We start from the raw sequence: 56328 nt of genomic DNA on the forward strand, positions 1-56328 counted from the left end.
GCGAAGTTCGCCGCGGAGCAGGTGCTGCTGGCGTCCGGGCTGCCGGTCACGCTGCTGCGGGTCACCCAGTTCCACGACTTCGTCGACTTCCTGCTCGACAGCGCGCGCAAGGGACCCGTGCTCCCCGTGCCGATGGGGTGGCGGGTGCAGCCGGTCGACGTGGGGGACGTCGCGCAGCACGTCGTGGACGTCGTGGGCCGGCCGGCAACGGGTGGCGTGGTCGAGTACGGAGGCCCCGAGGAGCTCGCCGTGGCCGACCTCGCCCGCGCGTGGGCGGCGGCCCGTGCGCCGGGCGCGCACGTCGTCGCGACGCCCGTGCCCGGCAAGCTGGGGTCCGCCTTCCGCGACGGTGCGGCGGTACCCGCTGGTGGTGAGAAAGGGCGGCGGACCTACGCCGAGCACCTCCAGCACTGAGCACCTCCAGCACTGAGCACCTCCAGCACCGGGCACCGGGACCGGGCTCCACGGGGCAGGCGGGACGGGCGCATTCCTGCCAGATGCCGTGGCACATCAGCCGGTCCGGCAGCGACGTCCGATATCCGCCGGACGGCGTCGGAACGCGCGCCTACTGTCCCTCCGTGAGCATCCAGACCCCCGTCCTCGCCCGCCCCGGCACGTCGCCCGACGGCAGGACGATCGCCGCCGTCGTGGTGACCGTGCTCGCCTGGGCGTCGGCCTTCGTGGCCATCCGGGGGGTGGGGGAGGACCTCTCGCCGGGAGCGCTCGCACTCGGCCGGCTGCTCGTCGGCACGGCGGTCCTCGGGCTGCTCATGCTGGGCCGCGGCTGGGTGCGGCCCCAGGGTCGGGAGTGGGGCCTGCTGGCCGTCTGTGGCATCGGCTGGTTCGGCATCTACAACGTGGCGCTCAACGCCGCGGAGCAGCACCTCGACGCCGGCACCACCGCGATGCTGGTCAACATCGGCCCGATCCTGATCGCCGTCTTCGCCGGACTGCTCCTGGGGGAGGGATTCCCGCGCTGGCTCGTCGTGGGCATCACCGTGGCCTTCGCGGGCGTGATCCTCATCGGGCTGGCCACCCGCAGCGCCGACACCGACGTCGTGGGGGTGGTGCTCTGCGTCGTCGCCGCCGTCACCTATGCCGCCGGTGTGGTCGCGCAGAAGCCGCTGCTGCGCCGGCTGCCCGGCCTGCAGGTGACCTTCATGGCCTGCGCGACCGGCGCGGTGTGCTGCCTCCCGTGGGCCGGCGCCCTGGTCGACGACCTCCGTGCGGCTCCCGCCGGGTCGGTCATCGGCATGGTCTACCTGGGTGTGGTCCCCACCGCCCTGGCGTTCAGCACCTGGGCCTACGCGCTGCGACGGATGGACGCCGGACGGCTCGGCGTCACCACCTACGTCGTGCCGCCGCTGGTCATCCTGCTCGGCTGGGTGCTGCTGGACGAGGTGCCGCCGACGCTGGCGATCGTCGGCGGCGCCGTGTGTCTCGCCGGTGTCGCCCTGTCCCGTCGCCGGGGCCGGCCCAGGCCGCCGGTACCGGCCGCTCAGGAAGCCGGCGCCACGACCTGAGCCGGGGGCAGGCGTCAGTCCCGGCGCCGCCCAGGGCTGGCCCAGGGGTCCTCGGTGTCCAGCTCGTCGGCGTCGTCGGCGTCGTCGGCACTATTCGCGTCCGGGGCGGTCCCGGGATCGACGCGCCGCGCCCGTGCCTCCAGGGCGGCGTCGCGCGCACGGGCCCGCTCCTCGCGCTCGGCCCGGGCACGGTCGCGCTCCTCCTGGCGTCCGACGCCGGCGGGCCCGCCCAGGCGCCACAGCGCCACCCCGGTGAGCGCGAGCCCCAGGGGCAGCGGATAGGCCGCCACTCGCTCCGTCCCACCCTCTCCGAGGTAGCCGGTCACGCCGAACACGAAGAAGGCCGTCGCCGCCGTCGCGACCAGCCCGAGCAGCGCCAGCGTCGTCCCCAGGGCCTCCGACCGGGGGCGCACGGCGTAGGCGAGGGCGATGAGTCCCAGCCCGCCGCCCACGAGGTACAGGACGGCGCCGATCGCGTGCATGGTCGAGTTGCCGTCGGTCGGGAAGACCCCGACCAGCAGGACCCCCACGCCCGCCGCCCCGAGCAGGGCAGGAGCGACCCGCCCGGCGCTGCGGAGCAGCGTGGGGCGCAGCAGGACGGCACCGGCGAGGATCAGCGCCGCCTGGACGACGAAGGACGCGTTCATCAGCTGCCGCGCCGCCGAATCCGACGCACCCAGCGCGCTGATGACGTCGTCCACCCGCGAGTAGGAACCGTCGAAGCGAACCTCCGCGACGGTCTCGACCACGAAGAACTGGAGGGTGAGCAGCCAGGCCAGCGCGCCCCAGCCGCGGCGGTTCGGGTTCACGGCGCCCATCGTCCCAGGCCCGGCTGCCCGGCTCGGTCCAGCACGGCCGCGTACTCCTGCGCCGACAGCCAGGACGGATTGCTGCCGGCGGGCATCCGCAGCACCTCGGCGTCCCGCATGCGGGGGTCGGCGAGCAGCTCGACCCGCGGGACCGGGACGTCGAGCAGCGTCAGCCGGACCGGCACCACGGGGCCGTCGGCGCGTTCCTCGACGTCACCGGCCACCTCGCCGAGCGCGTGGACGCCGGGGCGGTCGCGACCGCTCAACCAGAGCAGACAGGGCTGCCCCGGCGCCATCAGCGCCAGCCGGTAGGAGCGGCGCACGCACCGGTCCAGGTCCCGCGCCGCCGTCGCCGTCCAGCCGGGGTCGATCGCCGACGGCGGGCGGGTGGTCTTGAGCACCCAGCAGGCGACGTCGCCGGGGGACAGCCGGCGCACGCCACCTGCCGGCGGCCGGACGTTCAGTCGGTCGCGGAGTGGCGCTCGGCACCGGCGGGGTCGGCGTCGTCCGAGCCGACGGCCTGGCGCTCCAACTCGGTGCGGTGCTCGAGCACCTCGTCGCCGGGGTGCGGGTCCTTCGCGTGCTGGGTGCGGTCCCGGGTCACGTTCTCCTCGGGCTGGATGACGTCGTCGAGGTTCGGGGTGTCGTGCGGGCCGGTCATCGTCGCTCTTTCCTCTGGGGTCGTCCTCAGGAGTGGTCGGTCGCGCCGGACCCATAGCCGTCACCGGGATCGGCTAACCGCGACCCGGCTCACCGCGGCTCGAGGCGCGCGGCGGGCAACCACGCCTCGACCAGCGCGGGCCCGTGCGGTCCGGTGACGGTGTAGGCGACCCTGCCCTGCCAGCCGCCGCCGCGCTGCCGCCACTCCACCAGCAGACCGGGCCAGGTGCCGGGGAACTCGGGTGGATCCCGCACCCAGCAGTGCCGGCCCTCTCCGCCGTCCCCGGCGGCGGCATAGCCGGCCGTCCGGTCCTCCGTCGACAGCCGTCCCTCGGCCGGCGGGCCCTCGCGCACGGTCGGGGCGGCGTCCTCGACCCGCACCCCGGAGTTGGCCGCCCGCTCCCCGAGGGAGCGCCTGGAGCGTCCTCGGTGCATGCCGCCGGCCATGTCCGAAGTCTCGCACGTGCATCGAACAACTGTTCGATGCAGGGCCGGGGTCTGATGCGGCGCGTCGTGTCGACACGCGGCGGGTGTCGCGTGTGACAACCCCCACCCGATCTCGAGTGGCCCATCCGAGGGATCCGTCGTATCGCACCGGCGACCGCCCGGTGGGGTCGCAACGGTCCGACAGTCGTCGAGCACGTTCGGTGAGGAACTCGACGATTCAACTGTTTACCACCGCGAAGAAGTCGTCAGCGCGTCATCTCATGGTCACTGTGCGCTCTTACGGTCCGGCCGTCAGCTCCTCCTTCGGAAGGAACAGCGTGCCCGTACAACCCGGCACCACGTCGCGCCGCCCCACCGCTCGTGCGGTCGCGCGGCGCGCCGCCCTCGGCACGGCCGCAGCATCCATCGCTGTCGTCGGTCTGCCCACCACCGCCCTGGCGGCGCCTCCCACGACCCCGTACATCTCGGAGATCCACTACGACAACGCCGGCGCCGACACCGGCGAGTTCGTCGAGGTCCACCTGCCGGCCGGCACGAGCCCGGCCGGTCTGTCGATCGTGCTCTACAACCAGAACGGCGCCGTCTACGACACCGACGCGCTGCCCGCCGTCACCGCGCCGGCCGGTGCCCCCGCGGTGGCCGTGATCGGCTACCCGACGGACGGCATCCAGAACGGCCCCACCGACGGTCTCGCGCTGGTCCGCGGCACCGAGCTGCTGGAGTTCCTCTCCTACGAAGGCACGGTCACCGCCGTGAGCGGTCCGGCCGCCGGCAGGACGAGCACCGACATCGGAGTCGCGGAGACGACCTCCACCGAGGCCGGGCAGTCGCTGTCCCGGACGTACGACGCCACGCGCGACGCGCTGGTCTGGGCCGGTCCCGCCGCCGCCACCCGTGGGGTCGTCAACGCCGCAGGACCCGACGTGCCGGAGGAGCCGGAGGGGCCGGGCACGGCTTGCGACACCGCTGCCACTTACGAGATCGGCGCCGTGCAGGGCACCGGGAACGCCACCCCGCTCGCCGGACAGCCGGTCACCATCCGTGGCGTGGTCGTCGGTGACCTGGCCGGCTTCAACGGCTTCTACCTGCAGGATGCCGACGGTGACGGCGACGCCGCCACCTCCGACGGCATCTTCGTCTACAGCCCGACGGCGGTGGACCTCGGCGACACGGTCGTCGTCGCCGGCAACCCCGGGGAGTACGAGGGCCAGACGCAGATCGGCTCGGGCAACACCGCCGCGGTGTGCGCCGAGGGATCCGTGGCCGATCTGCCCCCCGCCGCGGACCTCGACCTGCCCGCCGACGACGCCACGCGCGAACGGCTCGAGGGCATGCTGGTCGACCCGGTCGACGCCCTGACCGTCAGCGAGGTCTTCGACCTGACCAGCTTCGGCGAGCTGACCCTCTCGCAGGGGGGCCTCCTCGTGCAGCCGACCGAGCTGGCCCGCCCGGGCCCCGAGGCGGAGGCCGTCGCCGCGCAGAACGCCCTGCGGCGGATCGTGCTCGACGACGGCATGACCGCACGGGTCAACCCGGCGACGGCGCCGTACCTCACCACCGAGACCCCCGTCCGGGTGGGCGACGAGCTCACCCTCACCGCGCCCGTCGTGCTGGGCTACGGGTTCTCGAACTGGCGGCTCCAGCCGGCCGACGGCAGCGCCGAGGGCACCTTCACGCCGCAGAACACCCGTCCGTCGGCGCCGGACGCGGTCGGCGGGGACGTCCAGGTCGGCGCGTTTAACGTGCTGAACTACTTCCTCACCCTCACCGGGACCGACGCGCGGGGCGCGGCGAGCCCGGCCGAGTTCGAGCAGCAGGCCGCCAAGATCGTCACGGCCATCAACGCGATGGACGCCGACGTCCTGAGCCTCATGGAGATCGAGGACACCGCCTCCACCGGCTACGGCGACGGCAGCCCCGACCAGGCCGTCGCGGACCTGGTCCGGAGGCTGAACGCCGCCGCCGGCTCGGACACGTGGGCCTTCGTCCCCTTCCCCGAGGAGCTGCTGGCCGTCGACCGCGACGTCATCCGGAACGCGATCATCTACCGGCCGGCATCCGTCACGCCGGTCGGGAACCCGGTCGGCCTGGTCGACGAGGAGAACTTCGACAACGCCCGCGAGCCGATCGCCCAGGCCTTCCAGGCTGAGGGCGACACGTTCACCGTCATCGCCAACCACTTCAAGTCCAAGGGCAGCGGCAGCGGCGAGAACGCGGACCAGGGCGACGGCCAGGGTGCATCGAACCCCGACCGAGTCGGCCAGGCGGAAGCGCTGGCGGAGTTCGTCGAGGAACTGCGGACCAGCACCGGCGACGACGACGTGCTGGTGCTCGGTGACCTGAACGCCTACTCGGAGGAGGACCCCATCGTCGTCCTGCGCGAGGCCGGCCTGACCGACCTCGGGACGGAGTTCGACGAGGGTCGCTACAGCTACGTGTTCGACGACATGTCGGGGTCCCTGGACCACGCCATGGCCACCGCCGGCCTGACCGCCAAGGTGACCGACGTCGCGCACTGGAACATCAACTCGGTGGAGTCGTTCGCCTACCAGTACACCGGTGCCGACCGGCTCTACGCGCCGAACCAGTACCGCTCCAGCGACCACGACCCGATCCTCGTCGGGCTGGACCTGGAGGCCTCGGCAGAGCCCGAGCCGGAGCCGGAGGTGTCGAACCCGACGGGCGTGGCCAACGGCAACAGCTGGGTCCACCCCCAGGAGCGGGTGGCCTACATCGCCGGCTACTTCGTGAACACCGACAGCGTGCCGGTCCAGGTGCGCCTGCTCACCGACCACGGCCAGTCGGAGGCGCAGACCGTGGCTCCCGGTGCCGCGGCATACCTCACGGTGAACACGAAGCTGGCCGAGCTTCCGGCGGGCACGGCCACCCTGCGGGTCTACAAGAACGTGGGCGGGCAGGGCTACCAGTCGTTGTTCCCGGTCAGCTACCCGGGCCGCAGCGCCACCGGGACACCCCCGGCGACCGGCAACCCGACGGGCGTGGCCAACGGCAACAGCTGGCTGCACCCGCAGGAGCAGGTGGCCTACATCGCCGGCCACTTCGTGAACACCGACAGCGTGCCGGTCCAGGTGCGCCTGCTCACCGACCACGGCCAGTCGCAGGCACAGACGGTGGCTCCCGGCGCCGCGGCGTACCTCACCGTGAGCACCCAGCGGGCAGAGCTGCCCGCCGGCACGGCGACGTTCCGGGTCTACAAGAACGTCGGCGGCAAGGGCTACCAGTCCCTGTTCCCGGTCGCCTACGCGAGCCAGGCCGCCACGGCCGACTGATCCCGGCCCGGTGACGAGCACGCGGCGTCACCGGGACCGGAGCCCGCCCCGCCGGGGCCGGATCCCGTCAGGAGATCCGGCCCCGGCCCCTGTCAGCACCATCCCGATCCCGAGGAGTTCTCGATGCACTCAGTCCAACGGACGGCGCGCGGCGTCGCCGCCGTCACCGCCGCCCTGGTGGGAGGTGGCCTGCTCGGCGTCTCGCCGGCGCTCGCGGCGCCCGCCGACAGCCCGGTCGTCACCGAGGCCCCGGCGGCGGTCGGCAATCCGACCGGCGTCGCCAACGGCAACAGCTGGGTCCACCCGCAGGACCGGGTCGCCTACATCGCCGGTCACTTCGTGAACACCGACAGCGTGCCCGTCCAGGTCCGGATGCTCACCGGCTACGGGGACTCCGACGCGCAGACGGTCGCACCCGGCGCCGCTGCGTACCTCACGAAGAACACGGGGTTGGCCGAGCTGCCTGCGGGCACCGCGACCCTCCGCGTCTACAAGAACGTCGGCGGCAAGGGCTACCAGTCGCTGTTCCCGATCTCCTACCCGGCGCAGAGTGCCGGCGACGGCGGGGACGGGATCACCGAGCTGCAGCTGCTCGGGATCAACGACTTCCACGGGCGGCTGACCGAGAGCGCCGTCCGCCTCGCGGGCACCGTGGAGGAGCAGCGGGCCCGGGAGGGTGTCGATGCGACGCTGCTGCTGTCGTCGGGAGACAACATCGGTGCCTCGACGTTCGTCTCCTCCGTCCAGCAGGACGCGCCGACGCTCGAGGTGCTCAACGAGATGGGGCTGCAGGCCTCCGCGGTCGGCAACCACGAGTTCGACCAGGGCTTCGACGACCTGGTGGGACGCGTCGGCGTCGACGGGGAGACCGGCCTGGCCGATTTCCCCCACCTGGGGGCCAACGTCTACCGGAACGGGGCGCCGGCACTGCCGGAGTACGCCCTGCTCGACGCGGCAGGCGTGTCCGTCGGGGTCATCGGCGTCGTCACCGAGGAGACCCGCTCGCTGGTCTCGCCGGCGGGCATCGAGGGCATCACCTTCGGTGACCCGGTCGAGGCCACCAACCGGGTGGTCACCCAGCTGACCGACGGCACCGGGGACGAGGCGGACGTGATCGTCCTGCTCGCCCACGAGGGCGCGCCCGGCAGTGCGTCGCTGGCGGCGGAGCTCGCCAAGGACACGGCCTTCACCGACATCGTCAACGGCGTGGACGCCGACGTGGACGCCATCTTCACCGGCCACACCCACCAGCGCTACGCCTGGGAGGCGCCGGTCCCCGGTGAGGAGGGCACCCGACCGGTCATCCAGACCGGGTCGTACGGGGCAGCGCTCGGCCGCATCGGGCTGACCTACGACGAGGGCGCCGACGAGGTCACCGCCTTCACGGTGGACAACCTGGACCTCACCACGCGGCCGGCCGCCGAACTCACCGCCGCGTACGAGCGCGTCGCCGCGGTCGCCGCGACCGTCGCGGAGGCGAAGACCTATGCCGACGCGATCGGCAACGAGGTGATCGGTTCGGTGACCGCCGACATCACCCGGGCCTTCACGCCCGCCGGTACCGAGGACCGCGGTTCCTACTCGGCCCTCGGCGGCCTGCTGGCCGACTCCTACGTGTACGGCTCCGAGCTCAGCGCGATCGAGCCGGCCGACCTCGGGCTCATCAACCCCGGTGGTCTGCGGGCCGACCTGCGCTACGGGGAGGACGGCCAGATCACGCTGGCCGAGGCGAACGCCGTCACCCCGTTCGCCAACGACCTGGTCGTCACGACGCTGACCGGTGAGCAGCTGGTGGAGGTGCTCGAGCAGCAGTGGCAGCCCGCCGGAAGCACGCGACCGTTCCTGGCACTGGGGGCTTCCGAGGAGCTGACCTGGTCCTACGACCCGGCGGCGGCGCCCGGCGAGCGGATCCACAGCGTCCGGGTCTCCGGCGAGCCGCTCGACCTCACGGCCGGCTACCGGGTGGCCACCAACAGCTTCCTGGCCTCCGGGGGCGACAACTTCACCGCCTTCGCCGAGGGCACCACGGAGGGCACGGGGCTCATCGACTTCGACTCCTTCCAGGCCTACCTGGAGGACAACTCGCCGCTGAGCCCGGAGAACTACACCGGCCGGGTCACGGTCGGGGAGGAACCGGCGCCCACGGTCCCGACCCCGGCCGCCGCGGTCACCGCGTCGTCGACGACCGTCGCGCCGCGTGACCGGGTGACGATCTCGGTCACCGGTTTCGGGCCGTCCGAGCGCGTCACCGTGACGCTGGGCAGCGACCAGGTGGGTCGGGTCCGCACGAACGCCGAGGGCGCGGGCTCGGTCGAGGTCCGCGTCCCGCGCGGCACCCGGGCCGGAGCTGTCGACGTGGTGGCCACCGGGACGGACTCCGACCGCACGGCGACCGTCCAGCTCCAGGTCACCGGGGCCGAGCAGCCGGGCAACGGGGGCGGGAACGGGAGCAACCCGGGTCTGGGCCAGTTCCTGAGCACGCTCCAGGAGCTGCTCCGCAACCTGGTGCGCGGCTGGTTCGGCGGCTGATCGGAGCGTGCCGGCCGACCGGGCTCGGCCGGCACGCACCAGCACACGGCCGGAGGCCGGCACCCGTACGGGGTGCCGGCCTCCGGTCGTCCTGCGTGCCGGCGCTCAGTCCGGGCGTGCGACGCCGTCGGCGAGGGTCTTCGCCACCTGCTGCAGAAGCGGATGGGAGGGCAGGTCCTCCACGAGGACGGGCAGCGGCAGCGACCAGTTGGGACGGTCCGTCGTCCCGGGCATGTTGGGCCGCCGCAACTCGCCGAGGGCGTCGTCCAGCGTCGCCGACAGCAGGGTCGACGGCGCCTGCGCCAGCAGCTCGTGCGCGCGCGTCACCGCCTCCTCGACCGACGCGCCTTGCGCCAGCCCCGGGAGGTGTCCGAGCAGCGACGTCCGGCCGCGCTCCAGCTCCTCGTCGGTGCCGGTGTCGTGCTCCCGCTGCTCCTCGAGGTCCTCGCCGGTCCAGAGCCCCGCGACCGTGGGCAGGTCGTGGGTCGTGACCGCGGCCATCGCTGCCGCCGGCCACTCCGACGGGTCGTCGTCCTCGAACCAGAGCAGCCGGTAGGAGAGGACGCCGTGCTCGGCCATGGCCTCCCGCACGCCGTCCTCGACGGTGCCCAGGTCCTCACCCACGACGAGGGCGTTCGCCCGGGCGCTCTCCAGCGCGACGATGTTCAGCAGGTCCTCCGACGGATAGCGCACGTAGGCGCCGTCCGCTGCCGAGCCGTCGGACGGGACCCACCAGAGCCGGAACAGGCCCATGACGTGGTCGATCCGCAGGCCGCCGGCGCCGGCCATGGTGGCCCGGATCGACTGGATGAACGGCTCGTAGTCCGCGTCGCGCAGCCGCCAGGGGATCAGCGGGGGTGAACCCCAGTCCTGGCCCTGGCTGTTGAACGCGTCCGGCGGGGCGCCCACGTCGACGCCCTCCGCGAGCACGTCCTGCCACGCCCACGCGTCGGCGCCGCCGCCGGCGAACCCGATGGGCAGGTCCTGGATGACGGTCATGTCGCCGGTGGCGGCGGTGAACTGGAGGTCCAGGGCCCACTGCAGCCAGGCATGGAAGCCCACCACCGCGCCGTGCTGCTGCACGTACTCGGCCAGCTCGCGGCTCCCCGGGCGACGCAGCCCCTCCGGCCAGGTGTGCCAGTCGCCGCCGTGCTCCTCGACGATCGCGGCCCACGTGGCCCAGTCCTGCAGCGTCTGCCCCTGCTCCTCCCGCCAGCGCGCGAACGCCTCACCGCCGCCGTGGGCGAAGAAGATCCGCATCAGGACCTCGCGCTTGCGCGCCCAGATCGCGTCGCGGTCGATGAGGGAGCCGTCCGAGAGGGCGCGGCCGGCGTCCTCCTCGAGGTCCACACCGTCGGCCCCGGGCACCTCGGAGACCCGGAGGTACACGGGGTTGCGGAAGCGCCGGGTGGCCGGCAGGTACGGGCTCGCCTCCTGGCCGGCAGTGGGGGCGACGGCGTGCAGCGGATTGATCAGCAGGAAGCCGGCGCCCTGGTCGGCGGCCATGCGGCGGATCGCCCGCAGGTCGGCGAGGTCACCGATGCCCCAGCTGTCGCGGCTGCGGGCGGCGTAGAGCTGCACCGCCCACCCCCAGGAGCGGTCCTCGGGCAGCCAGCACCGTCCCGGCGAGACGATCAGCCGCCGGCGCCGCCCGTCGGGCGACTGCAGCCAGTGGTAGCCGAGCGGGAAGTCGGTGGGCAGCTCGCCGTCGACGTGGCGGACCTGGCCGTCCTCGCAGACGACGTCGGCCTCGTCGATCTCGAGGGCGTCGCCCGGGCGCGCCACGATGGGGGCCCGCTCCTCCAGGTCGGCCGGCGGGCGCCCGATCACCTCCCGAAGCCGGTCGATGGTGGCCTGGGCGACCTGGTGCTCCTCGTCCAGCGCGTCCAGCCAGCTGGCGTCGATGCCCCACTCGTCGGTGGTCGGTGTCGGTGTCACCGTGCGATCCTCGCCGGGCAGCCGGTAGCCCGCAGTCTCAGTCCCGGAACCGGGACCGTGACGTCGCTCGCTTCGTCGCGGGTGCGGCCGCCGGGTCCTCCGGCCAGGGGTGGCGGGGATAGCGGCCACGGAGCTCGCTGCGCACCGCCGGGTAGCCGGTCCCCCAGAACCCGGCGAGGTCCGCCGTGGTCGCGACGACACGCTGGGCGGGGGAGAGCAGCTGCAGCCGCAGCGGACGGCCGGCGACGAGCGGGGCCTGCCCCCACCCGAACACCTCCTGCACGCGGACCGACAGCGTGGGCACGGCCGGGTCGGTGTAGTCGATCCGGATCCGCGAGCCGGTGGGGACGACGACGTGTTCGGGCACCAGGGTGTCGAGGTCGCCGGCCACCTGCCACGGCACCAGCGCGCGCAGGGCCGCGACGACGTCCACCCGGGACAGGTCGGCGCGGCTGCGGGCACCGGAGACGTCGATCGCGGCGAGCAGCGCGCCGTCGTCGACCGCAGGCCACGGCTGCCCGAGTCCCAGGTGCGCCGCCGCCAGGCGGGACCGCAGCCGATGGGCGGCAGGGGTCCAGCGGAGCAGCCCGAGCCCCTCGAGACGCAGCCCCTCGGCGACCGCGGCGGCCACCGCGCCGGGATCCGGCGACCGCGCCGGCCGCTCGGCCAGCACGATCGCGCCGAGCCGCTCCACGCGCGCGCTGCGCACGTCGCCGTCGCGCCAGGACACCTCGTCGCCGTCGCGGTGCAGCGGACCGCCGGCCTCCAGGGCGGTCGCCTCGTCGATCGCGACGGCCGACCGCACGCGGGCGTCCCGGCGTCCGGGCGACCGGTCGGCGACGGCCACCGCCAGCCAGGGTGCACCGGTGAGTGACGTGCCGGGGGCGAGCTCGGCCCCGGTGCCGGCGGCCATGAGGTACGTGCCGGTGCCGCCTGGCCGGCGCCGGGCGAGCCGCTCCGGGTGCGCGAGGCCCACCACCAGCCCGGCCGCGGTGTCGTCGGGCAGGCGCGGAGGGGGCATGTCGGCCACCGACCGCTCGAGGCGGGTGACCTCGTCCCGCCAGCGCGCGGTGGCGCCGCGGTCGGCACCCGAGCGCAGGTCGCGCCAGGTCGCGGCCAGGTCGTCGCTGCGCAAGGAGACGTCCGCCGACAGCAGCGCCACCACCTCGGCCGCCCGGCGACGGCCGACCAGCGGGGCGCCGTCGAGCAGCGCGCGGGCCAGCCGCGGGTGGACCCCGACCGCGGTGAGCGCACGACCACGGGCGTTCACCCGGCCGTCGTCGTCCACCGCGCCGAGCGTGCGCAGGGTCTGCCCGGCGACGAGCAGGGCGGCCGGCGGGGGAGCGTCGAGCAGGCCGAGACCGGCGCCCCCCGGCGCGCCCCAGCAGGCCAGCTCGAGGACGAAGGCGGTGAGGTCGGCCATGGCGACCTCGGGCTCGTCGTGGGCGGCGAGCCGGTCCTGCTCGGCCGGCGTCCAGCACCGGTACACGGCACCGGGCTCCTCGCGGCCGGCCCGGCCGGCGCGCTGCGTGACCGAGGCCCGCGACGCCCGGACGGTGACCAGCGAGCCCAGGCCGCGGGACAGGTCGGCCCGCGGCACCCGGGAGAGCCCGGCGTCCACGACCACACGGACCCCGGGCACCGTCAGGCTGCTCTCCGCCAGCGCGGTGGCGAGGACGACGCGGCGGCGGGGTCCGGGCTGCAACGCCGCGTCCTGGGCCGCAGCCGGCAGCCGGCCGTGCAACGGCAGGACGTCGGCGTCGACGCCGCGCAGCTGACCGGTCACCGTGCCGATCTCACCGCCGCCGGGCAGGAAGACGAGCAGGTCGCCCGCCTGCTCGGCCAGCGCCCGGCGGACGGTCGCGGCGACGTGCCCGAGCAGCCGTGGATCGACGCGCAGCCCGTGCGGCGGGTCGACCGGGCCGGTCGGCGGGGCCCAGACGACGTCGACGTCGTGGAGTGCGCCGGCGGTCTCGACCACGGGGACCGGCGCGCCGTCCCCGCCGAGCAGCGCGGCCAGCCGCTCCGCCTGCGCCGTCGCCGACATGGCCAGCAGGCGGAGGTCGGGGCGCAGCGCGCCGCGCACGTCGAGGCAGAAGGCGAGCGCCAGGTCGGTGTCCAGGTGCCGCTCGTGGCACTCGTCGAGGATCACCGCGTCGACCCCGGGCAGCTCCGGATCGGCCTGCAGCCGGCGGACCAGCAGCCCCGTGGTGACCACCTCGACGCGCGTCGCGGCGCTGCGCCGGCTGTCCCCGCGCACGCTGTAGCCGACCCGGCCGCCGACGGCCTCGCCGAGCAGCGCCGCCATCCGGCGGGCGGCGGCCCGCGCGGCCACTCGGCGCGGTTCGGCCACCAGGATGCGGCCGGGCAGGGTGCCGGCCAGGGCGAGCGGGACGAGCGTCGTCTTCCCGGTGCCCGGCGGCGCCACGAGCACCGCGGAGCCGGCCGACGCGAGGGCCTCGGCCAGTGCGGGCAGCGCGGAGCGCACCGGCAGGTCGGTGCCGGGCGTCCCCGGCGGTGGCAGCACGCGACCAGTGTCGCCGCAGGGCCCTGGCCGCTCCGAGCCCCGGGGCGCGAGGATGGCCGGGTGACGCTCGGTCCCGCCGTCCTCGCCTTCGCCCTCGTGGCCGCGGCCCTGACGGTGACGCCCGGCCTGGACACCGCCCTGGTGCTCCGTGCGGCCCTCACCCGCAGCCGCACCGAGGCCGCCGCCACCGCGGCGGGGATCGTCGCCGGGCTCTTCGTGTGGGGCGCGGCCGCGGCCGTGGGCGTCTCCGCCCTGCTGACGGCGTCCCAGCTCGCCTACGACCTGCTGCGGTGGGCCGGCGCGGCGTACCTGGTGTGGTTCGGCCTCCGCCTGCTGCTCCGCGCGATCCGCCCGGAGGGCCCGCGCGACGTTCCGCACGGCGGGGGCGGCGGGTCGGCATGGCGGGCGGCGCGAACCGGCTTGGCGACGAACCTGCTCAACCCCAAGGTCGGCGTCTTCTACGCGGCGCTGCTCCCGCAGTTCGTGCCGGCCGGCAGCGACCCGCTGCTCGTGGGCCTGCTGCTCGCCGGTGTCCACGCGGCGCTCTCCGTGGGGTGGTTCGCGCTGCTGATCGCCCTGGCCGGGGTGTTCGGCCGGTGGCTGCGGCGGCCCGGCACGGTGCGGGCGGTCGACGGGCTGACGGGCGCCACCCTGCTCGGCTTCGGCGTCCGGCTCGCCCTCGCGGCACGCTGACCCCGGTAGGGGACCCCTCGTTGCCTGCACGGCGGCACCGGCACGCCCGGGTGGTGGGCCGCGCGGCTGGGCCGGCTGGTGGTTCCGGCTGAACCCTGAATCGGCCCCGGCCTCACCCCGAGGGGGTGGGAAGCCTGCCCGCGCTCCAGCACCGGCCGCCTGCGGCCGAGATCTCCGGGGACGAACACCAACGGGGACGGTGACCATGGGCGACGACGCCCGACGACTCGGCCGGCGCGCCCGCACGGGCGGCTGGCTCGCCGCCGCGGCCGCGCTCATCGCGGCCACGGTCGCGCTGGACGGCACCCTCGCGTCCCAGGTCCTGTACCTGGTGGTGGTCCTCGGCTGCGCCGTCGCGGCGTGGGTCGGCCTCCGGGGGCGCCCCGCACGCCCCGGTGTCGTCCTGATCGCGCTCGGTCTGTCGCTGTCGAGCCTGGGCGACCTGGTGTGGCAGCTGCTGACCTGGCTCGGGCTCGAGCCGGACGTGTCGGTCGCCGACGCGGCCTACCTGAGCGGCTACGTCGCCCTCGCGCTCGGGCTGACCCGCATGGCGGGATGCTCGGCCGGTGAGGCACGCGCGCGGGTGGACGGGTGGATCGACACCGTCGTCGTCCTCGTGGCCGCTCTCCTGGTGATGTGGCAGTTCTCGATCGCGGCCACGGTCGTCGACGAGTCGGTGCCCATCCTCACCCGTCTGGTCTGGGCGTCCTACCCGGCCCTCGACGCGGCGCTGGTGGCGTTGGTGTTCCGCGTCGTCGTCGCCGGTCACCGGAGGGACGGGGGCGCGCTGGCGGTCGCCGTCGGCGCCGGCTGCTGGCTGGCGTCGGACCTCGCGTACCTGATGAGGCCCGACCCCGGCGACGCCGGAGCCATGCTGTCCGCAGGCTGGATGCTCGGCGCCGTCCTGCTCGTGCTGGCGACCCGGGCCACCACGTCGGCCGGTGCGAAGGTGGCCCGCGAGGGTGACGCGGGGCTCGGCCGGCTGGCGGTGTCCCTGGGAGCGCTCCTCGTGCCGGGCTCCATCGAGCTGGTCAACGATCTCACCGACGGGCCGGAGAGCCCCCTCGCGCTCTACGGCGCCACGTTGGCGCTGGTCCTCCTGGTCTTCGCCCGTGCCGCCCGGCTCATGACGGCCGAGGCCCGTGCCCGCGAGCTGGTGGGGTCCCGGGCGCGGTACAGCGCTGCGCTCGCGGCGCACTCGTCCGACGCGGTCGTCGTGGTCGACCGCTCGGGCCGGCTGCGCAGCGACGTCTCCCAGCTCGCCGTCCTGCTGGGGGCGGACCCGGGCCCGGACCTGCCCGTGTCCGACCTCATGCGGCACGCCGGGCTGGACCCCGCCGAGGCCCGCACCGTGTTCGAGCGGGCCCTGGCCGCGGGCGGCGCCGTCGTCAGCGCCGAGCTGGCCCGTCAGGTGGCGGGGGAGGAGCGCTGGCTGGGGGTGCGGCTGGTCGACCTGTCCGACGACCCCGACGTGAACGGCGTCGTCGTCCACGCCACGGACGTCACCGAGCGCAAGCGGGCGGAGCAGACCCTCGCCCACCAGGCGTTCCACGACGGGCTGACCGGTCTGGCCAACCGCGCCCTCTTCACCGACCGGGTCGAGCAGGCGCTGCGGCACGACGCGCGACACGGCGACACCTCCGCCGTCGTCTACGTGGACCTCGACGGCTTCAAGGCCGTCAACGACAACCTGGGCCACCAGGCCGGGGACGAGTTGCTGCGGCAGGTCGCCGAGCGGCTGGCCGCCACGGTGCGGGGCGGCGACACCCTGGCCCGGCTCGGCGGCGACGAGTTCGCGATCCTCGTCGGGCAGGCCGGCACCGCCGAGGAGGCGACCGCTGCCGGCGAGCGCGTCCTGGTCGCGCTGGGCCGACCGGTCCGGATCGGGAACCAGGTCGTGACCGTGTCGGGGAGCGTCGGCGTCGCCGTCAGCGACCCGGACGCGACGAGCGACTCCCTGGTGCGGGACGCCGACATCGCCATGTACGCCGCCAAGGCGGCCGGTCGCGGCCGGGTCGTCGTCTTCGACCCCGGGATGCGGGCGGCGGTCGTCGAGCGTCGCGAGCTGGAGCGGGAGCTGCAGGGAGCGCTGGCCGGGGGAGAGCTGCGACTGGTCTACCAGCCGGTCGTCGAGCTCTCCGGTTCCACCGTCGTCGGCTTCGAGGCACTGCTGCGCTGGCACTCGCCGACGCTGGGTCCCATCGCTCCGGACCGCTTCGTGCCCGTCGCCGAGGACCTCGACCTGATCGGCGAGATCGGTGCGTGGGTGCTCCGCGAGGCGTGCGCCACCGCCGCCGAGTGGCGCCGCCGGCCGGGCATGCGCGACCTCACCATGGCCGTGAACGTGTCCGCGGTCCAGCTGGCCTCACCCGACCTCGTCGGGCAGATCGTCGAGGCGCTGGCGTCCAGCGGGCTCCCGGCCTCGGCGCTGGTCCTCGAGGTCACCGAGACCGCCCTGGTGCGCGACCCCGACGCCGCCGCCGATCGGCTGGCCGCGCTGCGGGCGCTGGGCGTGCGCCTGGCCCTCGACGACTTCGGCACGGGCTACTCGTCCCTGAGCTACCTGCGGCAGTTCACCGTCGACATCCTCAAGATCGACCGGTCGTTCATCTCGACGATCGCCGGCGCCGAGCTGCCGCCGATCGTGCGCGGTCTGATCGAGCTCGGCCGGACCCTCGACCTGGAGATCGTGGCGGAGGGCATCGAGCTGGAGGTGCAGCGCGACCAGCTGCGTGCCGCCCGCTGCGACCTCGCCCAGGGCTACCTGTTCGCCGCGCCGCTGGAGCAGGACGAGGCGGAGCGGTTCCTGCTCGGCTCCGCACCGACGGCCCTCGGCTCCGCACCGACGACCCTCGGCTCCGCACCGACGACCCTCGTCGACGCCGGCGCCTGAACGCCCGCCGCGGTGCCGGGGTGGCGCACCGCATGGCCGGGGAGCCGGCACTTCGGTAGGCATGTCCCATGCCGGTGATCGGATTCCACAACTCCCACGAGCAGATCCACCCCGCGCACCTGCTGCAGGCGGTGCAGCACGCGGAAGAGGTGGGCTTCAGCGCGGCCATGTGCTCGGACCACTTCGCGCCCTGGAACCTCGAACAGGGGCACTCGGGCTTCGCGTGGTCCTGGCTGGGCGCAGCCATGGCGACGACGTCGCTGCCGTTCGGCGCGGTGAACGCGCCGGGACAGCGGTACCACCCGGCGATCGTCGCCCAGGCCGTGGCCACGCTGGGGGCCATGTTCCCCGGTCGGTTCTGGGTCGCGCTCGGCAGCGGCGAGGCGATGAACGAGCACATCACCGGCGACCGGTGGCCGCGCAAGGACGTCCGCGACGCCCGGCTCCGCGAGTGCGTGGACATCATCCGCGCGCTGCTTGCGGGGGAGGAGGTCACGCACGACGGACTGGTCACCGTCGACCGGGCGCGGATCTGGTCGCTGCCCGAGCAGCCACCGGCGCTGATCGCCCCCGCCGTCACCGTGGCGACGGCCCGCCGGGGCGCCGAGTGGGCCGACGGCATGGTCACGATCAACCAGCCGCACGACACCCTGCGCGAGATGGTGGCGGCCTACCGCGACGCCGGCGGGCGCGGCAAGCTCGTCCTCCAGCTGCACGTCTCCTACGACCCCGACCCGGACCGGGCGCTGGCGATCGCGCACGAGGAGTGGCACAGCAACGTCTTCCCGCCGCCGCTGTGCTGGGACCTCGACACCCCCGAGGCGTTCGAGCAGGCCAGCAAGCACGTGACCCCGGCGGACGTCGCCGAGGTGGTGCGGGTGTCCTCCGACCTCGGCCAGCACGCCGCCTGGATCGACGAGTACGCGGCGCTGGGCTTCGACGAGATCTACCTCCACCACGTCGGCCAGGAGCAGCGCGGCTTCCTCGACGCGTTCGGCGAGCACGTCCTGCCGCAGGTGGGAGTCACCGCCCCGGAACCCGCGGTGGCCCTGTGAGGATCACCGACACCGCGGACCTGTGGTGGAAGAACGCGGTCGTCTACTGCCTGGACGTCGAGACGTTCATGGACTGGGACGGCGACGGCATCGGCGACTTCGCGGGCCTCGCCCAGCGGATCGACCACCTGGCCGATCTCGGCGTCACGTGCCTGTGGCTCATGCCGTTCTATCCGACGGCGGAACGGGACGACGGCTACGACATCACCGACTTCTACGGCGTCGATCCGCGGCTGGGCACGCACGGCGACCTGGTCGAGGTCATCCGGACGGCGAACGACCGGGGCATGCGAGTCATCGCCGACCTCGTCGTCAACCACACCTCGCGCAAGCACCCGTGGTTCCGCTCGGCGGAGTCGTCGAAGGACTCGCCGTTCCGCGACTTCTACGTGTGGCGCTCCGACCCGCCGCCGGACACGTCCGATCAGGTTGTCTTCCCCGACCAGGAGGACAGCATCTGGACGCTGTCGGAGAAGACGGGGGAGTGGTACCTGCACAAGTTCTACAAGGAGCAGCCCGACCTGAACGTGACCAACCCGCGGGTGCGGGACGAGGTCGCCAAGATCATGGGCTTCTGGCTGCAGCTGGGGCTGTCGGGCTTCCGCGTCGACGCCGTCCCGTTCTTCCTGGAGACCGAGGGGGCCGACGGCGGTGCCCTCCCGGACCCGCACCACTACCTGCGTGCGCTGCGCTCGCTGGTCGGCCGGCGGTCGGGCAGCGGCGTCCTGCTGGGCGAGGTCAACCTGCCCTTCGAGCAGCAGCTGGAGTTCTTCGGCGGCGCCGACGGCGACGAGCTGACGATGCAGTTCGACTTCATCGGCATGCAGGCGCTGTACCTGTCGCTGGCCCGCGAGGACGCGGGTCCGCTGGCCGCCGCGCTGAGCGGCCGGCCGACGCTGAACCCCGACTCGCAGTGGGCCACCTTCGTCCGCAACCACGACGAGCTGACGCTCGACAAGCTCGGCGACGACGAGCGCGAGGAGGTGTTCGCGGCCTTCGGGCCGGAGGAGCGGATGCAGGTCTACGGGCGCGGCCTCCGGCGCCGTCTCCCCCCGATGCTCGACGGCGACCCTCGGCGGGTGCGCATGGTCTACAGCCTGCTGTTCTCGCTGCCCGGTACTCCCGTCCTCTTCTACGGGGAGGAGATCGGGATGGGGGAGGACCTCGACGCAGAGGGGCGGCTGGCCGTGCGAACCCCGATGCAGTGGACGCCGGGCCGCAACGGCGGGTTCTCGTCCGCGGAGCCGCGGAGGTTGCCCGGCCCGGTGGTCTCCGGTGGCTTCGCGCCGGAGTACGTGAACGTGGCCGACCAGCGCAACGACCCCGACTCGCTGCTGTCGTTCATGAAGCTGCTCATCCGCCGGTACCGCGAGTCGCCCGAGCTCGGCTGGGGCGGGTTCCAGATCCTGGAGCAGCCCTGCCGCGAGGTGCTGGCCCACCTGTGCAGCTGGGACGACGGTGCGCTGGTGGCCCTGCACAACCTCGGTCCCGAGCCGCGGACGGTGCCGCTCGCGCTGGAGGGCTGCGACTCCTCGCACCGCCTGGTCGACCTGCTGGAGACCGGCAGCACGACGGTCTCCGACGCGGGCACGGTGGAGATCACGCTGGGCGGCTACGGCTACCGGTGGCTGCGGATCGTCGCCCAGGACAGCCGCCGCCTCGTCTGAGGGCCTTCGTGGCCACAAAGGCCCCCCGGGGCGCCTGTCGGTCCGGGAAACCATGGGCGGGCGCTCGTAGCGTCCGGGGGTGCCCCGCTCCGCCGTCGCCGTGCTGCTCGCCGTCCTCGTCGCACTCACCGGGTGCACGTTCGAGTGGGAGATCGCGCCCGCTCCGGCCGGGCCGTCGCCGGCCGCCTCGGTCGGGCAGGGCGATGTTCCCGCGGGAACGCTCGAACCCGCCGCGGCCGTCGCCGCGCTCGCGGCGCTGCCGGTCGCGGAGAAGACCTCGCTGGACGGCTACGAGCGGGGCTGCGGCGCGGGGGAGGGCTGCGTCTTCGGGCCGGCGTGGTCCGACGTCGACCGCAACGGCTGCGACCAGCGCAACGACGTGCTGCACCGCGACCTCACCGAGGTGCAGGTGCGCGAGGGCACGCACGGCTGCGTGGTGATCGCCGGGCTCCTCGACGACCCCTACACCGGGGAGTCGGTGCTCTTCGAGAAGGCGACCGCCGCTGAGGTGCCGATCGACCACGTCGTCCCGCTGGCCGCCGCGTGGGTGCAGGGCGCGGCGGAATGGAGCGACGACCAGCGCGCGGCCTTCGCCAACGACCTGGCCAACCTGATGGCGACCACCCGGTCCGAGAACTCCTCGAAGGGCGACTCCACGGCCGACGAGTGGGTGCCCTCGAACGCCGCCTACGGCTGCTCGTACGCGACCGTGGTGGTGACCGTGAAGTCGACCTACGCGCTGTCGGTGACGCCGGCGGAGTCGCAGGCGCTGCAGGGCCTGCTCGCCACTTGTTGAGTCGCCCGGCGGCCTTCGGCGGCGTGGCATCACGCTGCGTGTGCGGGCCGCCGGAGCGGCCTGCCGGATCCCCGGGACGGGTGCGCCTAGCGTGTCGGATGAGGTGATCAGTCATGAGTGAACGCAACGGAAGTACGTCCGTCGGGACGGGGACGGCCGAGATCCCGATCGTCCGCCCCGCCGCACAGGCCGAGGCGGCACCGGCGTCGGCCCCGGAGCCCGCCGCTGCGCCGGTGGACGAGGCCAACATCGCCGTCGACCGGGAGATGGTGCCGGGCATGCAGCCCACCGCGCCGGTGACCGTGCGTCCCCGGCCGCGCATGCCCCGCCGGGGACCGCTGACCGTGATGGGCCCGTGGGCGCCGGTTGCCGGCGGTCTGCTCGGCCTGCTGCTGGGCGGGATCACCGTGCTTGTCCTGGGCGGGACCGCGGAGAGCTTCGAGGACCGGCTGGCCCTCGTCTTCGTCGTGCTGGGCCTGGGGATGCTCGGCAGCGCCGGGGTCCTGCTGGCCGACGAGGTGCGCATGATGCGCCAGCGCTCGCGGGACGCCGTCGTCCGGCCGCAGTGGGTGGAGGCGACCGCCGGTCTGCTCAACGGCCTCACGCCGGCCCGCCTGCTGCTCGCCCTCGCCGGGTTCGTGCTCTTCCTCGCGGCGTACGTCAGCCGCTGACCCTCCGCCCGCCGGCCCGGGTCTCAGCCGTACGCCTCGACCCCGAGGTAGACGGCGAGGCCCAGGCCGGCGAGGGCGATGACCCGGCGCAGCGCGGTCTGCGGCGCCCGGCGGACGATCCGCGGGCCGAGGAGCGAACCGAGGAACAGCCCGATCGCCAGCGGCAGCGCGGCCGACCAGGCGATCGAGGCGAACAGGACGAAGCCGATCGCGGCGACCGTGTTGGCCACCCCGAGGATGACGTTGCGCATCGCGTTGCTGCGGGGGAGTCCCTCGCCCGTGGTGAGCAGGAACGTGGCCAGCATGAGAACCCCGGCCGCGGCGCCGAAGTAGCCGCCGTAGATCGAGATGAGGAAGATCGCGCCGGGCAGCCACCACTGGTCCCGGTGCGGCCGGCCCACGTGGGCCTCGGCGAGCTCGCGCGGTGGCCGGACGACGAGGATGGCCAGCGAGGCGCCGCCGATCAGCCACGGGACGATCCGCTCGAAGGCCTCCGACGGGGTGAGCAGGAGCAGGACGGCGCCGGTCACCCCGCCGAGGACGGCGGCCGCCGCCAGCGGCACCAGCCGCCGGCCCTGGCCCCGCAGCTCCGGCCGGGAGGCGCTCACCGAGCCGATCCCCACCGTGACCAGGGCGGCCGTGTTGGTGACGTTGGCGGTCACCGGCGGGATGCCCGTCGCGAGCAGAGCCGGGTAGCTGATCAGCGAGGCCAGCCCGGCGATGCTGCCGGTGAGTCCCGCGCCGATCCCGGCCAGCACGAGGAAGCCGAACTCCCAGGGGCTCACCGGGACACCAGCACCAGGATGGCCACGATGCCCAGCACGACGATCGCGGCCCGCAGGACCCCTGACGGCAGGCGTCGGCCGTACCGGCTGCTGATGGCCCCGCCCACCAGGGAGCCCGCCGCGAGCAGTCCCGCGGCCGCCCAGTCGATCCGGTCGGTGGCCACGACCACGTAGGCCCCGGCGGCGACGGTGTTGACCGCGAGGGTGAGCACGTTCTTGATCGCGTTGAGCCGCTGCAGGGACTCGCGCAGGAGGAACCCGAAGATGCCGATCTGCAGGACGCCCTGGCTGGCGGCGAAGTAGCCCCCGTACGTCCCCGTGGCGTAGGCGCCGGCGAACAGCGCGGCCAGCCGCCGGCCGTCGACCGGGGGAGCCGTCCCGTCGTCGGGCCGGGCGGGCAGCCGTCGCTGCACGAGCGGCTGGACGGCGACGAGCACGACGGCGACGCCGACGAGCACCGGGACGACCGCCTCGAACGTCGACGCGGGCAGGTGCAGGAGCAGGAAGGCGCCGGTGAGCGCGCCGAGGACCGAGGCGGGCAGCAGCCGCAACAGCAGGCGCCGCTGGCCGCGCAGCTCGCGCCGGTAGCCGATCGAGCCGCTCAGGTTGCCGGCGATGAGGCCCAGGGAGTTGCTGATGGTGGCGGGCACCGGCGGCAGTCCGACGGCCAGCAGCACCGGGAAGCTGACGAGGGTGCCGGAGCCGACCACGGCGTTGATGCCGCCCGCGGCGAACCCGGCCGCGGCCACCGCCACCATCTCCCACCCCGTCATGCGGACATCGCCGTCGAGCCTGACACGGTGCCGGCCCGGTGCGCCGCAGAGCAGGGGTCGATCACGTCACAGTCCGACCGCGCGGCCGGACGCCGGTCAGCGGGAGTCGAGGGTGACGAGCGGGGCCGTGAGCATCGCCTTCAGCGAGCCGAGCACCCCGAGGACGGGAACGGCGACGGCGCACCACATCCCCGGGCCGAAGCCCACGCTGAGCAGGCCGCCGTCGACCAGCAGCAGGGCGACCGCGGCGGCGGCGGTCAGCGAGACGGCCAGCGCCAGCACGCCGATCAGCCGGTGCCCGCGGGCCGGGACCAGCAGGAGGAAGCCCAGGAGGACCAGGAGACCGCCGCACGCCACCACGGCCAGTGGCTGCCAGACGACGGCGCGGACAGCGTGGTCGACGCCGGCGTCCAGGGCCTCGGCCCCCTGCCGGACCAGCGACAGGCCGGGTGGTCCCTCGCCCGGCCACCAGGACAGGGACAGGCTCACGTTCGCGGCGACCCCGGCGAGCACGAGCGCAGCAGCGCCCGCGACGTCGGCGCGCTTCACGACCGCCAGGCGGGGGGACGCATCGGAGGGCGTGCGGCCGGCCGGCAGCCGGTCCCCGTCGCTCTCCTCCGGGAACTCGGCGGGCAGGCCGAACAGGGTCGGTCCTCCCTCGGGCCCCACGTCCACGGGTCGGTCGGCACCGCTGGGCTGGAGACGTTCGGTCATCGGGTCCTCCGACGGTGCGGGCGAGGGGAGGCGTCCGCAGTGCTCCGAGGGTAGGACCGCTCCGCCGGCCGGGACAGCCGAAACGGCTCGTCATCGGACACAATCCGATGACGCCTCCGGCGTCAGTCCTTGCGGCCCGCGTCGACCACGCGCAGCACGGCCGCGCCGTCCTCGTCGGAGGCCTCCAGGTCCACCTCGACGTCGATGCCCCAGTCGTGGTCCTCCTCGGGGTCGTCCAGGATCTGGCGCACCCGCCACAGTCCCGGCTCGCCCCTGTCGATGATCAGCAGCGCCGGACCCCGGGCGTCGGCGCCGGTCCGCACCTCCTCGTGCTCCGCGAAGTACGCCCGCACCACCTGCTCCCACCGGTCGGCGTCCCAACCCGACCCGGAGTCCAGCTCGCCGAGGTCGTACCAGCGGCGCCGGGCGAACAGCTCGACCCGGCGGAACAGCGCGTTGCGCACCATCGCCGTGAACGCGCGCTCGTTGCCGGTGAGCGGACGCGGCCGGGCGGGGACGGCCACCGGGGCGTCGAGCGGCTGGTCGGGAGAGGTGAGCTGCTCCCACTCGTCGAGCAGTGACGAGTCGACCTGACGGACGAGCTCGCCGAGCCACTCGACGATGTCGGTGACCTCCTCGGTGCGGGCCGCGGCCGGGACGCCCGAGCGCAGTGCCTTGAACGCATCGGACAGGTAGCGCAGCACGGCGCCCTCGGACCGGGTCAGCCCGTAGGTGTTCACGAACTCGCGGAAGGTGAAGGCCCGCTCCCACATCTCGCGGACGACCGACTTCGGCGACAGCAGCCCGTCCGCGGCCCACGGGTTGGTCTGCCGGTACACGTCGAAGGCGTGCCCGAGCAGCTCCTCGAGCGGCTTCGGGTAGCTGACCTCCTCGAGCAGCTCCATCCGCTCGTCGTACTCGATGCCCTCGGCCTTCATCTGCGCGACGGCCTCGCCCTTGGCCTTGTTCAGCTGCGCCGCGAGGATCTGCCGCGGGTCGTCGAGCGTCGCCTCGATGACGCTCACGACGTCGAGCGGATACGTCTCGGACTCCGGGTCCAGCACGTCGATGGCGGCCAGCGCGAACGTGGACAGCGGCTGGTTGAGCGCGAAGTCCGGCGGCAGGTCGATCTTGAGGTCGTAGCGCCGGCCGTCCGGCTCGGGCTCCGGCAGCCGCTCCAGCACGCCGGCCTGCAGCAGCGAGCGGGCGATGCCGATCGCGTCCCGGATGTGCTGGAGCTGCTTCTTGCGCGGCTCGTGGTTGTCGGTGAGCAGCCGGCGCATCGCGGCGAACGGGTCGCCCGGCCGGTCGACGACGTCGAGGATCATCGACGTCGAGACCCGCATGTTGCTGGTCAGCTTCTCCGGTTCACCCTCGACCAGCCGCTTCATCGTCGACTCGCTCCACGGCACCATGCCGTCGGGCACCTTCTTGCGGACCAGCTTGCGGCGCTTCTTCGGGTCGTCGGACACCTTGGCGAACTGCTTGAGGTTCTCGACCTCGTGCTCCGGCGCCTGGACGACGACGGTGCCCGCGGTGTCGTAGCCCGCGCGCCCCGCCCGCCCGGCGATCTGGTGGAACTCGCGCACCTGCAGCAGCCGGGTGCGGGTGCCGTCGTACTTGCTCAGCGCGGAGAAGACGACGGTCCGGATGGGGACGTTGATGCCGACGCCGAGGGTGTCGGTCCCGCAGATGACCTTGAGCAGCCCGGCCTGCGCCAGCTGTTCGACCAGCCGCCGGTACTTCGGCAGCATCCCCGCGTGGTGCACGCCGATGCCGTGGCGGACCAGCCGGCTGAGCGTGGTGCCGAACGCCGAGGAGAACCGGAACCCGCCGATCATCTCGGCGATCGCGGCCTTCTGCTCCTTGGTCGAGACGTTGACGCTCATCAACGCCTGGGCCCTCTCCAGCGCCGAGGCCTGGGTGAAGTGGACGACGTAGACGGGCGCCTGCTGGGTGTCCAGGAGGTCCTGGATCGTCTCGTGCATCGGCGTCGTCGCGTAGTAGTGGTGCAGCGGGACCGGGCGTTCGGCGTTGGCCACCAGGGCCGTGGGGCGGCCGGTGCGCCGGGTGAGGTCCTCGCGCAGCGAGGTGACGTCGCCGAGGGTGGCGCTCATCAGCAGGAACTGCGCCTTCGGCAGCTCGAGGAGCGGCACCTGCCAGGCCCAGCCCCGGTCGGGGTCGCCGTAGTAGTGGAACTCGTCCATGACCACGAGCACGTCGCCCAGGCCGTCGTCCTGACCTCCCTCGCGCAGCGCGATGTTGGCCAGCACCTCGGCGGTGCACGCGATGATCGGCGCCCCGGCGTTGACGCTGGCGTCGCCGGTCAGCATGCCGACGTTGGCCGCGCCGAAGACACCGCAGAGGGCGAAGAACTTCTCGCTGACCAGAGCCTTGATCGGGGCGGTGTAGTAGCTGCGCCGGCCGGCTGCCAGGGCCGCGTACTGGGCGCCGGTGGCGACCAGCGACTTGCCGGACCCCGTCGGGGTGGCCAGGACGACGTTCGCGCCGCTGACCAGCTCGATCAGCGCCTCCTCCTGCGCCGGGTACAGCGTCGTCCCGCCGTTCTCGGCCCATGCGGCGAAGGAGGCGAACAGCTCGTCGGCGTCGTCGCCACGTGCGCGCAGGGCGGAGAGGTCGGCGGCGTCGTCGAGCAGCGGGGGAGCAGACATCGTGGACGACAGCGTGCCTGACGGCCCAGACCTTCCCGGACCCGCCACCGGCCGACGAGCACGCACTCACGGTCACGATCCGGTAACGACCGCTCCGTCGATGCATCGAATGAACCGATGGGGCCTAGAAAGTGAACGGAAGGTAAACGAGAGGTGGCGTGATGAGGTCGAACGTGGAGTGCCCGGCGTGCCGTTGGGTCCCGGTGGTGGACGGCTCGGGCCGTCGCCGGCTCGAGATGCGCTGGCAGCTGCCGGTCGCGGCCCCCGCGGCGAGCACCCTGGCCCGGGCCGCCTGACCGTCGGGTTCCGCGGGGGTCGGCGCGGGTAGGGCGGCACGGCGTCGAACAGTGGCGCCGCCGTGCGCACCGCAGGAGGACCCGTGTCAGAGCCCCGCCCCGAGAGCCAGCCCGAGCAGCAGCAGGACGTCCCCGGCGTCCTCGGCAAGATGGACCCCAAGCCCGACCACGGCGAGGAGAGCTACCGCGGCTCCGGGAAGCTGACCGGCAAGGCAGCCGTGATCACCGGCGGGGACAGCGGCATCGGCCGCGCCGTCGCCATCGCGTTCGCGAGGGAAGGCGCCGACGTCCTGATCTCGTACCTCAACGAGCACGAGGACGCGAAGGACACCGCCAAGTACGTCGAGGAGGCCGGGCGCCGGTGCGTCCTGGTGGCGGGTGACCTGGCCGACCGGGCCCACGCCAAATCCATCATCCCCAAGGCCGTCGAGGAGTTCGGCAAGGTCGACATCCTCGTCAACAACGCCGCCTTCCAGATGAGCCACCCGACGCTGGAGGAGGTTTCGGACGAGGAGTGGGACCACACGGTCGCCGTGAACCTCAGCGCCATGTTCACCCTCACCAAGGACGCGATCCCGCACATGCCCCCCGGCGGGGCCATCATCAACTCGTCGTCGGTGAACTCCGACATGCCGAGCCCCGACCTGGCGCCCTACGCGATGACGAAGTCCGGCATCGCCAACTTCACCGCGAGCATGGCGCAGATGTACGCGGACAAGGGCATCCGGGCCAACAGCGTGGCCCCCGGGCCGGTCTGGACGCCGCTGATCCCGGCCACCATGCCGGCGGAGAAGGTCGGCAGCTTCGGCAAGCAGGTGCCGATGGGCCGCGCCGGTCAGCCCGCCGAGCTCGCCCCGGTCTACGTGCTGCTGGCCAGCGACGAGGCCTCCTACGTGTCCGGCGCCCGGGTCGCCGTCACCGGCGGCAACCCCATCCTGTAACGCCAGGAGGGGCCGAAGTGGCCATGTCGGCCCCTCAGGGGAGGGCTGAGACGACGGCCGCGATGTCGGCCGGGCGGACGCGGCAGCAACCGCCCACCAGCCGGGCGCCGTTCCCGACCCAGGTCGGGACGGCGTCCGGCGACACCCCGGGTGGCCCGCTCCAGCGCCGCCCCGCGGCGTCCCACGCCTCCCCGCTGTTCGGGTAGACGACGACCGGCTTCCCGGCGGCGGCCGCTGCGGTGAGCGCGGGCCCGACCGCGGCGGGCGCGGTGCAGTTGACCCCGACGGCGACCACCTCGTCGACCCCGGCCGCCATCGCGAAGACGTCGGCCGCGCGCTCGCCGCGGCGGGTGCGCGGGACGTCGTCGTCGTCGACCACCGTGGTGAGCGAGAGCCAGACCGGGACGCCCAGCGCCTGGGCCTCGGCGAGCAGTGCCTCGGCCTCCGCGGCCGCGGGCACGGTCTCGCAGGCCAGCACGTCCGCGCCCGCCTCGGCGAGCAGTTCCATCCGCGGTCGGTGGAAGGCCCGCAGGGCCGCGACGCCGATCGCGTCGACGTAGTCGCCGGTGTACTCCGACCCGTCGGCCAGCATCGCGCCGTACGGACCGACCGAGCCGGCGACCCATCCCTCGCCCTGTCCCGCGTCCTGCCCCTCGCGGGCCAGCACCACCGACGACGCGATCAGGCGGCGGGCCTCGTCCGCGTCGACACCCGCCGCCGCGAAGCCCTCGACGGTCGCCTGGTAGCTGGCTGTCGTCGCCACCTGCGCGCCCGCCGCGGCGAAGGCCGCGTGCGCCTCGACGATCGCCCCGGGTGCGTCGCGCAGGAGGCGGGCCGACCACAGCGCCGAGGAGACGTCGTGCCCACGCGCCTCGAGCTCGGTGGAGAGACCGCCGTCCAGGACGACCGGTCCCGCGGCCAGCGCGTCGGCGAGGGAAGGCATGCCGACGATCATCCCGCGGTACTGGCAGTCCATGGTGTTCATCTGGAGCAGTGGCTGGGGTCCCCGCCGTCGTCGCCCACGCAGGGGTTATGGCCGTCCCCCGGGCTACGGCTACGGCCCGCCCCCCGGCTACGGCTACGGGCACGGCTACGGACGGCGCAACGACAGCTGCCTGCGCGATCTGCTGTTCCTCAACACCGGCTGCTGCCTCGCGAACGCCGTCGGCTGCGGAATGGACTCGATGCTGCTGGCCCCGACGACCCTGCGCGAGGTTCGGAGCGCGGGCACCGGCGCGCGCGGTACGCGCCTGGCCGACCGCATGGTCGCCGCCGTCCGCGTCTACCAGCAGCGGATCAGCCCCACGCGCCCGCCGTGCTGCCAGTTCTCGCCCACCTGCTCCGCCTACGCCGTCGAGGCGCTGGAACGGCACGGTGCACGGCGCGGCGCCTGGCTCACCGCGCGACGCCTCGTCCGCTGCCGTCCTGGTGCGACCGGTGGCGCCGACCCGGTGCCGGCCTCGTGACCGCCCGAAACCACGTGCGCGCGGCCCCGCACGCCGCCTAGCGTCGCGGGGTGAGCAGCGGGGAGACGACCGGGATCGCCACCTGGCGCGACCCCCGCTGGCGCGCCGAGGCGCTGGAGTGGGCGACGGCGGAACTGGCCCGCGCGGGGCTGGAGCTCGACGGTGAACCGGAGCAGCCGCACGTACGCACCTGGTCGACGGCCTTCCGCCTGCCGCTGCGCGGGGGCGGCGTGGCGTGGCTCAAATCGGTCGGTCCTGGTTCGGCGCAGGAGCCCGTGCTCGCCGGCGCGCTGGGCCGCTGGGTGCCCGACCGGGTATTGGTGCCGCTGGCGGTCGAGCCGGCCCGGCGTCTGCTGCTGCTCCCGGACGGCGGCCGGACCCTGCGCGATGGCGGGGCCGACCCCGCCGCTTGGGCGGCGATGCTCCAGGCGTACGCACGGCTCCAGCTGGCGCTCGTCCCGCACGCCGACGCGATCCTCGGGCTCGGGGTCCCGGACACCCGGCCCGGGCGTCTGCCCGCCCTCGTCGACGACCTGCTCGCCGACGACGACGCGCAGTTGGTGGGCCGGCCTGGCGGGCTGGCCCCCGAGGTGCACGGGCGGTTGCTCGCCGGGCGCGACGACGTCGTCCGGGCCTGCGCGGAACTGGCCGGCGGCGGGCTGCCGGCCACGCTGCAGCACGACGACGTGCACGGCGCCAACGTCTTCGCGAGCGACGGCCGCCACCGGTTCTTCGACTGGGGCGACGCCTCGGTCTCGCACCCCTTCCTGAGCCTGCGGGTCGCGCTCCGCATGGCGGGGCGGGCGCTGGACCTGCCGGACGGCGGCCCCGCACTGGTCCGGCTCCGCGACGCCTACCTCGAGCCGTGGAGCGACTACGGCGACCCCCGGGCGCTGCGGCAGCAGTGCGACCTCGCGCTGCGCGTGGCACCGCTGGCCCGGGCCCTCACGTGGCGTCGGATCCTGCGCGGCGTGCACGCGGACGAGCGGGCGGAGTGGGCCGACAGCGTGCCGGGCTGGACGGCGGAGTACCTGCAGCCGGGCCCGTTGTCGGCGGTGTCCGCGTGAGCGTCGGACACACTGTGCGCATGCCGGCCGTGGACGACGCCTCCGGTGACCTCGCCGTCACCGGCTCCGTCGTCGTCCCCGCCGGGGCGCTGAACTGGCGGTTCTCCCGTTCCTCGGGGCCTGGTGGGCAGGGCGTGAACACCGCCGACTCGCGGGTGGAGCTGTCGGTCGCCCCGCTCGACCTCCCGGGGCTCAGCGACTCCCAGCGCAATCGGCTGGCCGCGCGGCTGGGCGCCCGGCTCGTCGACGGCGTCCTGACCATCGCTGCGAGCGAGCACCGGCAGCAGCTGCGCAACCGGCAGGCGGCGCGGGAGCGGCTGGCGGCGGTCCTGCGCGCCGCGCTGGCACCGCCGCCACCGAGCCGGCGGCGGACCAAGCCCACCCGTGGCTCGCAGGAGCGTCGGATCGAGGCGAAGAAGCAGCGCGGCCAGCTGAAGAAGCAGCGCCGCGCCTGGGACTAGCGCAGCGACTCCAGCCGTCGGCGCAGGAAGTCCCGCTCCGGCTGGTTCCCCGCACGGCCGATCGCGGCGCGGTAGGCCTCCGCGGCCTCCGCCGTCCGGCCCAGCCGCCGCAGCAGGTCCGCCCGCACGGCGTGGAAGACGTCGAGCTGCCCGAGGTCGAGATCGTCGACGACGGCCAGGGCCGCCGCGGGACCTCGCACCTCGGCCAGCGCGACCGCCCGGTTCAGCGCCACCACGGGGCTCGGTGCCATGGCGATCAGCTGGTCGTAGAGCGCCAGGATCTGCCGCCAGTCGGTGTCGCGGGCGGCCGCCGCGTCGCTGTGCACGGCGTTGATGGCGGCCTGGAGCTGGTACGGGCCCGGGGCGTTCCGCCGCAGGCAGGCGCGGACCAGGTCCTGCCCCTCGGCGATCAGCGCTCGATCCCACCGGTCGCGGTCCTGGTCGGCGAGCAGCACGAGCCCGCCGGCCGGGGTCGTGCGGGCCGGACGCCGGGCCTCGGTGAGCAGCATCAGCGACAGCAGACCGAGGACCTCCGGCTCGTCGGGCATCAGCTCGGCGAGCAGACGGCCCAGCCGGACCGCCTCCGCGCACAGGTCCTCGCGCACCAGGCGCGCGCCGCTGGAGGCGGTGTGCCCCTCCGTAAAGACCAGGTAGACGACGGCGAGCACCGGCCGCAGGCGGTCCGGGAGCTCCGCCTCGCTCGGGACCCGGTAGGGGATGCCGGCGTCGCGGATCTTGCCCTTGGCGCGGACCAGCCGCTGCGCCATGGTCGGCTCCGGCACCAGGAACGCCGCGGCGATCTCGGCGGTGGTGAGGCCGCCCAGCAGCCGCAGCGTGAGGGCCACCTGGGCGGCCGGCGCGAGCGCCGGGTGGCAGCAGGTGAAGATCAGCCGGAGCCGGTCGTCCTGCACGGGACCCACCTCCGGGGGTGCGTCGTCCGCCTGGAGCAGCGCGGCCTGGCGGTACCGGTCGACACGGGTGCTCTCCCGGCGGAACCGGTCGATCGCCCGGTTGCGGGCGGTCGTGACGATCCAGCCCGCGGGGCTGGGCGGGACGCCGTCCTCGGGCCACCGCCGGACGGCGGTCAGGAAGGCGTCCTGGACCGCCTCCTCGGCGGCGTCCATGTCGCCGAGGAGGCGGGTGAGGACCGCGACGGCCTTGCCGTAGTGCTCGCGGAAGGCGCGCTCGATCTCCGTCCGGGCGGGAGCGGTCACCCGGTGGTGTCGTAGAACGGCCGGACCTCGATCGGGATCGTGGTCGCGGCGACCAGCTTGCGACCCCACTCCAGTGCGACGTCGAGGTCGGGGACGTCGACGATCGAGAACCCCCCAACGTGCTCCTTGCCCTCGGCGAACGGTCCGTCCACCACGAGGACGTCGTCGTCGGCCGAGCGGAGGGTGGTCGCGGTGTGCGGGGGGCGCAGTCCACCGCCGAACACCCAGATGCCGGCGTCCTGCATCTCGTGGTGGAGGGCGTCGACGTCCTTCATGATCTGCTCGAGCTGTCCCGGTGCGAGGCCGGTGCCGGTGCTCGGCTCGACCACGGTCATCAGGTACTTCGGCATGTCGTCCTCCTCGGGTCGGCGCCGGCCTCCTGCCGGTCACTCACCCTCTGTACGAGCGGCCCCGCCGCGGATCGACAGGCTCAGCCGGGAAATCTCGGCTGAGGCTGCCATACGAGCACCCACAGCGGGAGGTCGTCGTCCGCCGTGCGCAGCTCGGCGGTGACCTCGAAGCCGAACCCCCGCAGGAAGCGGACGTTGGCCCAGGAGAAGACCGCCGCCGCGGCGGGGACCCCGTCGTCGTCGCAGCGCACGAGCGCCGGGGCGAGCACCGCGGCCGCCAGCCCCCGCCGACGGGAGGAGGGTCGCACTCCGAGGTGCAGCAGCCACCAGTGCGGCTGCTCGGGCCGTGCGGCGGCGATCAGCGCCGCGGTGTCCCGGACGGCGCTGATCCGGTGGGCGGAGAGGTAGGGGAGCTCGCCCGCCAGGGCCGCCCGGACGTCGGAGGGCAGGGGAGTGGTGCCCTCAGCGCCGGGCGGGGGCTCCCAGACGGCGACCGCGTCGACGTCCTCGGTCACCCACGCGGTGCCGGTGCCCACGCCGCGGTGCCCCGCGTCGAGCTCGTGCAGGCGGGTGAGCCGCTGCATCCGCCCGTCGTCGGGGAGGGCCCAGCGGGTCCAGCGCGAGTCGGCGAGTGCGACGGTCAGCGTGGCCGCGATGCGCGGGACGTCGCGCTGCTCGGCCCGGCGGACGTCGGGCCCTTCCTCGTCCGGGGAGTCGATCCGCCGGATGGTGGGGCCCTGGGTCACCCGCGCATTCGACCACGGCCGGAGACGCAGGGCGGGGGCCGCCCCGGATGGGACGGCCCCCGCAGGCCCCCTGCAGGGTCCCGGCACGAGCGTGCGAGTGTCGGGGGGGCAGGGGGTCCTTTTTCAGGCGTCGAAGCCTGCGCGGTCGACCTTGCGGTGGTACTTGTCGCCCATCTTGCCGCCCAGGATCGCCCCGAGCAGCGTGACGAGCAGGATGGCCACGAGCGCGATGATGCCGCCGGTGGTCGCGGTGCCCTCGTCGATCGGGATGCGCGGCAGGTTCAGCTGCTGGAGCACGTTGTACTCCGAGCCGAAGACCAGCCCCAGCACCGCGAGCGCGATGACGACGATCAGGCCGATGACCCAGACGGCGATGCCCTGGCGGACACCGTCGAAGCGGGCCATGCGACCGGCGACGTAGCCGCCGGCCAGGTAGGCCAGGAACAGGATCACCAGCAGGACGATGCCGCCGACGATGCCGATCGTGCTGGCCTCCTCGGCTGCCGCGTCGGTGGACGGCACGCCCTGGGTCAGGCCGATCGCCACCCCGCCCGCGCTGAGCAGCGCGACCAGCAGCACGGCCAGCCCGTTGGCGGACAGCCAGCCGAAGAAGGCCGCGCCCCACTTGATCCCGCCGTAGCGGGAGCGCTGCGCGTCGACGGCGTCGCGTGCGGCGCCCTTCGTGGAGTGCGCGCCTTCCCCGGAGTACGCGGGCTCTGCCATCACGAGCGGCGGACGTCGGCGTCGGCGTCGAGCTCGATCTGCTCCTTGCGGACCGTGTCGGTCACCGTCTGCTGCTCGGTGACCGTCTCGGTGTCGAGCCGGACCCGCTCGACCGGCACGGCCTCCTTGGCGACGACGGGCCGCTCGGCGTGCAGGACGACCTCGTGCTCCTCCTCGGAGATGGCCGGGCCGTCGAGGGCGTTGCCGACGTTGGCGTCGGTGATCGGCTCGCGCTCGAGGACGACCTCCTCGTGGGAGACCGGCACGGTCTGGGTGACGTTCTCCGTGACGACGTACTTGCGCAGGCGGGCGCGACCGGCCTCGACCCGCTGGGTGCCGACGGTGAGGTGCTCCTCGGAGCGGGTCATGGCGTCGTCGGTCGTCGGACCGGACGTGTCGTGGCCGACGGTGCCGTGGGTGTTCGCGCTACCGGTGGTGTCGGCGACCGGCGCAGCGGCCTGGTTGCCCACGCCGTAGTAGCGGTAGAGCTCCGTCTCCTCGTCGGGGGAGAGGTGGCCGTCCGTGCCGATGTGCGGGGCGTTCTTGACCTTGTCCTTGTCGTAGGGGATGCGGAGGTCCTCGCCGGACAGGTCCGCGTCGGCCAGCGGGACGAAGGCCTCCTTCGTGCCGAACATGCCGGTGCGGACGGTGGCCCACTCCGGACGGCCGGTCTCGTCGTCGAGGTACACCTCGCCGACGGTGCCGATCTTGCCGTCGGTTCCGACGGCGTTGCTGCCGATGACTGCGGACAGGTTCTGCTCGGTGATCACGTAGTGCTCCTCGCGGGGTCTGGGCTGAGTCGGCGGTCGCCGCACCGGAGCGGTTCTCACGGGTAGCGCGCCGTCGTCAGCCATGCCCGGCGATTTACGACGTAAACAGAGCCTTCCGTGTTTAGCCGCGCGTGTCCCCGCGCCGCGGGGTCCGCCCCTCGCGGAGGACGACCTCCAGGCGTCCGAGCAGGTTCTCCAGCGCCTCCTCGAACTCCGCCGCCGACTCGTCCAGCGAGAGCAGCGCCTCGAGCCGGACGACGGTGGGGTACTCGCTCAGGTCCGTCGTGGCGACCGCCCCCGGCACGCCTTCGGGCTGGTCCTCCGGGCTGATCTTCACGCCCTTCTGCGACACCTCGAGGAGCAGGTGCCCGAGCAGGAAGCTGGAGTACGCCCGGTAGGCAGCGACCGCGGAGGCCTCGCTGAACCCGCTGTCGATGAGCGCGTCCAGGAAGGACTCCACCCAGCGCAGGCTGCGCAGCGGCGGCCGCACCCACGGCGCCGCCGGGGGGCGGGTCGCGACGAGCGGGAACACCTCCGGGTGGGCCAGGGCGATGCGCCGCACGCCGTGCGCGAGCCGCTGGAGGTAGTCCTGCCATCCGTGGGAGGCGGCCAGGTGCACGTCGGGGTCGCCGTAGAGCTCGTCGATCACCGACTCGACGACGCCGTCGAGCAGCTGCTCCCGCCCCGGCACGTACCGGTAGAGCGCCATGGCCTCGACGCCGAGGTAGGCGCCCAGCCGGCGCATGGTCAGCGCGTTGAGCCCCTCGGCGTCGATGAACTCGATGGCCGCGCCCAGCACCCGCCGGCGGTCCAGCCCGGTCCGGCCGCTCCCGGGAGGGGCCGCCGGGATGACGACGGCGGCTCCGCCGCGGCCCTCGGGGCTGTCGGGGTCGGCGTCCTCGTCCGGCCTCGTGTCCGGCCTCGTGTCCGGCCCGGTCATGACCTGCTCCTTCGCCCCGCGTGCGGCCCCCTGGCCCCCCATCCTGCGCCGACGGCCGCCGCACAGCAGCGGCCACCCCCCTGTGAGGTCCTCGGAACCCAGCGTTGACGCCGGTGCCCACCCGGGGAAACGACGGTCCCCGAGGCTCGGACGCGTGCCCGCCGCCGTGTCGCCCGAGTCCCCGGCCCGCCGTGCCGGGACGACGCGGACGACGCTGACGCACTGCCCGTACTGCTCGCTGCAGTGCGGGATGGAGGTGACCGCCGGGGACCGGCCGGCGACCCTCGTCCCCGCCGACTTCCCGACCAACAGGGGCGGGTTGTGCTCCAAGGGCTGGTCCTCGACCGAGCTGCTCGACCATCCCGAGCGGCTGCTCCGCCCGCTCGTCCGGAGCATCCCGGGTGACCGCACCAGTCCGCTGGTCGAGGCCACGTGGGACGACGCACTGGGCCGGCTGGTCGACGCCATCGAGCGCACCCAGCGCGTGCACGGGCGCGACGCCGTCGGCTGCTTCGGCGGCGGGTCGCTGACCAACGAGCAGGCCTACCAGTTCGGGAAGTTCGCCCGGGTCGCGCTGCGCACCAGCGCCATCGACTACAACGGCCGCTTCTGCATGTCCTCGGCCGCGGGCGCCGCCAACCGGGCGTTCGGGCTGGACCGGGGGATGCCCTTCCCGCTCGCCGACATCGCCGCGGCCGACGTCGTCGTGCTGGTGGGCAGCAACCCGGCGGACACCATGCCGCCGGCGATGCAGTACTTCGACGCCGGCCGGGAGCGCGGAGCCCAGCACGTCGTCGTCGACCCCCGGCGCACGGCCACCGCCCGGAGCGCGGCCCTGCACCTGCAGCCGCTGCCGGGCACCGACCTCGCCCTGGCCAACGGACTGCTGCACATCGCCCTCGCGGAGGGGCTGGTCGACGAGGCGTACGTCGCCGCCCGCACCAGCGGTTTCGACGAGGTCCGCGCCGGGGTGGCGGCCTACTGGCCCGACCGGGTCGAACGACTCACCGGCGTACCCGTCGCCGACCAGCGGCGCACGGTCTTCGCCCTCGCCCGGGCGGAGCGAGCGATCGTGCTGACCGCGCGTGGCGCCGAGCAGCACCGCAGCGGCACCGACACCGCCCAGGCGTACATCAACCTGGCCCTCGCGCTGGGACTGCCGGGCCGGCCGGGCAGCGGCTGGGGCACCGTCACCGGGCAGGGCAACGGGCAGGGCGGCCGCGAGCACGGCCAGAAGGCCGACCAGCTGCCCGGTTACCGCTCCCTGCGCGACCCGGCCGCACGGGCGCACGTCGCCGCCGTCTGGGGGATCGATCCCGACGACCTGCCCGCACCCGGGAGGTCGGCCTTCGAGCTGCTCGACGCGCTCGGCACCGACGGCGGTGTTCGGACCCTGCTGGTGCTCGCCTCCAACGTCGCGGTCAGCGCACCCGACGCCCGGCGGGTCATCCGCCGGCTGGGCGACCTGGACTTCCTGGCCGTCAGCGACTTCTTCCTCTCCGAGACCGCCGAGCTCGCCGACGTCGTCCTGCCCAGCGCCATGTGGGCGGAGGAGGACGGGACGATGACGAACGTCGAGGGCCGGGTCATCCGCCGGCGGCGGTCGCTCGACCCGCCCCCGGGCGTGCCCGACGACCTGCAGCTGCTGGCCACCCTGGCCGACCGGCTCGGAGCGGGGCAGCACTTCAGCGGCGACCCGGAGACGGTGTTCGAGGAGCTCCGCCGGGCCAGCGCCGGGGGAGTGGCCGACTACTCCGGCATCAGCTACCGGCGCATCGACGACGAGCAGGGCGTGTTCTGGCCCTGCCCGGACACTCCGGACGGCACGGCGCACCCCGGGACGCCGAGGCTGTTCGCCGAGCGGTTCGCCACCCCTGACGGCCGGGCGCGGTTCGTCCGCGTGGAGCACGTGGACGCCCACGAGCGCCCCGACGACGAGTACCCCTACGTCCTCACCACCGGGCGGGTCCTGGCCCAGTACCAGTCCGGCACGCAGACACGGCGCACCCGAAGCCTGCAGATGGTGGCGCCCACGCCGCGCGCCGAGCTGCACCCGGACCTCGCCCGCCGACTGGGCATCGGGCCGGACGACGTCGTCGAGCTAACCACCCGCCGCGGACGGGCCCGCTTCCACGCGCTGGTCACCGACGCGATCCGCCCCGACGTCGTCTTCGTGCCCTTCCACTGGGGCGGGGGCTCCAGCGCCAACGCCCTCACCGACGCCGACGCGCTGGACCCCACGTCGAAGATGCCGGCGTTCAAGGTCTGCGCGGTCGCCGTCGCCCGCGTCGAGGGCCCCGCCGAGCTCATCGCACCGCCACCGGCCGCGCTCCAGCCGCAGCCGCGAGACCACCACCTGCCGATTACCCCCGAACCGCGCCATCCCACCCGGAAGAGGAGCACCCGCGTGAAGAGCACCCCACGCTTCCTGCAAGGCGTCTTCCCGATCACCGGCGAGGGCCTCTCCAAGCCCGGCCCGGTCGACGCCGCGCTGCGCTACACCGTCCCGCAGGGGCAGTCGGCGCAGGCCCTGTACTTCCGGGGCGGCAACTCCACCGGCGAGCTGGTCTACGTCCTGCTCGTGCGCGACGGCGAGCCGATGCGCTGGTTCCCCATCGGCGCCAAGGGCGACGTGCACGTGCCCCTGCGGGTGGTCGAGGACCTGACCGGCGGCACGGTGGTCGAGCTGCACGCGGCGGCGCCCGAGGGCGTCACCGGCGAGCTCGTGGTCGACCTCGGGCTGGTGGAGGTCTGATGACGGCCATCCTCGGCGGGCGCCCGCAGGGCCTCACCGTCCTGCACATGGACGACGAACTGGACACCCGGGGCCGCGTGGTGGTGGTTGGCAACGGCATGGCCGGCGCCCGTTTCGTCGAGGAGCTGCTCGAGCGCGGCGGCGGGGAGCAGTTCCGGATCACCGTCTTCGGCGACGAGCCGCACGGCAACTACAACCGGATCATGCTCTCGCCCGTCCTGGCGGGGGAGGAGCACGAGGACGACATCGTCCTCAACAGCCACGACTGGTACGCCGACAACGGCGTGCACCTCCGGGCCGGCGTCCGGGTCGAGCGCATCGACACCGCCGCCAAGGTCGTCTACTCCGGCGACGGCACCGCCACTCCGTACGACCACCTCGTCCTGGCCACCGGCAGCTACTCCTTCATCCCACCGATGAAGGGCGTACGTGCCGACGACGGCGGACTGCTGCCAGGCGTCTACGGGTTCCGCACCATCGACGAGACCCGGGCCATGCTGGCCGCGACCGGCAGCTGCACCCGGGCCGTCGTCATGGGTGGCGGCCTGCTCGGGTTGGAGGCAGCTCGGGCGCTGCACGGCCACGGCCTGCACGTCGAGCTCGTGCACGCCGCGCCCTACCTGATGAACGCGCAGCTCGATCCCGAGGCCGGGGCGATCCTGAAGAAGAGCGTGGAGTCCCTCGGGATCACCGTCCATCTCGACGTCTTCGCCAGCGAGGTCATCGGCGACGACCGCGTCCGCGGCGTCCTCCTCGCCGACGGCCGGCAGATCGAGGCGGACCTGCTGGTCGTCGCCGCCGGCGTGCGCCCGCACACCGACGTCGCCGTCCGGTCCGGGCTCGAGGTCGAGCGGGCGATCATCGTCGACGACCAGCTGCGGACCGACGACCCCGACATCTACGCCATCGGCGAGTGCGCCCAGCACCGCGGCGAGGTGTACGGCCTGGTCGCCCCGGCGTGGGAGCACGCCAAGGTGCTGGCCGACGTCCTCACCGGCACCGACCCCGACGCCGAGTACCACGGCAGCCGGACGGCGACGAAGCTCAAGGTCGCCGGGGTCGACGTCGCCGTCATGGGCATCAACACGCCGGAACGGGACGACGACGAGTTCCTGGTGATCTCCGAGCCCAAGCGCGGCGTGCACCTCTCGGTGGTCATCCGCGACGACAAGCTCGTCGGCGCGACGCTGCTGGGCGACACCCGCAAGGTCGCGTTCCTGACCCAGGCCTTCGACCGCGGCGCGCCGCTGCCCGAGGAGCGCATCCGGCTGCTCGTCGACCTCTCCGACGGCGCCGAGGAGGTCGGCGTCGCCGAGATGCCGGCCGACAGCCAGGTCTGCAACTGCAACGGCGTCTCCAAGGGCGACCTCTGCGGCGCCGTGGCCGACGGCTGCACCAGCGTCGGCGCCGTCATGGACCGGACCCGCGCCGGCAAGGGCTGCGGCTCCTGCAAGTCGCTGGTCAAGCAGATCGTCGAGTGGGCCGCCGACGGCGACGTCACCGAGGACGAGTCCGCGTCCTGGTACGTGCCGGGCATCCCGATGGCCAAGCCGCAGCTCATGACGGCGATCCGCGAGCAGGACCTGCGCAGCGTCTCCGCCGTGTTCGCCGCGCTGGCACCGGGCGGGCAGGAGGACGCGAAGTCGAAGATGGGCCTGACGTCGCTGCTGCGGATGGTCTGGGGCAGCGACTACGAGCAGGAGAACGACGCCAAGTTCATCAACGACCGGGTGCACGGCAACATCCAGCGGGACGGCACGTTCTCCGTCGTCCCGCAGATGAAGGGCGGCGTCACCACGCCGGCCCAGCTGCGGAAGATCGCCGACGTCGCCGAGAAGTACGAGGTGCCGATGGTGAAGGTGACCGGCGGCCAGCGGATCGACCTGCTCGGCGTCCGCAAGGAGGACCTGCCCGCGATGTGGGACGACCTCGGCATGCCGTCGGGCTACGCGTACGGCAAGAGCTTCCGCACGGTGAAGACCTGCGTGGGCAGCGACTTCTGCCGGTTCGGGCTGGGCGACTCCACCCAGCTCGGCATCGACCTCGAGACCCGGTTCCAGGGCATCGAGAGCCCGGCGAAGATGAAGCTCGCCGTCGTCGGCTGCCCGCGCAACTGCGCCGAGGCCTACGTGAAGGACGTCGGGGTCGTCGCGGTCGGCAACGGCAAGTGGGAGGTGTACGTCGGCGGCGCCGCCGGGGCGACGATCCGCAAGGGCGATCTGCTGGCCACCGTCGACTCACCGGAGGCCGTGATCACCCTGGCCGGTCGGTTCATGCAGTACTACCGCGAGAACGCGAACTGGCTGGAACGAACCTACGACTTCGTGCCCCGCATCGGGCTGGAGACGATCAAGGCGGTGCTCCTGGAGGACAGTGAGGGCATCGTCGCCGACCTCGACGAAGGCATGCAGAGGTCCATCGACGCCTACGTCGACCCCTGGGGCCAGGACGGCAAGCAGCCGGCCACGCCCGGCCAGTTCCGCCCCGCGCTGCCCCTGATCCCCCTGCCGAAGGTGCCGGTCCGATGAGCGTCACGCATGCCGACAGCACCTACGACACGGCACACCCGACGACCGAGGGGACCGAGCTCGGCACCCCGGCGACCGAGACGGCTCCGAACACCGCAGCGCCCGGCCGGGGCGTCGAGCACGTCGTCGGCCGGGTCAGCGAGATCCCGCCGGGGGAGGGGCGGGCGTTCGTCGCCGGTGGCACGCAGATCGCCGTCTTCCGACTGCGGGACGGGTCCCTGCACGCCACGCAGGCGGCCTGCCCACACGCCGGCGGACCGCTGGCGGACGGGCAGACCGACCTGAACGTGCTGGTGTGCCCACTGCACCTCTACGCCTACAAGTGGTCCGACGGCGCCTCGACCAACGGGGCCCCGCCGATCCGGCTCTTCCCGGTGCGGGAGGTCGACGGGGCCCTGCTGGTCGAGGTCTAGTCGGCGGTCACGCCAGGTCGTAGGACACCGCGCCGCTCTCGTCGACCGTCGCGACGACCTCGATGGTGTCCGTCGCGTCCGCGGCGTTGTCGACGAAGCAGGGGATCGGCGTGCCGACGGCGTCCACGAGGACGGAGTGCCCGCCGGTGTCGCAGGTGCTGATGACCGGGACGCCGGCCAGCTCTCCCAGCTGCTCGTCCAGCGACGCCTCGACGACGTCCACGTGGACGAAGGTGTTGTCGCTGTCGACCTGCACGTTGCCCTCGTCGTCGGTCTGCGTGACGGTGAAGGAGATCGGCTGGTGCTCCAGGGCCGCGGTGCAGGTGAACGTCGCCCCCGCCTCGGCCTCGACGTCCGCCGGGCAGGAGACGTCGGTCGGTGCGACGCCGGTCTGCTCCGCCGTCAGCCGCCCGATCTGCCGCTCGGCCTCGGCGATGTCCAGGGAGCTGCCGCCGAACCAGACGAGGGCACCGACGACGAGTCCACCGAGCACCACCACCGCGGCGATGATGCCGCCGACGACGGCACCCGTGCGCCTGCGCCGCACCGGCGCCGGCGCGTAGCCGCCGGCCGGCGGGCCGTACTGCGGGGCGTACTGCGGGGCGGACGGGCCGGAAGGCGGGGTGGGGTGGGTCTGGTGGGCCATCGGGGTTCTCCTCGTCGAGTGCGGTCGGGGACGACCATGACGGGAGGCGCTTACGGACGGCTTGGATGCACTTGGGGCGCACTTGAGCCCGCGCTCAGGGGTGCATCACCGCGCCCTTCATCACCTTGTCGACGGCGTTCTTCGGACCGTGCACGGCCAGCCCGACCAGGTCCAGCTCGGCGCCCGCGACCGCGCGGACCGCGGCCCGGTTCTGCATGTCACCGGGGGTCGCGAACAGTTCGGCGGTGAAGACAGCAGGCCGCAGCCCACGGTCGAGGGCCCGGGTGCGGGCGGTGCCGAGCAGCTCGGCCGGGCCGGTGAGCACGAGCACCGGCTGGCGCAGCATCGGCAGGTAGCCGGTGCCGTCGGCGTCCTCGTACGGCTCGCCGACCAGCTCCGGTCCGGACGCGGTGATCCCGCTGACCAGGAACGCGGTGACGTTCAGCGCCTGCCACGGGGCGAGATCGGAGCGGAGGAGGACGGCGATCTTGGTGGCCCAGCGGGGCGGCTCGTCAGGGGTGTCCATGCCGGTCAGCGTGGGAGCCGCAGTGCCCCCAGGTCTTGTACGTTCCTGACCGTGAGCGAGGTGGTGGCCTGGCATCCGGCCGTCCCCGGTCTGACCGAGGTCTTCCACGCCTCGTTCACCGACCACGTCTACCCGCCGCACACCCACGACGCGTGGACGCTGCTCCTCGTCGACGACGGTGCCGTGCACTACGAGCTCGACCGGCACGCCCACGGCGCCTCCCCGGCCGCGGTGACGCTGCTCCCGCCGGGTGTCCCGCACGACGGCCGCTCGCGGTTCCCCGGCGGCTTCCGGAAGCGGGTGCTGTACCTGGAGCCGGGGACGCTCGGCACGGGACGGGTCGGCCCCGCGGTGGATCGGCCCGCGATCGCCGACCGGCTGCTGCGCGATCGCATCTCCGGGCTGCATGCCGCGCTGCGCCCGCACACCGAGGACCTCGAGGCGCAGAGCCGGCTCGCCCTCGTGCTCGAGCGGCTGGCCCAGCACCTGGACCGCACGGTCGACCGGCCCGCGGTCGTGCGGGACGACGTGCTGGCCGACCGGGTGCGGGAGCTGCTGGACGCCCGGGTGGTCGACGGGCTGCGGCTCGACGACACCGCCGCTCTGTTCGGGGTGCACCCGACCCACGTCGTCCGGGCGTTCACCCGCCGGCACGGGCTGCCGCCGCACCGGTACCTCACCGGCCGGCGCATCGACCTGGCCAGGCGGCTGCTCCTCGACGGGATGCCGGCCGCCGAGGTGGCGGTCGCTGCGGGGTTCGTCGACCAGCCGCACCTGACCCGCCACTTCCGCCGGATGCTCGGCACCACACCGGTGGCCTACGCCCGCTCGGCCGGCTGACGGTCCGCGGTCAGGTCATTCGGGTGCGGTCTCGTGCCGCGCGGCGGGGAGCGGAGGAACGACCAGGGGCCGGCGGCGGCGGCGCTTCAGGTCGGCGGGCAACCGCCGCCGGTGCGCATCCTCGGCCAGCTGTCGGGCAGCGATCACCGATGCGGTGTCGGCGGACGTGCCGTGGCTCTCGACCAATGCTGGCTCCCCTCGCTGGCCCCCTGCAGGTAAGACGCTCCGGAGGGGCGGAAAGGATGACAGTCCGCGGCAACGAATCCGTAACGATTCGGAGCGGGGTCAGCTGCGGGGCAGACCCAGGTCCCGCAGCGCCGCGACGACCGCGTCCTCGTGCAGCAGGTCCAGCACCAGGAGCCGGTGCACGAGCACGCCGCGGCGGGTGAGCCGCAGGTCCGCGGTCCGGAGCCTCGGCAGCGTGGCGCCCGGACGTGCGGCGCCCACCGGCGGGGCCAGCAGGCCGGCAACCTGCAGGTCGGTGACGTCCTCCCGGGCGCCCCAGGCCGTCCAGGCGCGCGGCTCGTCCTCCAGCGGAGCCATCGGCAGCGGCACCCGCTCCCGGCGGCCGACCGCCGCCAGGATCGCGAGCTGTCGCCAGCTCGAGACCTCCGCCAGCCGCAGCGCCCGGCCGGCCAGGTCCAGGTCGACGTCGGGGGAGACTGCCACCTCGGCGAGCAGGTAGCCCAGGTGCCGGACCCGCCGCTCCTCGGTGGACCTGCGGGCGGCGGCGAGGACCGCCTCCGCCAGTTCGTGGGCAGCGGGGCGGTTGCCGGGCCGCTCGTCGAACCAACCGTCGGTGCGGGCCGGCCGCCCGTTGCGGTGCAGCGTCGCCGCGTACTCCACGGCGAAGGCCAGGACGGCGCCGGCGCGGACCCGCTCGCGAGGGATCCGCAGGCCGGCGGCCTCGTCGGCGGCCGCGGACAGGCAGGCCGCGAACCGGTGGTCCACCTTCACCATGGCCGCCGCCGGGTCGAACACCACGGTGGCGGCGGCGCGGCTCATGGATCCGGCGACGGGGGTGCCGGCCTCGATGAGGTCGCGGCCCGTCGACGTCTGCTCGGATGCGGTCACCGGGTGATCTTCGTCCGTCCGGGCGGCCACCTGCACGCCGGGAACCGGGTCCCTCACCACACCGGGGCACCTGCGGTGAGCAGAACGGAACACGAGTTCAGCGTGCGAGCGACGCCGGCGAAACCGTCCGTTGCGACCGTCCTCGCATGGCCGCACCCACCCGCCCCGACCAGACGATGCCGACCGACACCACGGTCGCCGCGCCACCAGCGCCGCCGTCGGGGCGCAGGGGCAAGTGGATCGACGACTGGCGCCCCGAGGAGCCGGAGTTCTGGGAATCGACCGGCAAGCCGGTCGCGCGCCGGAACCTGTTCTTCTCGATCTTCTCCGAGCACATCGGCTTCTCGATCTGGAGCCTGTGGTCGGTGCTGGTGCTGTTCCTGCCCGAGGCGGTCTTCGGCATCGACCCGGCCGGGAAGTTCCTGCTCACCACGCTGCCCACGGCGCTCGGGGCCTTCGTGCGGCTGCCCTACACGTTCGCCGTCGCGAAGTTCGGCGGCCGGAACTGGACGATCATCAGCGCCGCGTTGCTGCTGATCCCGACGATCGCCACCGCCGTCGTGCTGGAGCCGGGGGTGTCCTTCACGACGCTGCTCGTCGTCTCGTGCCTCGCCGGCGTCGGGGGCGGCAACTTCGCCAGCTCGATGGCCAACATCAACGCGTTCTACCCCGACCGGCTGAAGGGCTGGGCGCTCGGCCTCAACGCCGGCGGGGGCAACCTCGGCGTCCCCGTCGTGCAGCTCGTGGGCCTGCTGGTGCTGGCCACCGTGGGCGTGGATCACCCACGGGTGATCCTCTTCGCCTACATCCCGCTGATCGTGGTCGCCGCCGTCGGTGCGGCGCTGGTCATGGACAACCTGACGACGGCGCGCAACCAGCCCCGCGCCATGCGGGAGGCGACCCGCGAGTCGCACACCTGGATCATGTCCTTCCTCTACATCGGGACCTTCGGCTCGTTCATCGGCTTCGGCTTCGCCTTCGGGCAGGTGCTGCAGAACCAGTTTGCCGAGTCGTTCGCCACGCCCCTGGCCGCCGCGTCGCTCACCTGGCTGGGGCCGCTGCTGGGCTCGCTGATCCGGCCGATCGGCGGCTCGCTGGCCGACCGGTTCGGCGGCGCGCGGATCACCTGCTGGAACTTCGTCGCGATGGCGCTGGGCGCCGGGGTCGTCTGGACGGCGAGCCAGCTGGAGTCCCTGCCACTGTTCGTCGTCGGCTTCGTCCTGCTGTTCGTACTCAGCGGCATCGGGAACGGCTCGACCTACAAGATGATCCCGGCGATCTTCCGGTCGCAGGCGCTGCAGGCGGTGGCCGCCGGTGGCGACCCGGTCGCCGCGGACCGCAGGGCGCTGCGGATGTCCGGGGCGCTGATCGGCATCGCGGGCGCCGTCGGAGCGTTCGGCGGGGTGCTGGTCAACCTGGCCTTCCGGCAGTCCTTCATGACCACCGGCACCGGCGACTCCGCCTACCTCGTGTTCATCGCCTTCTACGTCGTCTGCGTCGTCGTCACCTGGGTCGTCTACCTCCGGCCGCGGGCGCTGCACGGCGCCGTCTGAGAGGACCCCGTCCTCCTCACCGCTCGCACGCTCGCGGCGAGCCTCTGGACGGGGCCGAACGCTGCCAGGATGCCGGCATGGCGATCGAGGTGCGGCCGGCCACCAGCTTCGACGACGTCGCGACCATGGTCGGACCCAAGCGACCGGACGCCAACGTGTGCTGGTGCCTCAGCTACCGGGTCCCGTCGAAGGAGAACCTCGCGCTGCAGGGGCCGGCGCGGGGTGAGCGCGTGCGGCAGCTGGTGCGGGAGGACCCGCCCCCGGGCGTGCTGGCCTACGACCGCGACGAGGTCGTGGGCTGGGCGGCGATCCACCCGCGCGCCGACACCTCCTTCGCGCGCAACCGGCGGATCCCGCACGTCGACGACCTCGATGTCTGGTCGCTGTGGTGCGTCCGCGTGCGTCCGGGGCACCGCGGACAGGGCATCGCGCACTCCCTGGTCGAGGGGGCCGTGGCCTTCGCCCGGGGCCGGGGGGCACCGGCGGTGGAGGGCTATCCGGTCGACAACGAGGGACGGAAGGTCGACCTGACGATGGCCTACGTCGGGACGCGGGCGCTGTTCGAGCGGGCGGGCTTCACCAAGGCGGCCGACACCGGGTCGGTGATCAACGGATTCCCCCGTGTCCTGATGCGGCTCGACCTCAGAGCGCCAACCGGTAGCCGCGCTTGACCACGGTCTCCACGACCGGTGCGCCGAGGGCGGCGCGCAGACGGGTCACCGCCATCTCGACGGCGTGCCCGTCGCCGCCACCGGGCAGCGAGGCGACCAGATCGGTGCGCGGTACCACGTGGCCGGGGCGCCGGGCCAGCTCGCGGAGCACCGCCATCGCCCCGGGAGCGAGCTCGATCAACCGGCCGTCCAGCACGGCGGCGTGGCCCCGCACCTGCAGCGTGTGCGCGCCGAGCTGGAGCACGGGGTCCCGCTCGGGCAACCGCGCCACCACCTCGCGCGCCAGGGCGCCGAGGCGGGCCCGCTCGGGCTGGGCGGACGGGATCCCGGCGGCGTCGAGCGGCCCGGCGGTCACCGGCCCGACGGCGACGGCCAGCACCCGCCCGTTCATCGCCGTGACGACGTCGTCCCTCCGGCCGAGCTCCGCGGCGACGCCGAGGAGGCTCGCCGCCGCCGGCGCGCTGGTGAAGGTGACCGCGTCGACCCCGCCGGCAGCGATGGTGGCCACCAGCCGGCGCACCGGGGTCACGTCCTCGGGCAGCACCCAGCGGTAGACCGGGACGGTGAGGACGTCCGCGCCCGCCGCCCGGAGGCCGGCGACCAGATCGGGCAGCGGGTCGCCGTGCAGCTGGACGGCGACCCGCCTTCCCGCGAGCGGTCCCTCGGCGCCCGACAGCAGGTGCGAGAGCACCTCCGCCGACGACTCGGACTCCGGTGACCAGGCGTCCACCAGCCCGCCGCCGCGGATCGCGCCGCGGGCCTTGGGCCCCCGGGCCAGCACGCGCGCGGTCCGCAGGTGCTCGACCAGCGGCAGGTCCCAGGCGTCGGCCGCCTCCAGCCAGCCGCGGAACCCGACGCCGGTGGTCGCGACGACGAGGTCGACGGGCCGGTCGAGCACCTCGCGCGTGGCGGCGACCAGCTCGGCGTCGTCGGCGAGCGGCACGATCCTGATGGCCGGCGCGTAGAGGACCCGCGCACCCCGGCGGTCGAGGAGGGCGCCGAGCTCCTCCTTGCGGCGGGCGGCCGTGACCGCGACCGTGTAGCCGGCCAACGGCACGGGATCGGCGTCCGCCTCGGACCTCGTCGCGGTGTCGGTCACCTCTCCATGGTGGGGCGTCCGCGTTGCGATCGTGTGTCGGGGCGGACACGGGCCGCGCACCGCCGGTGGGCTACCCCGGCGCGTCGGCGTGGGTCCAGCGGGCCAGGAGGACCGTCGCGTCGTCCTGGAGGAGCCCGCCCTGGTGCCGCAGCACCGCCTCGGTGAGCCGTCGCACCGTCTCGGGCGCCGTCTGGCCCGAGGCGATCTCCCGCGTCAGGAAGTCCAGCAGCCGTGCCTCGCCGAACCACGCGCCGGCCGCGTCCCGGGCCTCCGCGATCCCGTCGGTGTAGAGGCACAGCCAGTCGCCGGGCTCGAGCGGCTCCTCGGCGACGGTCAGCCCGGACGCCTCCAGCCCGAAGGGCACCCGCCGCCCCCCGGTCAGCTCCTTGACCACCCTGCCGCCCCGCAGCAGCAGCGGCGGAGGATGGCCGGCATTGATGTAGCGCAGCCGGCCCGACGAGACGTCCACCTCGGCCAGCACGCCCGTGACGAAGGCGCTGCCCGGGAAGCTGGCGGCGATCACGTCGTCGATGGCTCGCGCCTGGTCGAAGACGCCCCGGGCGTCGCGTCGGGCGCTGCGGTACCCCGCCAGGGCGCCGGCGGCCATGAGCGCGGCGGGCATGCCGTGCCCCACGGCGTCGAAGATGCCCAGGGACACCGTGGTCGCGGAGAGGGCGTAGTCGAACGCGTCGCCGCCCGTGTCGTAGCTCGGCTCGAGCATCCCGGCCAGCTGGAATGCGTCGGTGGCCGCCGTCAGGGGCGGTAGCTGCTGCCACAGGAGTTCGGCGGAGGGAGTCATGGGGCGGTTGCGCCGCGGGCGTCCGAGCTCGTCGCCGTACGGCTCCATCGACGCGACCAGGTGGCCGAGCATGCTGGCCAGCCAGGAGCAGTGCTGGCGCAGGGCGGGGTCGTACAGGTCGGACGGGTCGGCGAGGTCCACCCCCAGGACTCCGAGCCGGTCGGCGCCGTCGAGCACCGGCACCCACAGCCGGGGACGGGTGTCGCGGTCGGAGGCGACGATCTGGGTGGTGCGGAACGCGCGCCCCGCCATGCTGTTGTCCAGAGCCGACCGTGCCGGCCCGCCGCCCTCGGCACCGGGCAGCTGCACCAGGGCGTGCTGCTCGTGGTCGACGAGGTGCACGGTCACCTCCACGCCGAGGGCCCGCCCCGCCGCAGCGGCGAGTGCGGGCAGCTGCTCCGGAGGTGCGGAGCCGGCGGCCAGGAGGAGGCTCACGAGGGCCGTGAGCGGGCCGGTCGGCCGGCTCCCCTGGCTGGACCGGTGGTAGGGGACCCGGTGCTGGGCGACCAGTTCGTCCAGGTACTCGTTGATGGCGTGGGCCAGCACGTCCGCCTGGGCCGGAGGCAGCGACAGCAGGCCGGTGATGTGGGCGTCCAGGTCCACCAGGTCCGCGTGGCCGCCCAGACCGAAGTAACGCATCCAGAGCTGCTCCGGCGACAGGCCGGCGAAGTCCATCGCGGCGCGGAGCGCCGACCGCCGGAGCCCCTCGGGCGGGATCCGTTCGGGCCTGGCCATCACCGTCGGCGTCGAGCGGTGGACTCGACGACGGCCTCGGCGGCGGCGGCGACCGTGGTCCCGTCCCGCTGGGCGTTCCTGATCAGCACCGTCACGGCGGCGTCCTCGTCGAGGTTGCTGCGCCCCATGAGCACGCCCTTCGCCATGTTGACGACGTCCCTGCCCCGCACCGCCTCGCGCAGGCCGTCGCTGAGCCGCTTCGCGCGGTCGTAGGCCTGGACGTTCGCCACGAGGACGGCGGCCTGGGCGGAGAACAGGCTCAGGAGCTGCTCGCTGCGCGGGTCGAAGGCGCCCGGCGTGTCGGCGTAGACCTTGATGGCGCCCAACGACGTGTCGCCGGCGACGAGGGGGGCGCTGAGCGTGGCGCGGAAGCCCAACGGCACCGTCGCCTCCGCCCAACGGGGCCAGCGCCGGTCCCGGGTCAGGTCGTCGACGCGCACCACCTCGCGCCCCGAGAAGGCGGCCAGGCAGGGGCCCTCGTCCAGCTCGTACTGGAGGGCGTCGGCCTGGCGCACCCGGTCGTCGGTGGAGCCCGACGACACCCGGCGCCCGCCGACCATCGTGGAGACACCGGCGCCGGAGGCGCCGTGGACGGTCTCGTGGGCCAGTGCGCTGAGCAGGCCGAGGGCGGTCTCCACCGTCTCGTGGGTCAGGAGCAGGCCCGACATGCGGGCGACGACACCGGCGAGCTCGTCGGTCAGGGGGAGGTGCTGGTCGGAGAGACGCTTCCCGGTCACGGCGGGTCCTGTTCGGCACGAGGGCGCCGCTCCACCGTGTCTTCGATCGACGCGCCCCTCAGCTGCCTGCGCATCCCGGGGTCTCGGTAAACATCGCCGAGCGGGCGGGTCAGGGCAGGAGTGCGACGCCGGTCCCCGCGCCGACGCTTCTGCCGTCCACGTGCAGGTCGGCGCGGGCGCGGGTGCCCTCGCGCGCGAACTCCGCGGCCTCGGTGCCCTGCCACCGGCGCCACTCGGGGGTGAGGTGGACGCCGTCCCGGGCCAGACCCCGGGCCAGGCGCAGGTCCGCGGGCGCCTCGACCCAGATCCGCAGCGTCGTCCACGCGTCCAGCGCGCGGGGACTGCTGCCACATCCCTCGATCAGCAGCACCCGGGGGACGGGGACCACTGTCGCCTCGGGCCGGAACCAGCGGGTGGACCAGTCGAAGGCGTGGAAGGCGCCCGGCCGGCCCTCGGCCAGCGGCCGCAGCACACCGGCCTGGAGCCGGGCGACGGCACCGGTCAGCGTCCAGCCGGCGTAGAGGTCGTCGACGTGCACCAGGGCGGCGTCCTCACCGAACGCGGACGCGAGCCGCCCGGCCAGGGTGGTCTTGCCGGAGCCGGCGGGGCCGTCGACGGACACCAGCCGCACCCCGCCCAGGCGTGCCGGCCCGGTCCGGACCCGGGCGACGACGTCGGCGAGGTCGACGGTCCTCAGCGGAGGGCGAGGGTCCATGCCGGCACCGGACCGCCGCTGCTGACGACGAGCCCCCGGCTGGCGAGCAGCCGCAGGTGGGCGTCGGTCTCCGTGACCGCGAAGATCCGCATCCGCCGCTCGTACTGCTCCCAGGGGCGCGACCAGGTCAGGTGGGCGGCCAGGTCCCACGGGGTGGAGCCGGGATGGGCGCGGATGGCGCCGAGCAGCTCGGCCAGCCGCTGCTCGTGGTGCGCGGTCAGCGCGTCCACCCGGGCGTCCAGGCCGCGGAAGCGCCACTCGTGCGCGGGCAGCACCTCGGCGGGGTCGAGGTCACGGACGGCGGCCAGGGAGTCCAGGTAGTCCCGGAGCGGATCGGGCAGACCGCCAGGGCTCGTCGAGATGTTGGGGCTGATCCGCGGCAGGACGTGGTCGCCGGAGAAGAACAGCCGGCTCCGCTCCTCGGCGAAGCAGAGGTGACCGGGGGTGTGTCCCGGTGTGTGGACGGCCCGCATGCGCCACCCCGGGAAGTCGGCGTGCTCCCCGTCCTCCAGGAGGCGGTCGGCCACGGCCATCTGCGTGAAGGCCCTCAGGTTCTCGGGCGGACCGACGTCGGAGACGGCCTCGTCGCGGCCCGCACCCAGCCCGACCAGGAACTCCACCTCCGCGGTGACCATGGCCTGCGCACCGGCCGCGGTCAGGCGTGCGACGGCTGCCGCGTCCGCCGGGTGCATGGCGATCCAGGCGCCCGAGGCGTCCCGGACGCGCGCCGCGAGACCGAGGTGGTCGAAGTGCAGGTGGGTCACCAGCACGCCGCGCACCTCCTCGACGCCGGCCCCGATCGCGGCGAGGCCGGCGGTGAGCGCGGCCCAGCTCTCGTCGCTTCCCCAGCCGGCGTCGAGCAGTCCCAGCCCGCCGCCGTCGAGCGCGAAGGCGTGCACGCTGACGTAGCGCAGCGGATTGTGGGGGATCGGCACCGGGATCGACCACAGGTCGGGGCGCAGCCGCTCGACCGGCGGCAGCGCCTTCTGCTGCCATGCGTCGTGCTGGGCGGTGCCGGTGATCTCCACGGCCTCGCACTCTGCCAGTCACGCTGCCGGTCACTCGGCGGCGAGGTGCTGGGACCATGGTGGCGTGACGGGAACTCCACCGGGCGGCGACCACGTGACGGTGTCGGCCGTACCCCGCCGGATGCGGCTGCTCCTCGCTCTGCTGGGAGCGGTCGTGGTCGCCGTGATGGTCGTCGTGGCCCTCGGGCTGAAGGACACGACGAACACCGTCGTCAGCTACCGGACGTCGGACCAGGTCGCCCTCGCCGGCATCGGCATCGTGCTCGCCGCCGGGGTCATGTTCCTCGGCCGCTCCCGGGTCGACGCCGACGCCGCCGGCGTGCGGGTGCGGAACGTCGTCGTCCACCACGAGCTGCCCTGGCAGGCGGTGCGGGCCGTGCGCTTCGATCCGAAGTCGCCGTGGGCCTCGCTGCTGCTGGAGAACGGCGACGAGGTGTCGCTCCTGGCCCTGCAGGCGGTCGACGGCGAGCACGCGGTGCGGGCGGTCGAGGGCCTGCGGGCGCTCCATGCCTCGGCACGGGCGAGCGACCCGGTGCGCCCGCCGCTCCTCTACGACGACTGATGAAGGACCCCTCCTCCCGCACCTCGCAGGCTCGGCGAGGGTCCCTGAGGGGTGGCCCCTCCAGCACGGTGCGAGGGGGGAATGACCGGAGCGGCGTGGGCGCTGTAGGGTGGGCGTGCCTCCCCCCGCTACATGAGGCGCGCGAACCAACCAGCGGCCCCGCCCCGGGCCGCTGATCCAAGAGGAGCCCGCTCCCACCTGACGCCGTCCAGGCGTCCAGGTCCCCGGATCGCGAGAACCGGCCCCGGTCGGTTGTCGCGTCGCGCACGCGCTCGCGCGTGCCGCACCGGAGAAGTGGGCCCCGTGAGCTGATGCTCCCGGGGCCTTCGTCTTCCCGGTGCCCGGGACGGGCCAGCGACTCCTCCCAGGCAAGAGCAGAGGAGAGGCCATCACCGAGCCCCGCATCAACGACCGTATCCGCGTCCCCGAGGTCCGCCTGGTCGGACCCGAGGGTGAGCAGGTCGGCGTCGTGTCCATCGGCGAAGCACTGCGCCTGGCACAGGACGCCGAGCTCGACCTGGTCGAGGTCGCGCCGATGGCGCGTCCCCCGGTCTGCAAGCTCATGGACTACGGGAAGTTCAAGTACGAGTCCGCCCAGAAGGCCCGCGAGGCCCGGCGGAACCAGGCGCTCACCGTCATCAAGGAGATGCGGCTGCGCCTCAAGATCGACCCGCACGACTACGAGACCAAGAAGGGCCACGTCGAGCGCTTCCTCAAGGGCGGCGACAAGGTCAAGATCACCGTGATGTTCCGCGGTCGCGAGCAGTCGCGCCCGGAGATGGGCTACCGCCTTCTGCAGCGGCTGGCCGCCGACGTCCAGGAACTGGGCGTCGTCGAGTCCAACCCGAAGCAGGACGGCCGCAACATGGTCATGGTGATCGCCCCGCACCGGAACCAGGCGGCCACCGACGCCGCCCGCCGGACCGCCAAGGCGGAGAAGGCGACGGCTTCCGGGACCCCAGCGGCCGAGGAGCAGGCGCCCAGCGCCTGAGCGGCCGCACACCGCACCACCGAGACGGCCGGGCCCGTCCGGCAGCCCAGCTGCCGACGGGCACCGACGACAGACGAACAGGACGAGGGACATGCCGAAGCAGAAGACCCACAAGGGGACCGCGAAGCGGATCCGTGTCACGGGCACCGGGAAGTTGGTGCGCGAGCACACCAACAACCAGCACAAGTTCGAGCACAAGTCCTCCTCGCGCAAGCGGCGGATCAAGGGCATCGGGGTGCTGTCCCCGGCCGACACCAGCCGGATGAAGAAGCTGCTCGGTCTCTGACCGCCCTTTTCCCCACTTACAGACAGGAGCTCTCACGTGGCACGCGTGAAGCGGGCGGTCAACGCCCAGAAGAAGCGTCGGACGACCCTCGAGGCGGCAGCCGGTTACCGCGGCCAGCGGTCGCGGCTGTACCGCAAGGCCAAGGAGCAGCTGCTCCACTCGGCGACGTACTCCTACCGTGACCGCAAGGCGCGCAAGGGCGACTTCCGCAAGCTGTGGATCACCCGGATCAACGCCGCGGCCCGGCTCAACGACATGACCTACAACCGGTTCATGCAGGGCCTCAAGCTGGCCGGCATCGAGCTGGACCGCCGCGTCCTGGCCGAGCTCGCCGTGAACGAGCCGGCCGCCTTCGCCGCGCTGGTCGAGTCCGCCCGGGCCGCGCTCGCCGCGAACCCCCAGGCGACCGGCGCCCAGGCAGCCTGACGAGGAGCCACCCTGCCCCACGCCTCGCGAACTCGGCGCGGGACCCTGCAGGGTGGCCGTTCCAGCACGTCACCTGACGCCGTCGGTGTCCGTCCTCCGGGGCGGGCACCGGCGGCGTCGCCGTCTGCCCGGCGTCACCCCCGGGCGAGATCGGCGATCTCGCCGCCATCGGGACGCTGAACGGGACGAGATCGCCGATCTCGCCGCACGGAGGAAGGGAGTCCCGTGGCCGAGCTGCTCACCGAGCGCTCCGCGCGCATCGTGGCGGCGCGCAAGCTGACCCGGCGGGCCGGCCGCGACGCCGCCGGCCTCTTCCTCGCCGAGGGGCGGCAGGCCGTCGTGGAGGCGCTGGCCGAACCGGACGGCCTCCGGGAGGTCTACGCCACCGAGTCCGCGGCCGCCGCGCACCGCGACCTGCTGGCGGGCACCCGCGTGCCGGTCCGGCTCCTCACCGACAAGGCCGCTGCCGACCTGTCGGAGACGGTGACCCCTCAGGGTCTCCTGGCCGTCTGCGAGCTCCGGGACGTCGACCCCGCGGCGCTGGTCGCGGAGCCACCCCGGCTGTCCGTCGCCCTGGCGGAGCTGGCCGATCCGGGCAACGCGGGCACGGTCTTGCGGACGGCGGACGCGTGCGGCGCCGGCACGGTGGTCTTCGGCGCGGGATCGGCCGACCCGTACGGGGGCAAGGCGGTCCGGGCCAGCGCGGGAAGCCTCTTCCACGTCGACGTCGTCCGCGGAGCGCGGCTGGACGAGCTGCTTCCGGCGCTCCGGGCGGCCGGTGTCACGGTGCTCGCCGCGGACGGCGGGGGAGAGGCGGCCCTCGACGAGCTGGGTGACCGGCTCGCCGGTCCGGTGCTGTGGCTGTTCGGGAACGAGGCCAGAGGGGTGCCCGCGGAGCTCGGGGCCCTGGCCGACGCGCGGGTGCGCATCCCCATGCGTGGGCGGGCCGAGAGCCTCAACCTCGCCGCCGCCGCGGCGATCTGCCTCTACGCGACCCAGCTGCAGCAACGTTGAGGTCGGCCCCTGCCCTCCACCACTCACAGGCTCGTGGCGGGCCCCTGCAGCGGTGCCGTCAGACGAGCTTCGCGCGTCTCCAGAGCAGCTCGGACGGGCCGCCGACGAGGCCGACGTCCCGCAGGAACGCCACCAGGCCCGTCGAGGCGTGCCGCAGCTTGCCCGCGTAGTGCTCGTTCGCCCGGGCCGCGGCCCTGGCCTCCCGCGGGTCCAGCCCGACGGACGCGTAGACCTCCGGCTGCACCAGGTTCTCGGCCACGATCGCGGCGACCGCGGCGACGACCGTCCGGTGCCTGCGCAGCTGCCACGTCGACAGCGCTGGCGTCCGGCGGGTGATCTCCTCCCGGGCGAACCGCATGTGCCGGGCCTCCTCGACCACGTGGATCTGGCTCGTGGCGCGGGTGAGCGGCTGGACGCGCTCGTCCTTCATCAGGTCGCGCTGGAAGATGTCGAGGATCTCCTCGGCGACCAGGATCGCGGCGTAGACGGCCGGGCCGTCGCCCTTGGCGGCGAAGGCCTTCCCGAGCCGGAGGATCGACGCCGGCGGCTGGTAGGACGGCGCCCCGAACGTCTCGGCCGTGCGGGCGAACATCACCGAGTGCCGGCACTCGTCGGCGATCTCGGTCAGCGCCCACTGGACGTGCGGCTGGGCCGGGTCCTCGCCGTAGATGTCACGGAGCACCAGCTGCATGAGCAGGCACTCGAACCAGATGCCCACGCCGGAGATCGAGCAGTACTCGTGGATGGTCAGCGTGACCCGCTGGTCCTCGCTCAAGCCGTCCCACAACGGCGTGGCGTACAGCGTCGACCATTCGGGTGACAGACCGTAGAGATGATCAGGGATGGGCGCGGCCCAGTCGATGTCGACCACGGGGTCGTAGGACTTCTTGGCCGCCGACCCGAGGAGGCGGGTGGAGAGGGCCTGTCGATCGACCGGGCGCCGGCCCGACTGACCGGTGTCCGTACTGGGCATGGTGGACGGAATGGTGGCGGTCATCGGCGAGCTCCCCCAGGTCGTCGAACGCGGCTGTGGAGAAAGGTAGCTGTTACCGTGAAACACATGCAACAGGTGGCGGAGGGACGGGGCGCGCCACCGCCGGCCGACGTCCCCCCGGCCTCCGAACCGGCGCCGCAGGACGGCCGCCGCTCCCGGTGGACCGAGCACCGCAGGGCGCGCCGCGAGGACCTTGTCGGGGCGGCCGTGGAGGCGGTCCGGACCACCGGTCCCGACTTCGCCGTCGACGACGTCGCCCGCAGCGCCGGGGTCTCCAAGACGGTCATCTACCGCTACTTCTCCGACAAGGACGAGCTGGTCGACGCCGTCCTCGAGCGGATCTCGGACACCGTGCTGCTCCCGCGGCTGCTCGGCGAGATCGTCCGCGAGCACGGGGACGACCGGGCCGCGCTGCGGGCCGTCATCGCCGCCTTCGTCTCCCTGATCGAGGACGAGCCGGAGCTCTACCGCTTCGCCTACGCCCACACCGGCCGCTCCGGCCGCGCCGACCTCGTGGCCG

At 73.9% G+C, this 56328-nt stretch carries 53 protein-coding genes (2 of these 53 only partly in view); 27 read left to right on the plus strand and 26 right to left on the minus strand.

Translation table 11 applies throughout. The features are described from left to right. Together CRP30_RS20100 and CRP30_RS20105 are read left to right on the plus strand one after the other, a co-directional pair. Positions 1 to 414, plus strand: partial view of an SDR family oxidoreductase gene (locus CRP30_RS20100; RefSeq protein WP_097185798.1) — the 3' portion only. 333 nt of this gene lie to the left of the window's left edge; 414 of the gene's 747 nt are visible here — the last part of the coding sequence; its start codon lies beyond the left edge, outside the window; its stop codon occupies positions 412 to 414. A gap of 164 nt (positions 415 to 578) precedes the next feature. Continuing rightward, the gene (locus CRP30_RS20105; RefSeq protein ID WP_235003578.1) at positions 579 to 1523 is read left to right on the plus strand and encodes a DMT family transporter; all 945 of its coding nucleotides are present in this window, start codon (positions 579 to 581) and stop codon (positions 1521 to 1523) included. Between the two features lie 14 nt (positions 1524 to 1537). Here the strand turns inward: CRP30_RS20105 and CRP30_RS20110 are convergent, their stop codons facing one another. The 4 genes from CRP30_RS20110 to CRP30_RS20125 all read right to left on the minus strand — a co-directional run bounded on the left by CRP30_RS20110 (position 1538) and on the right by CRP30_RS20125 (position 3439). Next, positions 1538 to 2341 (minus strand): DUF998 domain-containing protein, encoded by an 804-nt coding sequence (locus tag CRP30_RS20110; RefSeq protein ID WP_097185800.1) that lies wholly within the window; start codon positions 2339 to 2341, stop codon positions 1538 to 1540. Further along, positions 2329 to 2769 (minus strand): hypothetical protein, encoded by a 441-nt coding sequence (locus CRP30_RS20115; protein ID WP_097185801.1) that lies wholly within the window; start codon positions 2767 to 2769, stop codon positions 2329 to 2331. The genes CRP30_RS20110 and CRP30_RS20115 overlap by 13 nt, the downstream gene beginning before the upstream one ends. A gap of 23 nt (positions 2770 to 2792) precedes the next feature. Then, positions 2793 to 2993 (minus strand): hypothetical protein, encoded by a 201-nt coding sequence (locus CRP30_RS20120; protein WP_097185802.1) that lies wholly within the window; start codon positions 2991 to 2993, stop codon positions 2793 to 2795. A gap of 89 nt (positions 2994 to 3082) precedes the next feature. Next, positions 3083 to 3439: a hypothetical protein gene (locus tag CRP30_RS20125; RefSeq protein WP_097185803.1), complete on the minus strand. Its 357-nt coding sequence runs from the start codon at positions 3437 to 3439 to the stop codon at positions 3083 to 3085. A gap of 317 nt (positions 3440 to 3756) precedes the next feature. Between CRP30_RS20125 and CRP30_RS20130 the strand changes: the two genes are divergently transcribed. Both CRP30_RS20130 and CRP30_RS20135 read left to right on the plus strand, forming a co-directional pair. Beyond that, positions 3757 to 6729 (plus strand): ExeM/NucH family extracellular endonuclease, encoded by a 2973-nt coding sequence (locus CRP30_RS20130; protein WP_235003579.1) that lies wholly within the window; start codon positions 3757 to 3759, stop codon positions 6727 to 6729. Positions 6730 to 6852: 123 nt separating this feature from the next. Continuing rightward, complete coding sequence (locus tag CRP30_RS20135) at positions 6853 to 9258, plus strand: bifunctional metallophosphatase/5'-nucleotidase (RefSeq protein ID WP_097185804.1); 2406 nt, start codon at positions 6853 to 6855, stop codon at positions 9256 to 9258. Positions 9259 to 9363: 105 nt separating this feature from the next. Here the strand turns inward: CRP30_RS20135 and malQ are convergent, their stop codons facing one another. Together malQ and hrpB are read right to left on the minus strand one after the other, a co-directional pair. Beyond that, the gene (gene malQ / locus CRP30_RS20140) at positions 9364 to 11196 is read right to left on the minus strand and encodes a 4-alpha-glucanotransferase (RefSeq protein ID WP_097185805.1); all 1833 of its coding nucleotides are present in this window, start codon (positions 11194 to 11196) and stop codon (positions 9364 to 9366) included. A 37-nt stretch (positions 11197 to 11233) separates the two neighbouring features. Continuing rightward, entirely contained in the window at positions 11234 to 13723 is a 2490-nt protein-coding gene (gene hrpB, locus CRP30_RS20145) for an ATP-dependent helicase HrpB (protein ID WP_097185806.1), read from the minus strand. A 60-nt stretch (positions 13724 to 13783) separates the two neighbouring features. On the opposite strand from hrpB, the gene CRP30_RS20150 reads away from it, so the two are divergent. From CRP30_RS20150 to CRP30_RS20175, 6 genes are all read left to right on the plus strand, one after another. After that, positions 13784 to 14416 carry a LysE family translocator gene (locus tag CRP30_RS20150; RefSeq protein ID WP_097185807.1) on the plus strand — a complete coding sequence of 211 codons (633 nt, stop codon included), beginning with the start codon at positions 13784 to 13786 and terminating at the stop codon, positions 14414 to 14416. A 205-nt stretch (positions 14417 to 14621) separates the two neighbouring features. Continuing rightward, positions 14622 to 17309, plus strand: coding sequence for a putative bifunctional diguanylate cyclase/phosphodiesterase (locus CRP30_RS20155; RefSeq protein WP_097185808.1), 2688 nt, complete (start codon positions 14622 to 14624; stop codon positions 17307 to 17309). Between the two features lie 68 nt (positions 17310 to 17377). Next, positions 17378 to 18364 (plus strand): TIGR03885 family FMN-dependent LLM class oxidoreductase, encoded by a 987-nt coding sequence (locus CRP30_RS20160; protein WP_097185809.1) that lies wholly within the window; start codon positions 17378 to 17380, stop codon positions 18362 to 18364. Next, a complete protein-coding gene (locus CRP30_RS20165; RefSeq protein WP_097185810.1) occupies positions 18361 to 20031 on the plus strand; it encodes an alpha-amylase family protein in 1671 nt (556 codons plus the stop codon). The genes CRP30_RS20160 and CRP30_RS20165 overlap by 4 nt, the downstream gene beginning before the upstream one ends. A 79-nt stretch (positions 20032 to 20110) precedes the next feature. After that, positions 20111 to 20827 (plus strand): HNH endonuclease family protein, encoded by a 717-nt coding sequence (locus CRP30_RS20170; protein WP_200814875.1) that lies wholly within the window; start codon positions 20111 to 20113, stop codon positions 20825 to 20827. 113 nt (positions 20828 to 20940) lie between these two features. Beyond that, positions 20941 to 21498, plus strand: coding sequence for a hypothetical protein (locus tag CRP30_RS20175; protein WP_097185811.1), 558 nt, complete (start codon positions 20941 to 20943; stop codon positions 21496 to 21498). A gap of 23 nt (positions 21499 to 21521) precedes the next feature. Here CRP30_RS20175 and CRP30_RS20180 read toward each other — a convergent pair whose 3' ends face one another. The 4 genes from CRP30_RS20180 to CRP30_RS20195 all read right to left on the minus strand — a co-directional run bounded on the left by CRP30_RS20180 (position 21522) and on the right by CRP30_RS20195 (position 26442). Continuing rightward, positions 21522 to 22283, minus strand: coding sequence for a sulfite exporter TauE/SafE family protein (locus tag CRP30_RS20180; RefSeq protein WP_097185812.1), 762 nt, complete (start codon positions 22281 to 22283; stop codon positions 21522 to 21524). After that, complete coding sequence (locus tag CRP30_RS20185; protein WP_097185813.1) at positions 22280 to 23056, minus strand: sulfite exporter TauE/SafE family protein; 777 nt, start codon at positions 23054 to 23056, stop codon at positions 22280 to 22282. The genes CRP30_RS20180 and CRP30_RS20185 overlap by 4 nt, the downstream gene beginning before the upstream one ends. Positions 23057 to 23152: 96 nt before the next feature. Further along, positions 23153 to 23770 (minus strand): hypothetical protein, encoded by a 618-nt coding sequence (locus CRP30_RS20190; protein WP_097185814.1) that lies wholly within the window; start codon positions 23768 to 23770, stop codon positions 23153 to 23155. A 122-nt stretch (positions 23771 to 23892) separates the two neighbouring features. Further along, entirely contained in the window at positions 23893 to 26442 is a 2550-nt protein-coding gene (locus CRP30_RS20195) for a DEAD/DEAH box helicase (RefSeq protein ID WP_097185815.1), read from the minus strand. Positions 26443 to 26603: 161 nt separating this feature from the next. Here CRP30_RS20195 and CRP30_RS23250 point away from each other — a divergent pair, with 161 nt between their 5' ends. Together CRP30_RS23250 and CRP30_RS20200 are read left to right on the plus strand one after the other, a co-directional pair. Next, positions 26604 to 26738, plus strand: coding sequence for a hypothetical protein (locus tag CRP30_RS23250; RefSeq protein WP_255407391.1), 135 nt, complete (start codon positions 26604 to 26606; stop codon positions 26736 to 26738). An 83-nt stretch (positions 26739 to 26821) separates the two neighbouring features. Then, positions 26822 to 27679 (plus strand): glucose 1-dehydrogenase, encoded by an 858-nt coding sequence (locus CRP30_RS20200; RefSeq protein ID WP_097185816.1) that lies wholly within the window; start codon positions 26822 to 26824, stop codon positions 27677 to 27679. 34 nt (positions 27680 to 27713) lie between these two features. Here CRP30_RS20200 and mmuM read toward each other — a convergent pair whose 3' ends face one another. Further along, positions 27714 to 28622, minus strand: a complete 909-nt coding sequence (gene mmuM, locus CRP30_RS20205; RefSeq protein ID WP_235003580.1) for a homocysteine S-methyltransferase — start codon at positions 28620 to 28622, stop codon at positions 27714 to 27716. On the opposite strand from mmuM, the gene yidD reads away from it, so the two are divergent. Genes yidD through arfB form a run of 3 tightly spaced genes read left to right on the plus strand, consistent with a single transcriptional unit; the run spans position 28621 to position 30673 of the window. After that, positions 28621 to 29145, plus strand: a complete 525-nt coding sequence (gene yidD / locus CRP30_RS20210; protein WP_235003581.1) for a membrane protein insertion efficiency factor YidD — start codon at positions 28621 to 28623, stop codon at positions 29143 to 29145. The genes mmuM and yidD overlap by 2 nt on opposite strands. A 50-nt stretch (positions 29146 to 29195) precedes the next feature. Then, positions 29196 to 30212 carry a phosphotransferase gene (locus CRP30_RS20215; protein WP_097185818.1) on the plus strand — a complete coding sequence of 339 codons (1017 nt, stop codon included), beginning with the start codon at positions 29196 to 29198 and terminating at the stop codon, positions 30210 to 30212. A 20-nt stretch (positions 30213 to 30232) separates the two neighbouring features. Then, positions 30233 to 30673, plus strand: coding sequence for an alternative ribosome rescue aminoacyl-tRNA hydrolase ArfB (gene arfB, locus CRP30_RS20220; protein WP_097185819.1), 441 nt, complete (start codon positions 30233 to 30235; stop codon positions 30671 to 30673). Here the strand turns inward: arfB and CRP30_RS20225 are convergent. From CRP30_RS20225 to CRP30_RS20250, 6 genes are all read right to left on the minus strand, one after another. Continuing rightward, the gene (locus CRP30_RS20225) at positions 30670 to 31887 is read right to left on the minus strand and encodes an RNA polymerase sigma factor (protein WP_200814876.1); all 1218 of its coding nucleotides are present in this window, start codon (positions 31885 to 31887) and stop codon (positions 30670 to 30672) included. The genes arfB and CRP30_RS20225 overlap by 4 nt on opposite strands. Further along, positions 31884 to 32237: a YciI family protein gene (locus CRP30_RS20230; RefSeq protein ID WP_097185821.1), complete on the minus strand. Its 354-nt coding sequence runs from the start codon at positions 32235 to 32237 to the stop codon at positions 31884 to 31886. Before CRP30_RS20230 ends, CRP30_RS20225 begins: the two co-directional genes overlap by 4 nt. Positions 32238 to 32317: 80 nt before the next feature. After that, positions 32318 to 32983, minus strand: a complete 666-nt coding sequence (locus CRP30_RS20235) for a GNAT family N-acetyltransferase (protein WP_097185822.1) — start codon at positions 32981 to 32983, stop codon at positions 32318 to 32320. 123 nt (positions 32984 to 33106) lie between these two features. Beyond that, the gene (locus CRP30_RS20240) at positions 33107 to 33706 is read right to left on the minus strand and encodes a hypothetical protein (RefSeq protein WP_097185868.1); all 600 of its coding nucleotides are present in this window, start codon (positions 33704 to 33706) and stop codon (positions 33107 to 33109) included. Next, positions 33706 to 34476 (minus strand): DUF2382 domain-containing protein, encoded by a 771-nt coding sequence (locus CRP30_RS20245; RefSeq protein WP_097185823.1) that lies wholly within the window; start codon positions 34474 to 34476, stop codon positions 33706 to 33708. The genes CRP30_RS20240 and CRP30_RS20245 overlap by 1 nt, the downstream gene beginning before the upstream one ends. A 121-nt stretch (positions 34477 to 34597) precedes the next feature. Further along, positions 34598 to 35416, minus strand: a complete 819-nt coding sequence (locus tag CRP30_RS20250; protein WP_097185824.1) for a TetR/AcrR family transcriptional regulator C-terminal domain-containing protein — start codon at positions 35414 to 35416, stop codon at positions 34598 to 34600. Positions 35417 to 35570: 154 nt separating this feature from the next. On the opposite strand from CRP30_RS20250, the gene CRP30_RS20255 reads away from it, so the two are divergent. Genes CRP30_RS20255 through CRP30_RS20265 form a run of 3 tightly spaced genes read left to right on the plus strand, consistent with a single transcriptional unit; the run spans position 35571 to position 41112 of the window. Next, on the plus strand, positions 35571 to 38171 hold the full coding sequence (locus CRP30_RS20255) for a molybdopterin oxidoreductase family protein (RefSeq protein ID WP_235003582.1): 2601 nt from the start codon (positions 35571 to 35573) through the stop codon (positions 38169 to 38171). Beyond that, positions 38171 to 40699: a nitrite reductase large subunit NirB gene (gene nirB / locus CRP30_RS20260; RefSeq protein WP_097185825.1), complete on the plus strand. Its 2529-nt coding sequence runs from the start codon at positions 38171 to 38173 to the stop codon at positions 40697 to 40699. The genes CRP30_RS20255 and nirB overlap by 1 nt, the downstream gene beginning before the upstream one ends. Continuing rightward, positions 40696 to 41112: a Rieske (2Fe-2S) protein gene (locus tag CRP30_RS20265; RefSeq protein WP_097185826.1), complete on the plus strand. Its 417-nt coding sequence runs from the start codon at positions 40696 to 40698 to the stop codon at positions 41110 to 41112. The genes nirB and CRP30_RS20265 overlap by 4 nt, the downstream gene beginning before the upstream one ends. 7 nt (positions 41113 to 41119) lie before the next feature. Here the strand turns inward: CRP30_RS20265 and CRP30_RS20270 are convergent, their stop codons facing one another. Further along, positions 41120 to 41758 (minus strand): DUF4333 domain-containing protein, encoded by a 639-nt coding sequence (locus tag CRP30_RS20270; RefSeq protein WP_097185827.1) that lies wholly within the window; start codon positions 41756 to 41758, stop codon positions 41120 to 41122. Positions 41759 to 41852: 94 nt separating this feature from the next. After that, a complete protein-coding gene (locus tag CRP30_RS20275; protein ID WP_097185828.1) occupies positions 41853 to 42284 on the minus strand; it encodes a DUF2000 domain-containing protein in 432 nt (143 codons plus the stop codon). Positions 42285 to 42335: 51 nt separating this feature from the next. Here CRP30_RS20275 and CRP30_RS20280 point away from each other — a divergent pair, with 51 nt between their 5' ends. After that, positions 42336 to 43124 carry an AraC family transcriptional regulator gene (locus tag CRP30_RS20280; protein ID WP_097185829.1) on the plus strand — a complete coding sequence of 263 codons (789 nt, stop codon included), beginning with the start codon at positions 42336 to 42338 and terminating at the stop codon, positions 43122 to 43124. Positions 43125 to 43409: 285 nt separating this feature from the next. On the opposite strand, the gene CRP30_RS20285 is transcribed toward CRP30_RS20280, so the two are convergent. Next, on the minus strand, positions 43410 to 44198 hold the full coding sequence (locus tag CRP30_RS20285) for a hypothetical protein (RefSeq protein ID WP_097185870.1): 789 nt from the start codon (positions 44196 to 44198) through the stop codon (positions 43410 to 43412). Positions 44199 to 44344: 146 nt separating this feature from the next. On the opposite strand from CRP30_RS20285, the gene CRP30_RS20290 reads away from it, so the two are divergent. Both CRP30_RS20290 and CRP30_RS20295 read left to right on the plus strand, forming a co-directional pair. Then, a complete protein-coding gene (locus tag CRP30_RS20290) occupies positions 44345 to 45751 on the plus strand; it encodes an MFS transporter (RefSeq protein WP_235003583.1) in 1407 nt (468 codons plus the stop codon). Between the two features lie 77 nt (positions 45752 to 45828). Then, positions 45829 to 46422: a GNAT family N-acetyltransferase gene (locus tag CRP30_RS20295; protein WP_097185830.1), complete on the plus strand. Its 594-nt coding sequence runs from the start codon at positions 45829 to 45831 to the stop codon at positions 46420 to 46422. Here the strand turns inward: CRP30_RS20295 and CRP30_RS20300 are convergent. The 5 genes from CRP30_RS20300 to CRP30_RS20320 all read right to left on the minus strand — a co-directional run bounded on the left by CRP30_RS20300 (position 46394) and on the right by CRP30_RS20320 (position 51535). Further along, entirely contained in the window at positions 46394 to 47521 is a 1128-nt protein-coding gene (locus CRP30_RS20300; RefSeq protein WP_097185831.1) for a uroporphyrinogen-III synthase, read from the minus strand. The genes CRP30_RS20295 and CRP30_RS20300 overlap by 29 nt on opposite strands. A 70-nt stretch (positions 47522 to 47591) precedes the next feature. Next, on the minus strand, positions 47592 to 49055 hold the full coding sequence (locus CRP30_RS20305; protein ID WP_097185832.1) for a PP2C family protein-serine/threonine phosphatase: 1464 nt from the start codon (positions 49053 to 49055) through the stop codon (positions 47592 to 47594). Further along, positions 49055 to 49792 (minus strand): GAF and ANTAR domain-containing protein, encoded by a 738-nt coding sequence (locus CRP30_RS20310; RefSeq protein ID WP_097185833.1) that lies wholly within the window; start codon positions 49790 to 49792, stop codon positions 49055 to 49057. Before CRP30_RS20310 ends, CRP30_RS20305 begins: the two co-directional genes overlap by 1 nt. Before the next feature lie 109 nt (positions 49793 to 49901). Continuing rightward, positions 49902 to 50507, minus strand: coding sequence for a uridine kinase family protein (locus tag CRP30_RS20315; protein WP_200814877.1), 606 nt, complete (start codon positions 50505 to 50507; stop codon positions 49902 to 49904). Beyond that, a complete protein-coding gene (locus tag CRP30_RS20320; protein WP_200814878.1) occupies positions 50486 to 51535 on the minus strand; it encodes an MBL fold metallo-hydrolase in 1050 nt (349 codons plus the stop codon). The genes CRP30_RS20315 and CRP30_RS20320 overlap by 22 nt, the downstream gene beginning before the upstream one ends. 64 nt (positions 51536 to 51599) lie before the next feature. Here CRP30_RS20320 and CRP30_RS20325 point away from each other — a divergent pair, with 64 nt between their 5' ends. The 5 genes from CRP30_RS20325 to CRP30_RS20345 all read left to right on the plus strand — a co-directional run bounded on the left by CRP30_RS20325 (position 51600) and on the right by CRP30_RS20345 (position 54814). Continuing rightward, the gene (locus CRP30_RS20325; RefSeq protein ID WP_235003584.1) at positions 51600 to 52097 is read left to right on the plus strand and encodes a PH domain-containing protein; all 498 of its coding nucleotides are present in this window, start codon (positions 51600 to 51602) and stop codon (positions 52095 to 52097) included. A gap of 337 nt (positions 52098 to 52434) precedes the next feature. Then, complete coding sequence (gene infC, locus CRP30_RS20330; protein WP_097185835.1) at positions 52435 to 53088, plus strand: translation initiation factor IF-3; 654 nt, start codon at positions 52435 to 52437, stop codon at positions 53086 to 53088. Between the two features lie 91 nt (positions 53089 to 53179). Next, positions 53180 to 53374 carry a 50S ribosomal protein L35 gene (gene rpmI / locus CRP30_RS20335; RefSeq protein WP_097185836.1) on the plus strand — a complete coding sequence of 65 codons (195 nt, stop codon included), beginning with the start codon at positions 53180 to 53182 and terminating at the stop codon, positions 53372 to 53374. A gap of 36 nt (positions 53375 to 53410) precedes the next feature. Continuing rightward, complete coding sequence (gene rplT / locus CRP30_RS20340) at positions 53411 to 53800, plus strand: 50S ribosomal protein L20 (protein WP_097185837.1); 390 nt, start codon at positions 53411 to 53413, stop codon at positions 53798 to 53800. Positions 53801 to 54025: 225 nt separating this feature from the next. After that, positions 54026 to 54814 (plus strand): TrmH family RNA methyltransferase, encoded by a 789-nt coding sequence (locus CRP30_RS20345; protein ID WP_097185838.1) that lies wholly within the window; start codon positions 54026 to 54028, stop codon positions 54812 to 54814. A gap of 58 nt (positions 54815 to 54872) precedes the next feature. Here the strand turns inward: CRP30_RS20345 and CRP30_RS20350 are convergent, their stop codons facing one another. Then, positions 54873 to 55787, minus strand: a complete 915-nt coding sequence (locus CRP30_RS20350; RefSeq protein WP_097185874.1) for an AurF N-oxygenase family protein — start codon at positions 55785 to 55787, stop codon at positions 54873 to 54875. Positions 55788 to 55874: 87 nt separating this feature from the next. Between CRP30_RS20350 and CRP30_RS20355 the strand changes: the two genes are divergently transcribed. Then, positions 55875 to 56328, plus strand: partial view of a TetR/AcrR family transcriptional regulator gene (locus CRP30_RS20355; RefSeq protein ID WP_097185839.1) — the 5' portion only. It continues 233 nt past the right edge of the window; the window shows 454 of its 687 coding nt (coding positions 1–454); it begins with the start codon at positions 55875 to 55877; its stop codon lies off the right edge, out of view.

Origin of the sequence: Blastococcus haudaquaticus (assembly GCF_900230285.1) — a bacterium.
GTDB lineage: Bacteria > Actinomycetota > Actinomycetes > Mycobacteriales > Geodermatophilaceae > Blastococcus_B > Blastococcus_B haudaquaticus.

Coding starts and splice junctions, on each gene's coding strand:
- CRP30_RS20110 (WP_097185800.1), bottom strand. CDS start 2,341: ATGGGCGCCGTGAACCCGAACCGCCGCGGCTGGGGCGCGCTGGCCTGG.
- CRP30_RS20120 (WP_097185802.1), bottom strand. CDS start 2,993: ATGACCGGCCCGCACGACACCCCGAACCTCGACGACGTCATCCAGCCC.
- CRP30_RS20125 (WP_097185803.1), bottom strand. CDS start 3,439: ATGGCCGGCGGCATGCACCGAGGACGCTCCAGGCGCTCCCTCGGGGAG.
- CRP30_RS20135 (WP_097185804.1), top strand. CDS start 6,853: ATGCACTCAGTCCAACGGACGGCGCGCGGCGTCGCCGCCGTCACCGCC.
- CRP30_RS20155 (WP_097185808.1), top strand. CDS start 14,622: ATGGGCGACGACGCCCGACGACTCGGCCGGCGCGCCCGCACGGGCGGC.
- CRP30_RS20160 (WP_097185809.1), top strand. CDS start 17,378: ATGCCGGTGATCGGATTCCACAACTCCCACGAGCAGATCCACCCCGCG.
- CRP30_RS20175 (WP_097185811.1), top strand. CDS start 20,941: ATGAGTGAACGCAACGGAAGTACGTCCGTCGGGACGGGGACGGCCGAG.
- CRP30_RS20185 (WP_097185813.1), bottom strand. CDS start 23,056: ATGACGGGGTGGGAGATGGTGGCGGTGGCCGCGGCCGGGTTCGCCGCG.
- CRP30_RS20190 (WP_097185814.1), bottom strand. CDS start 23,770: ATGACCGAACGTCTCCAGCCCAGCGGTGCCGACCGACCCGTGGACGTG.
- CRP30_RS20195 (WP_097185815.1), bottom strand. CDS start 26,442: ATGTCTGCTCCCCCGCTGCTCGACGACGCCGCCGACCTCTCCGCCCTG.
- CRP30_RS23250 (WP_255407391.1), top strand. CDS start 26,604: ATGAGGTCGAACGTGGAGTGCCCGGCGTGCCGTTGGGTCCCGGTGGTG.
- yidD (WP_235003581.1), top strand. CDS start 28,621: ATGCCGACGATCATCCCGCGGTACTGGCAGTCCATGGTGTTCATCTGG.
- mmuM (WP_235003580.1), bottom strand. CDS start 28,622: ATGCCTTCCCTCGCCGACGCGCTGGCCGCGGGACCGGTCGTCCTGGAC.
- arfB (WP_097185819.1), top strand. CDS start 30,233: ATGCCGGCCGTGGACGACGCCTCCGGTGACCTCGCCGTCACCGGCTCC.
- CRP30_RS20230 (WP_097185821.1), bottom strand. CDS start 32,237: ATGCCGAAGTACCTGATGACCGTGGTCGAGCCGAGCACCGGCACCGGC.
- CRP30_RS20240 (WP_097185868.1), bottom strand. CDS start 33,706: ATGGCAGAGCCCGCGTACTCCGGGGAAGGCGCGCACTCCACGAAGGGC.
- CRP30_RS20250 (WP_097185824.1), bottom strand. CDS start 35,416: ATGACCGGGCCGGACACGAGGCCGGACACGAGGCCGGACGAGGACGCC.
- nirB (WP_097185825.1), top strand. CDS start 38,171: ATGACGGCCATCCTCGGCGGGCGCCCGCAGGGCCTCACCGTCCTGCAC.
- CRP30_RS20265 (WP_097185826.1), top strand. CDS start 40,696: ATGAGCGTCACGCATGCCGACAGCACCTACGACACGGCACACCCGACG.
- CRP30_RS20270 (WP_097185827.1), bottom strand. CDS start 41,758: ATGGCCCACCAGACCCACCCCACCCCGCCTTCCGGCCCGTCCGCCCCG.
- CRP30_RS20275 (WP_097185828.1), bottom strand. CDS start 42,284: ATGGACACCCCTGACGAGCCGCCCCGCTGGGCCACCAAGATCGCCGTC.
- CRP30_RS20290 (WP_235003583.1), top strand. CDS start 44,345: ATGGCCGCACCCACCCGCCCCGACCAGACGATGCCGACCGACACCACG.
- CRP30_RS20295 (WP_097185830.1), top strand. CDS start 45,829: ATGGCGATCGAGGTGCGGCCGGCCACCAGCTTCGACGACGTCGCGACC.
- CRP30_RS20305 (WP_097185832.1), bottom strand. CDS start 49,055: ATGGCCAGGCCCGAACGGATCCCGCCCGAGGGGCTCCGGCGGTCGGCG.
- CRP30_RS20315 (WP_200814877.1), bottom strand. CDS start 50,507: ATGGACCCTCGCCCTCCGCTGAGGACCGTCGACCTCGCCGACGTCGTC.
- rpmI (WP_097185836.1), top strand. CDS start 53,180: ATGCCGAAGCAGAAGACCCACAAGGGGACCGCGAAGCGGATCCGTGTC.
- CRP30_RS20350 (WP_097185874.1), bottom strand. CDS start 55,787: ATGCCCAGTACGGACACCGGTCAGTCGGGCCGGCGCCCGGTCGATCGA.